The following is a 41442-nucleotide window of genomic DNA, read 5'->3' as shown; positions in this document are numbered from 1 at the left end:
CCTATGTCTGGCACGGCTGATTTATGTTTTATAACGGATATTCAAATGCCCGATGTAATTCATCATTTAGGGGATTACAAAGTAATAATTGAAGAAGGTCCTGTAATAAGAACAGGAGCATTAGGGACGATAACATCTGTTTATGTAAGAGATCCAGATGGAAATCTGATAGAAATTTCTAATTATAACTGAATTAACGGGTTCGATAGTTTGGAGCTGCCATGAGGTAGCTCCACTTTGATGGTATTGAAGTAATCATTTGCAATAGCATATACATAGTGATCTCAAACAATAGAGCGACGGTCGGTGCCACTAAGTGCATAACCAGCGCTCTGATCCTGTACCCACAATTTCGCGAATGTACCTCAGTTTGGACTACGAACCTTTCTAAATACCCGAATGAATAATATTCCTTAACTGGATGACCAGACTTTTAAGCTCCTTCTCTCTTTCCAAATAGTATAGCGAAGCTTGTAGCAACGGGAGATTCGGTTCCGCTTTTCTAACCTCCGTCTGGATAAAATGACAAAGCTTTCTCAGCTCCGAACGATGTTCGGCGCCGGACGGAAGAGCGTTTAGGGCAGAAATCATCTCCCGGAACAGTTCGGTTAGAATCTGCTCTTTTTCCCCTTGGCGGTTCTCGAGCCCCCAGTTTAAATACCTCTCGAACGAAACTGGTTTCAGCAGAGGCTTTAGATCGGAAGCCATCATATGCTTAACGAGCACGTTGAGCTTGTCCAAAATGAACTTAGCCGTTTCCTCTAACGATAACGACTTTTCTTCATAAACAATCCAAAATAGATACTCCTTCAGAATAGCTCGATAGATGGAGACTAAATCCCAAAGATACGGATGGATTTCTTCGCCGTACACATGCAGCAAGCACTCACTATGCCATCGAATGAGCCGCCCTCTAACCTTGTGTCTAAGCGGTTGGAACTTAGGATCCTGTTGGATTGGAAGCTCCGTAAATTCGACCAGAATATGCTTGTACTCAATAAAATAACGGAATCGCAGAATGATCTGCTGTACAAATTGATCTTCCGGCGAAAGTCCAGGTATGCGCGTCAACTCATCGACTTGATCAAAATAGTCGTTATGGCATTGATCAAACACCACGCTGAATAGGTCTTCCTTGGAAGGGAAGAATTTATAGACGGATCCTTTTGCAATACCGCAATCCTCGGCAATATCCTGAATCGTCGTCGAAAGAAATCCACGTTCCTTAAAAAGCTTCGCCGCCGATTTTACAACCTCTTCCTTTGTCACACTCATTAACAAAATCTCCCCACTTGACGAATCATGAATAATGGTACAAAATTTAAAACATCAAGTCAAATGAACTTTAGTTTAATTAATAAAACTATAAGTCATATTTTAAGGATGAGGAGAACAAACGGAATGGAAAAATTATTGGATCCACAAAAAACAGCTTTGGTTGTCATCGATTTGCAAAAATGGCTAGGCAATCAATATGCCCCTTATTCCGCCGAGCAGGTGATATCTAAAGCTGCCGGCTTGGCAAATGCTTTCCGTGAGCAAGGCTCGATGGTTGCCCTAGTCCGGGTATCTAGTAAGGATCTGAAGGATATCCCAAGACCGAAGTTGGATTCGCCTGCGCCACCACTGAATCTGCCTGAGGAGTGGGATGAAATCGTCCCGGAAATGCAGGTCACCGAGACAGACCATATCATCACCAAGAAGCAATGGGGAGCTTTTTACGGAACGGAGCTCGACCTGCAGTTGCGCCGCCGGGGAATCGACACCATTGTCTTATGTGGCATTGCTACCGGGCTTGGTGTGGACACCACCGCGCGAGAAGCGTTTATGCATGGGTATCAGCTGATTTTGGCAATCGATGCCATGACTGGCTTTTCTCAAGCCGAGCACGATTACGTGAAAAATTATATTTTTCCACGCATAGGTCGTACTCGGACAACACATGAAATCATCTCCGCCCTTGCTGAAGCTTAAACCTAATAAGACGTGCCCTTTGATCTATCCGGTTGAGCGAGACGGACATCATGTTCCTCAAACGATTCAAACGGACCCGGAACTTCGTTAATCTAACGGGCAGGAAATTTAAACCATTTAGCGAATGCTATTAACAGAGTCATAAAATTTCCGAATCGACAGCAAACAATCCGTAACGATGGGAGAGAAATCCATGATTCACCATTTTTTAAAGGACGATGTTGGTTACGAGAAATGGTTCGGGAAGAATCCAGAAGGCTTCGTGTTGAACGTGTATGAAGAGAATGTGACGTCGGACAAGATGCATTTGGCTAACTGTTATTATCTTCGATCGGAGAGCGATGAGGGTCGTCGAACTAACGCACATCCTGGTAGTTCACCAACAACAAGCTGCCGATGATTCGACAACCTGTTTAGCTATCGGGCAGGGATTATTTAACGGTATAAAAACGTTGTATTAAAATAAATGTTTGGGGTGCTGAAATGAAGGAGAGACTAAATGCAGGCTATGTCGGCTCATTGCTTCTGTTGATTAAGGATTCTTTTGACAACAAGTATGTCAGATGAAGTGAAGAAAACTTTTCTTGGAGAATACGTACGAACTATGAAGGTAAAGCCACTTTTAAGCAATCTTGATCAGCTAATACGTGATAAGCTTAAAGAGTTTAATGGAATATAATGGACTTCGAAATTCAAGATGCTTGTCTTAAAGTTCGACAAGCAATAGAATGCATACCTCTTAGTGAACCGAAAGACCTGAAAAAAATGGTGTAACAGCGGTAGGCTTCAACAACTGAGGATTGAAATTGTAAAGGTTTTAAGGGGAGTGCAGAGCCAGGTGAAGCCGGGTACGCGGTTCGCCTGTAGGTACTAACCGATGTAGCTACTGCATGAACATCCCGGCCTGGCGCGTATATCGCAAGACTTCTTTTAAATGTCTACAGATAAGCCAAAAAAATGAATCAAATAGTCTTGTCAACAGCCCTCGTTTGCTCACTAGGAGCGCCTAAGGGCTGTTTTTTTATTTAAGCATTTTGCAAAACGCTCGAGCAATTCGTGTGAAAGAAGAATCTAGTATAAATTCATAAATAGCATGTTCTATACTTTACGAAGTAAACTTTCTTGAATCTAGTAATACCCCATAATATAATTAAATTCAATAAGTAGGTATTGGATTAGCTGTATAATTTTATATTGGAAAGGATAATTTCTATGGAATATATCGAAATTAATCCTCAGATTGAATTATTTATCAATAGACACTCCTCACCCACTTGGATTATTGAAGATGCCACAATAGATTTTATCGATTTAACCTATATTTTTAAGGGAAGAGCTTATTACTCCATTAATGGCACTGTACATGAAGTTAATCAAGGTGATCTCATATGTATTCCTAAAGGCAGCCGCCGAAGCGCAACTACTGACCCTACTAATTTAATGACCAGTTATGCACTGAACATTCATCTCTATGATCTGAAAGGTGAAGACGTTCAATTGCCGTTTCCTTTAATTTCGCATATCGGTGAGCCAGAGGAATTGCATTCCTTGTACAATGAATTGACATTTGAATGGTTAAAGAAAAATAAAGGTTATGAATTGAAAGCGCGTGCATTGCTGCTTCTGATTCTTCATTACTATTTCAAGTCTCTGTACTATAAAGGCAACAATGTGAGTATAGACAAACGTATTCAGAAAGCCATTAGATACATATTAAGCAACTTGCAGAATCAAATTGAAGTTGAAGAGCTAGCATCTATTGCAGGTTTGACTACCGCGTATTTTGGAACTCTTTTTAAGAAATACATAGGGGCATCCGTTAAAGAATATATCAATAGAATGAAAATCAATAATGCTGAAAATATTCTCCTAAGTGGTGAGTTTACCGTTCAGGAGGCTGCGTATAAATGCGGTTTTGAAGATATTTATTATTTCAGCAAGTTATTCAAAAAAATAAAAGGTTTTCCGCCATCCAGAATTTTGTTAGAGAATAGAAGATCTGATCGGCAGGAAATTGAAACCCTAAGCAAATAGGATAATATATTCGGACTTATCGCAGAAGCTGCGGTAGGTCCTTTTTTAATTACTATACGGATGTTTAAAAAGACCGATACTATAATAATCTCGTGCAAATTATGGTAGACAGATTTGGAACCCGGAGCTTTCTGCGGAGGAGATCGCCAAGGAATGGGTACTGCTAACGTTCGGCGACATTCCCAACGTTGCGAACTCAATAACGGATATCTATCATGGCCGACCTACGAGAACTATACCGCACCGCTCGATGTAGGATGGATGGTGCAACCACATCTTCATTACGGCGTCGACGTAGACGGTTACGAAAATTCCAAGTGGGGAACGTATCATTTTGCCGACCATGCCGGAATAGGCGTGGATCGGACGACTGCAACCGGCACCGAAAAGTAAAAAAATTGAATTAGACCACTCTGGGATGAAACAATCTTGTAGTGGTTTATTCATGTTCTGCAATGAAGGGATGCCAGAGACAGCGCTAGAAACATATAAAGAGTCTAAGTTGAAACCGCTTTCGAAAAAAATACAAATGATCTATTATCCATCCATGGAGTTAATTATATGGTTTGTATATCATATTATCAGTAGTCAATACAGAGTGGCAGAGCTAAGTAGATAGTCTACATCGTCGGTGACAAACAGCTGAGCTGCATTCAACTGTTAAGGCTGTAGAAGGCCGAGACCTTGTATTCGCTTTCTTGAAAACGCTTTCGGAATCTGCCTACCAACATTAGAGGGAGGTGTTTATATTGATCGTCAAGGCACGTACGACGTAACCCAAGGGGCAAGTGCGCAGTAAGAAACGGAGGGATATTTGATGGTCAATTCATCAAAAAATCCGAAATCTTCAACCAAAACAACATTTTTATTGGTAAAGTTGTAAAAATTCCGAAATCTAAAAATTTGGCGACTCTAAAGCGAGATTTTAGAGGTTGCCTTAAGAAAAGGGGTAAAACTAAGATGAACCGTGAAAAACCCTTAATCAACGTATCCCGTATCCTCGTAATCATCATGCTATTCTCCTTATTCGCGTTTGCCCCTGTCCCGGCCGCTGCGGCCGGAGGCGAACCGACACTTGAACTGAACGACCTCATTGTACAAGCCGAAGCTTTAAAAGCCGGCAACGAGGAATTCCCGCTCCAGATTAGCCACACTAACGACGGATCCGATGTGAACAAAGCTTTCCCTTGGGTATACGCCGACGAACTCAAAGATCTTAATGACACGCTTGAGTTCGCGCGCAATGCGCTCACTCCCACCGGCGAAGCCATAGCCAGCCTTAAAGACGCAATAGTGAATTTCACTGGAAAGATCAAAGCGGACGGTTCAAATCCCTATTTCCGTCTTGATCCGGGTCCTGGTAAAACACCTGTAAAAATTACCGCGCCCACCAATGTCTGGACCTCAAGAACTCCGCTTGACAACCGTGTCCCTGCCGACTTTGCTGGTGGTACATACAAAATGATTCCGTATCCTTTTGCAGATTCCCAAGGCAAAGCTGATGTGCTCCAGATCAATTACGTCCATAACGGAAAAACCATCTTCGGAGGAATGTCCCTTCAATCTCCGATGTCCCCAAGTGTAGATGTCCCCGCAGGCTCAACTATTGAGTTTGATGTGTACTATCCAAAGAGCGCGCAGGGAAAATTCATGAGGTGGAGAATCAGAAATGCCGGTTCTGACATCGATACCTACCTCAGGGAATACGAGTACAACAACCTTAATCCCGACTGGATTGGCAGCTACAACGGTGAAACCTGGTTATTGAAGCACACCAGCATTACCGCCACAACAGGCACTTCCTCGAACTTCATTCTTGAGCTCCATGGCGAGACCGGACGTCCCGCAGAAACCGGTATACTTCTTGTCGCCAACATCAAAATAACCGCACCGGACCCTAACGGCGTTGCGCTTCCTAACGTTATCAACAAGGAAAACCAGAGTGTCGTAACGCCTCTAAAGAATGTTTACAACAGGCAAAATGGTACGTTCATGGTCGGTACAATCGGAACCGGAGCGGTAACCGGAACCAGAGCCAATCACTATGAAATCTTTGTCGATGGCAACAACCTCAAGGCCGATGGAACGCATCCCCGCGGCCCGAGCTGGCTGAAAAGCGTTACTGGCGAGGCTCTGAGCGGCGCAACCACCACCCCTGGTGTAGGTGAATACAGTTTCCCGACCAGCTCATATCAAGCGATCAGGGATTCCGGAACTCCCGGACAGTATAAGTCTCACGCCCACGTTTTGGCATGGTACAACCAGGCCCCTGCATGGATGAGACAGATGATTCCTGCGACCCTCCCCTTGGGATATAATGGAACAACCGATTACTACGGATTGGGCAACGGCGTTACAACCACGGTTAAGGTAGACAAAGAAATGGCCAGAAGAGTGCAGTTTAACCACACAATGTATGTGATGCGGCACTTCCTGACCACAGATACGAAGTATGGCTCAAGTGTATCCCGCGGAGTAATCCCCTTCAATTCATGGGACGTACTCAACGAAGAGGTCCACGAAAGCCGCCACAGCGAAACCATCCCCGCGGATCCGAACAGCTGGAGACAGACACTCAAAAACACTAACTGGCTTTCTGCAATGTCGGATGATCTAATTGGCGGTGACATCTCCGAGCATTACATTTACTTGCTCTTCAAAAACGCGCACATCGCGGCCCCCAACGCCAAGATGGCGGCGGCTTACAAAGCCAACTACGCTAACCTTCCCGAGTACATGAAGCTCGACGGACACGACAACGGTGGCAGCATTGACGCGTATATCGTTAACGATCCTCCGAAACTGACCTATAACGATTACGACATTTCTAATCGCACCAAAGCGAGGACTGTATACAACATGGTTCGCGCACTGAACACAGCATGGCTCTCAGATCCGCTGTATGACGGAAGACCCCTTATCGAAGACATCGGTATCCAGGGACACGATTCGATTGGAAAGACCCTTGCAAGCGATAACCAATATGCCATGGCCCTCTATGCTTCTCTCATTGACGAAGGCCTTCTTTCCGGTATTGCTTACTCAGAACTTGACCTAAAGATGCCGACTACCACCCCAGGCGGCGGCGCGGTCGCTCCCGCAGCGCTCAATGTCAGACAGTCTGACGCCCTTGGTTATCAGTACGCGCTGATGTACAAACTGTTCAACAGGTTCGCCCCTTACATCGATCACATCATCAGCTGGGGCGTAGCCGGTTCAGGATGGCAGGGAAGCTATGTGTTATTTGACAGTCAGAGCAATGCCAATGCCGGCTACTATGGCGCCGTGAATCCGGACAAATTCGTTCGTGGACATTCATACCTGGATGACTTCTTTGCAGGCGAATACGAGAAACTCCAGAAGAGTTATGCAATTGACCTTGGCGATCTTGGAATCTATACACCCGGTAATGGAGAAGCCAAATCGCTTACAGCAACAATCGCAGCTAACAACAGTGTGACACCTGGAAGTACTTTCACAGCAACTGTTAGCTTGGATAGCGTGACACAAAGCGTGTACGCACAGGATATCACGCTAAGCTATGATTCCAGCGTATTCGATTATGTCAGTGCAGCGGGTGCAACCAGTAACATTCAGGTTTTGATAGAAGATACTGCTACCCCTGGAAAAGTGAGAATCATTTCCGTTAATATCGGAGGGGTAGCTGGAACCAGCACACCCGTTTTGAATATAACTTATAAGGTAAAGTCCGGTGTTCAGAATACAACTGGAACCATTGCAGTCTCTCAAGCGATGACTGGCGGTCCTGATGGAACCGAAACCACTGCGGCACTGAGCAGCAAGACTATATCCGTTGGTGCTATTGAACTGGATAAATCTGCTTTGAATGCAGCAATTACGAGTGCACAAACCCTGCACAAAGCGGCTATAGTAGGTACTCAACCTGGCCAATATTCGCAAGCAGCTAAAGACGCACTCCTTGAAGCAATAAACACCGCAATTGCTGTAAGAGACAATGCAAGCGCAACTCAAGCCCAAATTGACAGTGCTTTAGCAGCACTCAACACCTCCATTGATACTTTCAAAGCAACGGCTAATAAGTCTGCAGACATAAACGGAGATGGAGTGATCACCGTAGGTGACCTCGCGATTGTAGCTTATCACTATGGCAAGAACTCCACCAGCGCAGATTGGGCAAAAGCTAAGGTTGCTGATATGAACGACGATAACAAAATTGATATTTGGGATCTTGTGTATGTCGCAACCAATATCAATTAATTCGTTAGTTATACCTTATCCGTAAAATAGCAATCCCAATTACAAAAAAACTGCCGCAATGAAGCGGTAGTTTTTTTGTAATTGGGTCCAGTTGTTCGCTGAAGCTATTAAGTTTCTTCTTCTGAGGCGTTGAAGAAGGTTTCATTGCTGCTTATGAAGGTATTCTTCATATGTTATCGACACTAATGTGCAAAGCTGTGGCACAGTAAGACCTCACGAGTGGGTTTTTAGTCCAATGTGGTGATTAATCCTATGAACGGAATTGCTAATGTGTCTAAGCCTTGCAGTTCAGTCCTTGAACCCGTAAATACAGGCTTTGTAAATGCAAAAGGAGTCGCTCTGGTCTATAAAGTACAATTAACACCAAACTTTCCACTCACCAGCTATTTTGCCTTTGGTTTTTCACTAAAACAAAGTCTTGACGTCGTATGTTACAAACATGCTAACAAATATTGCCGGGCAACAATAAATATTCATGGAAGCTTAAGCCGGTTTCCATATTGTATCCGCTTTCTTTTTCCGCTATGATAAGTGGTAAGTTGAGAGGTGGAAACATGACGGATAAAAAGTGGCTGGTCAGCATCGCGCTGATCATATCGGTGTTCGGCTTCTTATTGATCCGCTTTGCTTCGGAGTCCAGCAAAATCCAGTATATTGTCGATGAACTGAAGGGGGAAAAGGAACAAGCCTTCAAGGGGCGGCATATCGTACTGATAGAGCAGGAGCAGGGGCATCCATACTGGCAGCTGGTGGAGAAGGGGGCGACGGAGGCGGCGCAGGCCGACCATATCGCCATCGAATGCATCGGACCGGTACGTAACAACATGGAGGAGCAGATTAAATTGCTGGAGAAAGCCATCGCTTCCAAGGTGGACGGGATCATCGTGCAGGGGCTGAACGACAACATATTTACGCCCGTGATCAACAAGGCGGTGGAGCGGGGCATACCGGTGCTGACCATCGATACGGATGCTCCAACCAGCAAGCGGCTGGCTTATATCGGAACGGACAATGTAGAAGCGGGCCGGCGTCTCGGGCAGATCGTGGTGCAAACGACCGGCGGAACGGGCAAAATCGGCGTCATTATCGGCAGCGAGTCGGCTGAGAGCCAGCTGCAGCGATTAAGCGGGTTAAGAAGCGTCATCGACGAGTACAAAGGGCTGCAAATTGTGGATGTGCGGGCTTCCAACATCTCCATGATGGAGGCGATCCAGCAGGCGGCGGACATGCTGCAGCTTCATCCGGACATCGGCATGATGGTCGGAACAAGCGCTACGGACGCCTTCGGCATTCTCCAAGCGCAAAAGAGCTTGAAGCGGGACGATATCCGGATCGCCGGCTTTGACGATTTGCAGGAAACGCTGGATGCCATCCGCAAGGGCGAGATTGAAGCGACTGTCGTTCAGCAGCCGTACGGTATGGGGGAGATGTCCGTCCATTTGTTTCATGATTACTTCCAAGGCCGCACGCTTCCTTCCACACAGTTTACCAAGGTGGAGGTCATCGATAAAAGCCAATTGAAAGCGGAGAGATCCCCATGAGCATTCGTTCGAAATTGTTTATTTTTATCCCCTTGCTCGTGCTGCTGATGAGCTTTGTTTCCTATTTTTTGTTCGAAAGCGGCAAGAACGTCCAGGAAAGCTATTACCTGATGATGGACCGCATTCTGCTCTACAAGCAGGTTTCCAAAGAGAGCAAGGAGGTTATGCGGTACTTGAACCGGTACGTTATCCAGATCGATGAGGAGAGCTACCCGGATCTGAGGATGCATTTGGAGGCGCTGGAAGGCTTGAGAGAGCAGTTGGCGAATATGGAAAAAAATGAAGTGAATGCGCTCCCGATTCAAAATTATCAGAATATGATCGATACGTTCCAGGAGCAGACACGGGGCATGATCGGCGGTAAGGAGGCGGATTCCAACGCCAAGGCCGGGGCTTATCTGCAGGCGGAGCAGATCTCCCGTTATATCGGTGAGGACGGTCAGGCGCTAGTGGATTTGGAGCTGGAGCATTACCGGCCGATTTACGAGAACATCATGCTGACCACCGCCAAGATGAACAAGCTTGGCTTGTATTTGGTTTTTACAGTCGCGCTGCTCAGTATTGTTTTCTCGCTATGGCTGTCAAGCAGCATTAGCGGTCCGATCCGTCGTCTCGTTCTTACGGCCAAGCAAATTTCCAAGGGCAAGCTGGATACGAAGGCTCCGGAGCTTTCGACAGGCGATGAAATCGGTATCCTGTGCCAAACCTTCAATCACATGCTCGACAATATTCAGGAACTTATGGTTAAAAACATGAAGGGGCTGGAGAAGGACCGGCTGGTGAAGGAGCTGGAGCTGAAAGCGCTGCAGAGCCAAATCAACCCGCATTTTTTGTTCAACACGCTGAATGCGATCGCGAAGCTCGCCTACATTGAAGGAGCGGAGAAAACGAGCGATTTAACGGTATCCGTCTCGCGCCTGCTGCGCTACAACCTGCAGAAACTGGACCATCCGGTAACGCTTCGGGATGAGGTGCAGCATGCGCTGGAATATTTGGCGATTCAGAAGGCACGGTTCCGCGACCGGATTCAGTTTGTAACGGAGATTGACGAAAGGGCCATGGAGCAGATCGTTCCTTGTTTGACGCTGCAGCCGATTTTGGAAAATGCACTCGTGCACGGCATTGAAGATATGGAGGAAGGTGCGCTATTAAAGCTGGGCATCGCCTGCCGGGAAGACCGGGTGCTCATCGAGATCGCCGATAACGGAGCCGGCATGAGCGAGGACATCAGAACCATGCTGCTTCAATCCATCGTGAAGGATGTTCCGCGGCCGCATAGAGGGAAGGAACAATCGACGGGGCTTGGGACGGTGAATGTCTTCAAGAGGCTGCAGTTGTTTTACGACGGAATGCAGAGCATCGAGATTATCAGCGCTGAAGGAGAGGGTACGACAATCAGGTTTTATCTGCCGCTGTCTACAGGTGCGGCTTGAACCGGAAAAGGGGAAGTGAATGATGTACAGATTGCTGATTGCCGATGATGAAGCTTTGGAGCGGGAGGGCCTCGAAATGATGGTCAGCCGCATGCTGCCGGGCCAGTTTGAGTTTATTCATGCGGAAAACGGGCGCAAGGCGATTCAAATGGCGGACGAGAAGCGCCCCGACTTTATTTTTATGGATATCAAAATGCCGGGAATACAGGGCTTGGAGGCCGTGCGCGAGATTATTTCACGTCATCAGGGGGTGCGGATCATTCTGGTGACGGCTCACGATTATTTCGCTTACGCGAAGGAAGCGCTGTCGCTCGGTGTGAAGGATTACATCCTGAAGCCCGCCAAGCGCGATGAGCTGATAGATGTGCTGCGTAAGCAGGCAGCCGAACTGGAGGAAGAGAAGCGCAGACGCGGGGAGGAGCTTGAGATTCGCGAGAAGCTGACCCGGCTGCTGCCACTGGCGGAGAATGAGCTGACGATGATGCTGATGATGGACTGCATCCAGGAGCTTGATCTGCGGTATCTTGTGGAGCTGCTGAATATAAGCTGGGAGCAGGGCTATGCGATGGTACTGTCCTTTCCCTTCGGGGAGCGGAAGGATTGGGAACAGCTGCAAAGCGTCCGAAAGGTCCTGTACGAAGATCTCAAGCAGTACGCCAAGCTGCAGCTTGCCTGCATGGTCTCTCCTATGATCGGTAACCGGTTGGCGGTTTTCGTCCCGGTTCCGTCTTATGGTGCGGGCTTTACGAACCGAGTGGATGCCCTTGTGTTTGGGGAACGGCTGCAGGCCTTCGCTGAACACCGATTCAGGTTGTCCCCGTCCATCGGGATCGGCACGGTCGGGGAAGGGATGGAGGGGCTTCGCCGCTCCTACCAGGAAGCGGCCGCCGCCTCGGCGGACTCCTCGGATGTCGTACGCATTCGGCATTATGAAGATATTTGCCAGCGCGACGGTATGCCGGGTATCGCGCTCGATGAGGAAAGAAAGCTGCTGGACGCGCTGCAGCGGCAGCATAAGGAAGAAGCACGTATCCGCTTCTTGGATGTGCTGGAACGTCTGATCGCCGGCTCCGGGGCTGACGACCGTGTATGCCGGGATGAGGTCGTCGCGTTATTGATTTCCTTGGCCCGGCAAATATCGCATCGGTCCCCGGCGGAAATCGTCTCCCGCTTCGCCGGGGTGGCGGGGATGGCCTCCCTGCGCCAGGCCGCAGCAGAGCAGCTGGAGCGGATGCTCGAGGATATGACCGAGGAGCGCCGCCAATTCCGCGTGATCGAGCGGGCGAAGTCGTATATCGGCGAGCAATACAAGTCCGATATTTCCATGGAGCAGACGGCGGAATACGTGAACCTGAGCCCGTATTATTTCAGCAAAATATTCAAGCTGCATACGGGGGAAACGTTCATCGATTACGTAACCCGGCTGCGGATTGATGAGGCCAAGCGGCTGCTGGAAAGTGAGGAGCTCAGCTTTAAAGAGATATGCTATATGGCCGGCTACAACGATCCGAACTATTTCAGCCGCATTTTCAAAAAAACGACGGGAGTCACGCCGACGGAATACCGTCAGCAGCTCAGCCCTTGAAGTCCTTGCTCCGGCAAGGACTTTTTTGCTTTCCTGCACAAAATGGTGCTGGAAACTGAAAATATTTGAATCCGTTTTCATATTCGGTCAAATGAATGCTGATAGAGGACAAAGGAGTGCGGACCGCCGATGTAGCGAGTCCGCTTTTGGCGCTGATACAATAAATTGTGTAAGCGGAATCAATTCGCTTAACCAATTAGAGGGGGAAACCTGGACATGAACAAATGGTTGAAAAGATCGGGTTTTGGCATGGCGACGCTGGTGCTGGCCGCTTCCGTAGCGGGCTGCGGCATCGTATCGGACAACAGCAAGGAGACGAAGGATCCGGCGGCAGCACCTAGCCAGACCGCTGCAGGAGCTAAAAATAACGGCAAGATCGTCATCGGCATGTCGATGGACACATTGAAGGAAGAGCGCTGGCAGAAAGACCGCGACATCTTTACGGAAAAAGTGAAAGAGCTCGGCGGGGAAGTCAAGGCGCTGGCGGCCAACGGAGATGACGCCACGCAGATGAGCCAAGCGGAGCAATTGATTTCTCAGGGCGTGAACGTGTTGGTCGTTATCCCGCATAATGCGGAAGCGACGGCTCAGATTGTGGAAAAAGCCCACAAGGAGGGGATCAAGGTCATCTCCTACGACCGTCTGATCAAAAACTCCGATGTAGATTATTACATCTCCTTTGATAATGTCAGGGTTGGCGAAATGCAGGCTAAAGCCGTGACCGACAAAGTAGCGAAGGGCAATTTCGTCTACATCGGCGGTGCAGATACGGACAATAACGCCCACATGTTTAAAGAAGGAGCAATGAATATCCTCAACCCGTTGAAGGAAAAGGGCGACATCAAGATCGTGTACGACCAGTTCTCTAAGGATTGGAAGCCGGAAGAGGCACTGAAAAACATGGAGAATGCGTTAACTGCCAACAAAAACAACATTCAAGCGGTGGTTGCGGCTAACGACGGTACGGCAGGTGGAGTCATTCAGGCGCTTACGGCGCAAGGGCTGGCGGGTAAAATCCCGGTATCCGGACAGGATGCCGATTTAGCGGCCGTTCAGCGCATCGCCCAAGGCACGCAAACGATGACGGTGTACAAACCGATTAAATCGATCGCCACGAAGGCGGCGGAAATGGCTGTAGCGCTGGCGAAGCAAGGCCAAATCGCAGATGCCGGGAAAAAGGTCAACAACGGAAAAATCGATGTTCCTTCCGTCCTGCTGGATCCGATCTCCGTTGACAAATCGAACCTGGTGGACACGGTCATCAAGGACGGCTTCCACAAGCTGGAGGATGTGTACAAGAACGTGCCGAAGGACCAATGGCCAAAGCAATAACGGGATTCGAATGCGGGGTAAGGCGCCGTCACCTGGCTGCCTTACCCCTTCCTCAAAAGTAACGATCCGATAGGAGCTGGGAAGATGCACGTATTGGAAATGATCGATATCTCGAAGGAATTTCCCGGCGTCAAAGCCTTGAGCGGTGTAAATTTTAAGGTGCGTCAGGGGGAAATCCACGCGCTCTGCGGTGAGAACGGAGCGGGCAAATCTACTCTGATGAAGGTGCTGAGCGGACTTTATCCAGCCGGCACATTTACGGGTGAAATCCGGGTCAACGGCGTGAAGCAGGAGTTCCGTTCCATCGCCGATGCAGAGAAGGCCGGTATTGGCATCATCCATCAGGAGCTTGCACTTGTGAAGGATATGACGATCGGGGAGAACATTTTCCTGGGGGCTGAGCCTACCAAGCGAGGTGTCATTCAATGGGATGATCTGTATTACAATGCCGCACTTTGGCTGAAGCGTGTCGGTCTCCATGTCAGACCGGATACGCGGGTCGGCTCGCTCGGCATCGGCCAGCAGCAGCTTGTCGAAATCGCCAAGGCGCTGTCCAAGCATACGAGGATCCTCATTCTGGATGAACCGACCGCCGCTCTGACGGAGAGCGAGGTCGAGATTCTGATGGGCATTCTCCATCAGCTTCGCGAGAATGGGGTTTCCTGCATTTACATTTCGCACAAAATGCCCGAGGTGTTCCGTCTTGCCGACAGCATTACGATCCTGCGGGACGGTCGGACTATAGCGACGCTGGACAGGTGCGACACGAATGACGATGAAGTCGTCTCCTTGATGGTGGGGCGCGAACTGACCGAGCGATATCCCCGCGTCGCGCACACCCCCAAGGAAACGGTGCTTGAAGTGAGCAACTATTCCGTATGGCATAAGGAAAAAGACGGCCACCGCGTCATCCGCAACGTCAGCTTAGCTTTGCGCAAGGGGGAGATCTTAGGGATCGCCGGCTTGATGGGAGCGGGAAGGACGGAGCTCGTTACGAGCTTGTTCGGGGCCTATGAAGGAAGGGCCGAAGGGGAAGTGAAGATTGACGGCGAGCCGGCGAGGATCCGCTCGGTAGCCGACGCCATCCGGGCCGGAATAGGGCTAGTGACCGAGGACCGCAAGCGTCAGGGGCTCGTATTGTCCATGGACGTGAAAACCAACACGACCTTGGCTACGATGGATCGAGTTTCCAGGTACGGCGTGATCAACGATAACGAAGAGATCAAGTGGGGCCAGAAGTATGTACAGGAATTAAAGACCAAGACGTCGTCGTTGGACACTCCCGTGAGCACCTTGTCCGGGGGCAACCAGCAAAAGGTCGTCATCGGAAAATGGCTCATGTCCAATCCGAAAATTTTGATCATGGACGAACCGACACGAGGAATCGATGTCGGAGCAAAGTATGAAATTTACAACCTGATGAACCGGCTGGTCGATCAGGGCGTGGCCATCATCATGATTTCCTCGGAGCTGCCGGAGATTCTCGGGATGAGCGACAGGATACTTGTCATGAGCGAAGGACAATTCGTCCGCGAGCTGGATTATCGCGAAGCGACCCAGGAAAATATTATGCTGGCCGCTACAGGAGGGAAATAACGATGCAACCTGCCACACACACTACGGAAACGACGAGCTCTGTCAGCCCTAACCGGCCGGCATGGAAAAGCTTGTTCGGCAACATGGATGCGCGCGCTTATACAATGGTAGGCGCCTTGATTTTGATTTGGCTGCTTTTCGGCTTATTGAACGATACCTTTCTCACTCCGCGAAATTTGTCCAATCTGTTCACGCAGATGTCCGTAACCGCCATTCTCGCGATCGGCATGGTGCTTGTGATCGTCGCCGGCCATATCGATTTGTCGGTAGGCTCCATCGTCGGGCTGACCGGTGGGATCGCCGCCATACTCAGCAATTGGTGGGGCATGCCGGCAGGCGTCGTCATCTTGGGGACGCTGGTGGCGGGGGCGATTCTCGGTATCTTCCAAGGGTGGCTCGTCGCTTACAAGGCGGTGCCCGCCTTTATTGTCACGCTAGGGGGCATGCTCGTCTTTCGCGGGGCCTTGATGGGCGTGACGAAATCGACGACGATTTCGGTGTCCGATCCGGTTTTGGCGTTAATGGGCAACGCCTACTTCGCCAAAGGCTTCGGCTTGATTCTCGCCGTATTGGCCATCGCCGCCATCGTCTGGTCGACGTTCAGCAGGCGGAGATCCCAGCTTAAATACGGCTTCGGCGTGCAGCCTCTGGGAGTGGATATCTTGAAGGCGGCCGGTTATAGCCTGCTGGTGGTTTTGTTCGTGCTCGTCGTGAACAGCTACAAGGGCATCCCGTTTCCGATTATTTTCGTCATCGTGTTAGCCTTCTTGTTTTCCTTTATAGCTACGAGGACGACTTTCGGCAGGCACATATACGCACTTGGCGGCAACGTGGAGGCGGCGCGTCTGTCCGGCATCAATATCAAAAAGAAAACAATGACTGTCTTCATGTTCAGCGGTCTGCTGGCCGCTATCGCCTCGATCGTGCTGACATCCCGCTTATCGTCGGCCACCATCTCGGCGGGCAACATGGCGGAGATGGATGCGATCGCCGCCTGCGTCATCGGGGGGACTTCACTGATGGGAGGCTCGGGCAAGGTGTCCGGAGCGATCATCGGTGCCCTCGTGATGACGTCTCTCGACAACGGCATGTCACTCATGGGGTTGGAATCGTTCTGGCAGTATGTCGTGAAGGGAAGCATTCTCGTATTCGCCGTATGGCTGGACATTTCAAACAGAAATAAAAAAGCGGCTAAATAAGAGTTCCGCCCGTCATTTTCCGATGGCGGGTTTGGGCATTGCCTTTCGCGTTACTGGGGTAGAGAGCGACATTAGCAAGATTGCATTTTATACAATGTTACTTGAGAAATGTTCGGAAGCTAAGCGATTCTGCTGCACTTTGTACAATAAACCTTGCCTATATGCCCTCGCAAAGGCCATGGCGGAAAGCGGGACGATGCCGCAAATGGGGGGCAGCCGCACGGATACCGGAACGCCTACATCAATAAGCTAAGCATTGATGCAAACGGCGTCATCCAGAATATTACCGGCGATTATGCAGGAGTTCCACAGCTGAAGAATTTTGATCCCTATACAAGGGTAGAGGCTGAAACGATAGGCTGGAACGGAGGAATATCCACTGAAGTTGCGAGTGGTTCCACCAGCGGAACCATTGGAGCAGGCGCCCATCTAGACGGCAATCTTCTGAAGCTTCATTGGAAAGCAAAATCCGATACCCAAGCTTCCGCTGCTGCGATTTCCTTATCCAAAGCTGTCATTGCAAATGAAGCCGGCGTCGAAAATGAATTGGGGAGCTCGGTATATATGGTTCAGCTGAACAACGTAGTAGTTGACAAAACAGCCCTCGGAGATTTGGCGATCGCTGCCGCAGCTTACGGCATGACCTCGGCGGATCCGAACTGGTCCAGCTACAAGAATGCCGATTTGAACAACGACGGCAAGATCAACATCGCCGGACCTAGCTGCTTTGGCTAGGGAAATGCTTGAATAGGTTGCATGAAAGGTCACATTTACTAGTACAAAATAATGCTAGAAATTGAAAAGTATTGTATCCGTTTTCATATTGGGTTAAATGAATGCTGATAGGGGGCAAAGGAATGCAGACTGCCGCTGTAGCGGGCCCGCCTTTGATGCCGATACAATAGATCGTGTAAGCGGAATCAATTCGTATAATTAATAAGTGGGGGAAACCGGAAATGAACAAATGGTAGAAAGATCGGGTGGTAGTATGGTGGCAGAAGGCAATACTCTAGAGGCAATCTTATGGAGTTTTGTTGGAGAGATATCCAAAGCAATCTGCAGGCGGCTATCATCAACATCGCGGGCCTTGGGGCAATGGCAAGGCGCAATCTGGCAGTAGGGGTGAAGTGCGCAAATGTTGATACGAAATGTATCAGAACCAAAGGAGAGTACTACTTGTGGCCTTCCTTTTGGAAATTACTTTCGGAATATATGGCGGAGAAGCAGTTTACAGTAATGAATCTAATAATTACTCTTGTAGGCACTTGCATTTTTAGGAAAAAGGTAGGATAAGTTTTAGCTTGTAGGTAGCTATCATCGAATCAGTAGTCATGGGGGGGAAAGGAAAAAAATGCTAAAAAAAGGGAAACGGTTTATTTCTATTACATTATGTGTTGCTATATGTACAACACCACTATTAGCAGGGCAGCCTTCTCAAAGAAGTTATGCAGCTGAGCCTGCACCACAGACATTGCCGATTTATATGGATTCTGAGCACTATTCCTTTAAGGAAAGGGCAGCAGACCTGATTTCAATGATGTCTATTTCACAGAAGGCATCTCAAATGAACGGAAGCGCATCGCCATCAATCACTCTTTCCGACGGCAAAGTAATTCCTTCATATGGCTGGTGGAATGAGGCGTTGCACGGTGTATCCCGGTACCAGCTTAATGCTTCTGGTAACGCGACAACCATCAATAATGCAACTTCATATCCAATTGGGCTTTCCATGGGAAGTTCATGGGATCCAGAGCTTATGCACAAAGTAGCAACGGCTATTAGTGATGAAGCTCGTGAAACAGCTCCTGATAGTGACCGTATGTTAACCTTTTACTCACCAACTATCAATCTAGCTCGTGATACGCGTTGGGGACGCACGGATGAAACCTTTTCTGAAGATCCCTTGTTAACAGCTGGAATTGCCGGGCAGTTTGTAAATGGTCTGGAAGGTAAGAATATGGACGGTAGCCTAATTGATCCCAATGGGTACTTAAAGACTGTAAGTACCATAAAGCATTATACTGCGAATAATTCTGAAGTAAACCGTCTGAATGGCAGCTCTGATGTAACAGGTCGGGAGCTCAGAGAGTTCTATACTAAACCTTATAGAGAGATTATTAAAAATACGGATGTTACCTCTATTATGAGCTCTTATAATAGTGTTAATGGTACACCGGTTACATTAGACCGAAATTTAATGGAAACATTTCTTCGTCAAACCTTTGGGTTCTCCGGTTATGTAACAACGGACTGCGATAGTATAGCTATGGCTGTGTCACCATCCAGACAGAACTATATGTATCCTGGAATGACCAGGGCAATGACTACGCAAGAAGGATACGCATGGGCTGCAATGTTTGGTACGAATCTAGTATGTAATGCAGGGTATGCCGGCTCTAGCTATGGCGCAGAACTTCCAGGAGCAGTAGCAGCAAAACTTCCTACTCCTTCAGGCATATTCACAGAGAATGCGATAGATGTAGATTTGCTTGATCTGTATACTACTCGAATGAAACTGGGCGAGTTTGATGATACGGTTAGAAATGCAGCAGGCATCATTCAATCATCGACAAACAAAGTTTCCTGGTATGATGATGCAATTGCTAGAAGAACTGCTTTAGGAAATGGAAGCTTGTGGACGTTTAATTCGGGTACCGGCGGTGACGGTAAGAACATGACTCAAGAAAGATCTGATATTGCTCGTCAAGCAGCAGCAGAATCCTTGATCTTGTTAAGAAACAATCTAGTCGCATCAAATGGTAACAAACCAGTGCTTCCAATCAATGTGCCTTCAACTGGTGAATTTAAAGTTGTCGTGTATGGTCTTAATGCTAACTACAATACAACAAATAATAGCTTTTTCTTAGGTGGTTATTCTTCAGGTTCCGGCGCTAGCGGCATCGCTAAAATGGTAAACCCTTATAATGGTATCAAAGCAGAAATTCAAAAAATCAATCCCAATGCTGTGGTTGACTGGAAAAAGGGCTTCACCAATACTGGTACAACTTATGCAGGTATGACGACACTAGATAATGCAGCGATTGATCTTGCTTCAGGTTATGATTTAGCTATCGTTGCTCTTGGCACAGAACAAGCAACTGCTGCTGAGGATAGTGATAGAGGCGGCAATACAAACCCTAATAACACATTACCAGGAGCGCAGCTGGCGCTGGCTAATGCTGTTGCCGCGAAAAATCCTAAAACGGTCACCGTTATTGAAAGTACCAGCCCAGACGACCTATCAACTTTATCTGCAGATGTTCCTGCCCTGTTATGGAGTGGATACAACGGTCAAGTTAAGGGATTGGGACTAGCAGATGTTTTGCTAGGTAAATATAACCCGAGTGGGCGTACATCAACCCTTTGGTTCAAGAATGACCAATTCCCTAGCATAAGAAGCTACAGAATTACACCTGGACCTGATACCTATAAAACAGGTAATAATACAAGTGCATCCACAAAGGTTACTACCCCTGGTCGCACATATATGTATTATGATGGATCAAGAGGAGCTCCTCTCTACAGTTTTGGATATGGAATGAGCTATTCAAACTTCGCATATTCCAATATGACAGTTACTGGTTTAGGCGCAGGGGATTCTGTTGATGCTAACGGTACGATCAATGTCTCTATGAAAGTCACGAATACAAGTGATAGAGACGGAAATGATATTGTAGAGCTTTATGCTTCAACACCAGACTCTACCCAAACAGGTGTTAATCAACGTCCTATCAAACGTCTTATTGGATTCAAGAAAGTAATGGTAAATGCAGGGCAAACAGTTCCAGTTACCATAACCGTTAAAGTGCCAGACTTACGTTTTTATGATGAAGCAGCAGGCAAATGGGTTATGGATACAGGCAGATACAATTTGCAGTTCAGCACATCGAGTGCAGATGCGGATATTAAACTTAACAAGGATATTTTTGTTACAGGCTCATTAGCTTCTAAGTTAAGTGTTGTAACAGCAAAACCTCGTCAGGACAGTGACGTGGCATTAGATATCCCAACTCGGGTATTCTTCGACAAAGGAAAGACTGTACTTCCACAAGTCACGGTTGCAATGAATGATGATACGCTATATGGATATATTGCCAAGGGTTCCAGCAAAGCTATGCCAGCTGGAATGACCGTAACATATAGCAGCAATAGACCTGGGGTGGTCTCAGTAGCTGGCGATCAAATCACTACTGTCGCAGCTGGCGTCGCAACGATTACCGCAACCGTTAGTTATGCAGGAGAACAGCGTTCAACTGACTTTATAGTCTATGTTAATCCTGCTATCACTCTTAAAGACCTCAAGATTAATGGGACTACAGTTAGCGGTTTTGATCCTTCCATAAAGCAGTATAATGTAGTAGTTCCTTTCGAACAGAATGTAGCTCCAGTGGTAGCGGCTACTTCTGCTAACGCCGATAGCGTTGTAACAATCGTGCAAGCTAATGGTATTCCTGGAACAGCAAAGATTACAGTAACCGATTCAACATTTAGTAGGGTTTATACAGTTAGTTTTGGTCGGCCACCGGTAAGTGCTGAATTCAAAGGAGCAACAGCTTTAGATAGTCACTACTCCATCGTAAGACAAGATTCGGATTATTCTTTCGACACGAATACTGGAGTGACTATCAGAACAAAACAGGCAGCAGTAAATGCAGTTCAGAACTTAGTTATGCAGCCAGCGATTGGCGATTTCGTATCGCAGACTGCTATGAATTTTTCAGCCACTCCTACTGTTAACAATCAGCAAGGCGGGTTGATCTATTATCAAGATGACTCTAATTACGTAAAACTTGTTTATGAACGTTCTACGGGAACTACAAACCGAATTGCATTGTATAATGTCGTCAATGGAACAGCGACCGTAGTTACGGGCAACACAAATTCAGCTGGCAACACAAAGATGTATTTACGTCTGATTAGAAACAATGGGACGATTTCAGCACAATGGTCCGCTGACGGTGTCACTTGGTCTAGTTATTCCGGAACAGCTGCAGTGAATTTCGCTGCACCACAATTAGGCCTAATAGCAACTAATGGTAATGTAAGCGCGAATGCACTCAATGTATCTTTTGAATACTTGAGAATTGCAAGCATTGATGCATTAAATCCTGTGGCGGATAAAATCCAAAAGGGTGGAGTAGATATTCCAGGGTTTGATCCGCGCATTACAACCTATGATGTAGTTGTACCAAAGGATGCATTGCCTGGAGATTACGAGTACTCAGTAGAGTGTGGAGATGGTTTAACGTGTTTCGTGAACCAAGCAACAACCATTCCTGGCAATGCCACTGCTGTTATAACTAGTCCTTTCGGTACAACAACATATACCTTTAAGCTTAATTATCGGGCTGAAAGCTTCAACTTTGTTAATACAACATCTGAGAATTTGTCAAACTTCTGGACAATTCTTAAACAAGATGCTGCTAATTACTCATTAGTACAAGGTAAGGGACTACGTCTTCCTACATTAACGGGGGATATCTATCAAACAAATGCCGCTTGGAATAACGTATTTACAGCCCCTGCTGGTGGTGATTGGGATATTGTTACTAAGGTCCACTATCCTGTAGCACCATCTGCAACCTATCAACAATTTGCGTTCTTAGCTTGGCAGGATGAGGATAACTATGTAAAGCTGGATGCCGAAAACAACGGAAGTGGTATTCTAGTCCAATCTGGACGTGAAGTCAATAAGGTATTCACTTCATCTGGAACAAGTGCTGTTAATGCCAATGGAAACGCCGCTTTAACCGTTTATCTAAGAATGGCTAAGACCGGAAATAGTTACCAGTGCTCATATTCGTTGGATGGCATTAATTATACAAATGTAGGTGCAGCAATTAATTTAAGCCTTAACAATATCAAATTGGGACTATTCGCAACGAAGAACACAGCTAGTAGCCCAGTAATAGATACCTATGTAGAATATGTTCAGGTACTGAATACAAATGATGCACTACCGGTCACTCCAGCTCAAATGAAACTTAATGCTGCAACCAAAGTTTCTGAATATGTTAGAACGCTATTACCCAAAAGCGTACAATTTAGTGAAGGATCAAACACTGTACAACTCGTTAATAGCATCACTCCAACGTATACCATCAGCTACGGTTCAAATGATGCGAGTATCCTCTCTGCAACAGGTAGTGTTACTCAATCTGTCTACACAAGAGAAATCACGTACACGTATACGATTTCTGATGGAACTAACAATGTAGTAAGTACTCCTATTCACTTAAGCGTACCTGGATCGGAAGGATCAGCACCTCAAGTTGATGCAAAGGCCAGCATTAGTGGCCCTTCATCGCCAGTGGTCGTGGGTCAAGAGGTTAACCTTCCGGTTGGCGTTACTGGGTTGACTCATAATTTTAATATTCTAAGTGCGGAGTTAAAGTACGATCCGGCTATGATTGAGTTTGCTACTTCACTGAATAATGGTATCAACGTCTTGCAAGCAGGTTCAGTTACTTCTTTACGGACTGGACTCCAAGTTCTTGAGACAGCTGTGAAACCGGAAGCTGGAGAAATCCTGATTATTATGGGAATCCCAGGAACATTCTTAACAGGTGATGGGGATTTATTCGTTCTTCACGGCAAAGCCAAGGCTAATGCCGCTGCCGGGACTACAAATGTTGCTGTAACCAAGCAGGAAATGGTCGGTGACGAGAACCATTATTCATTACTCGACACATCTCAGGCTACGGTTGGCATACAAGTTGTGCAGGCAGATAAGTCGGCATTGATTGCTTCAGTTGCAGCCGCGCAAGCACTTCTTAATGCAGCGGTTGAAGGAAATCAAGAGGGCCAATATCCAGTTGGTTCCAAAGCAATCTTACAAGCTGCAATTGATAGTGCATCAGTAGTGGTGCAAAATGGAGCTTCGACACCATCTGACGTTGCTAATGCACTTGTTACATTGGATAATGCAGTTACAAGCTTCACTGGTTCGATTATCCATATCAATAAGGCGGCATTGAATACAGCAATTACAGATGCTCAGCAAGTGTTGAACTCTGCAGTGGAAGGATCAGCGCCGGGTCAATATCCAACGGGTACGAAGGCTGCACTTCAAGCTGCGATTGATGCTGCAATCGGTGTCCGTGATAGTATTACGGTAACACAATCTGATGTGAACTTAGCAGTGTCGACATTAACGACAGCAGTGAGCACATTCAGAGCTAGCGTGAATCCAACGACTTCACCTTCAGTTGATTTAGAAGCATTAAATCAAGCGATTGCTGCAGCTCAAGTTAAGGTTTCTAAAGCTACAGCGGGCAACAAAATCGGTCAATATCCAGAAGTTGCAATCATGAACCTTCAAGCAGCTATTGATGCAGCGAACAACGTGAAGATCTACAGTGGAGCTACACAGTCGATGGTTGATGCAGCGGTAGTAACATTGAATGATGCTACATCAACATTCACAACGAAGATTGTGACTCTTGTACCTGGAGAGACCTCCATTACGATTCAGGATCTGTCGATACTTGCTAAATATTACGGTGTTAAGAAAGATCAACCTGATTGGGATAAGGTAGAGAAGGCTGATTTGTTCGATAATCATGAGATTACGATTCTTGAATTAGCAGCAGTAGCACGTATGATTGTAGCGAATTGGCTTCAGCAATAAACAATTGATAAAAGTGGAGTAAAGAGGGGGGCGCTTCTGCGCCTTCCTCTTCAGTTAATGAAGGGACGAATCGCATATTGAAACGTACATTCTTAATACTGTTGTCGATCGTCATCCTGGTCCTTGGAGTGTCCCAGGGGACTGTTTTTGCTAAAGAGGAAATGCTACATTTAAATTAAAGCTAGTTATTCGGATAAGGATGTTAAGCTGTCTATTATGGGTCACGGGCTTAAGGAAATGTATGCTTATGATTTTGAAGGAAAGTAACTTCATCTTGCTGAAGCCGCGCTACGCGTTTTTTGCCAAAGGTCGTCCATGCGTTGGAACTCGAAAAATACCAACTCAGTGTATACTGAGCCATTCTCCATGGTTGAAACATGGCTTTGAGTATCGCGTCATTGTCCGCGAAACTGGCCATCTGCACCACCGAAGAGCAGTTGCTGACAAGACCCATAACGTATAGAAAGCATAATAACCAGGACGGGGTTCCGCTGCGCTTCATCATGTCGGATTGCGTAAGCAAAAGGGAAATGCCGAAGCAGTCCCATAACTGTTTTAAGAGGCTGTTCAAATAGCTCAAAAAATCGGCTAACAAACAAAAACGCACCTCAGCTAAAAATGGTAAAATGGAGGTATCCCGACCATCCAAAAACCATTACGCGAGGTGCATTTTATGGACTTGCAGCTTGAACTGCTGCACTACCACTACTATAATACACTCGGTTTTGACGCGGAACTCATTGATTATTTCGAACATGTCGATGATTCGATTGTGCTGGAGAAAATCGCTCCGCTTTATAATAAAGGCGGTCGTCCTCCAATCGATCCAAGAATCTGCTTTTGAATGCATTACCTGTACTTTACGCCCGGAGATCTCCTCGTTTCGAGAACTTGTCGGTTATATAACGCTATTGGGATAGATTAGTGGATAACGCTTACATCTTGTCAACAGCGGGTAACTAAGTAAAAACATGTATATTGTTTGGTGATTATTTCCTCAAATATAATATGGTTGTAGCAGGAGGGAGCCCCTAATTCGGCCAACTATAAGAAAAAGATCAATATCATACTGGCATTGAACAACGACGGCAAGATCGACATCGCGGACCTTGCGGCTTTGGCCAGGAAAATACTTGAATAGGTGAAACTTAGCAGTAAATTTTTGGCGAGCGCAGAATAATGCTAGAAACTGTAAAAATATTGTATTCGTTTTCATAATGGGTTAAATGAATGCTGGTAGGGGGCAAAGGAATGCGGGCCAACGCCATAGCGGCCCGCTTGTGACGCTGATACAATAAATGATGTAAGCGTAATCAGTACGTTTAACCAATAGAGGGGGAAAGCAGAACATGAACAAATGGTAGACAAGATCATGAATTGAAAGTTATGGGGACATTTACTTGAAGGCACTTGGAGGATGGCCACTGAATTGGGGAGGATATGCAATATCTGATACAAAATGTATCAAAACCAAAAGAGGGTGCTATTTTTAGTCCTCTTTTGAGAATTACTATCGGATGAAATGGTGGAGAAAAAGATTGCAGTAATGAATCTCATATAGGAGGAAGGAAATCACGATGAGAAATAAGATAATAGCATTATCACTTATGGTTACCATGCTGATGACTTTTTTAGTTCAGCCTGCTTCGGCAAACTATCAGCCTGAGCTTCCATCGCTTTACCAGACTTTTCAAAACTATTTTAAGTTCGGTTCATTTCATGTGATGAACAGCTTTTTTGGGGGCGGCGATCCGCAAAGCATGCTGCAGCACCACTATAACAGCTGGGCCCCGGCTAATGAATTAAAGCCGCAATCTCTGTTTGGCTCTAGCCAGTCGGCTGCAGCATATAACAGCGCTGTAAACGCAGCCTATTCCAGCGATGAAGAGCGTACGGCTGCGATTGATAAGGCAAATAAGATCGCTATACTTGCCTCAACAACCTCTCAAGAGGCTTTCTTAAACAATGTCAGGAATTTGAACAAAACCCGGGGGCCTAACGATCAGGTCAAGATCAAAGGTCATACGCTCCTTTGGCACAACCAGACGCCGGAAGCTTTCTTCCATGAAGGATTTTCAACCACTAAGCCCTGGGCAAGCAGGGAGGTTATGCTGGCTAGAATCGATTCCTATATCAAAGTTGTATTTGAAAAATTCGCCTCTTACAACGATGTCATCTACTCGTGGGATGTGGTCAACGAGGCTATTGATGACTATACAGGCTATATCCGTAATGAAGGTGATTACCAGGTCAGCAATTGGGGTCGTATTTTCAAAAGACCGGATCTGACCGGTGAAGACAGGATACTGGCAGAGAGTGAGTATATCAGGCAGGCCTTTGCATCAGCCTCGAAATACAACAAAGCATTGGGAGCAAACTGGACGTTTGTATACAATGACTTTTACGACGCCGATAAACCCTATGAGCCAAAGCGCAGCGCCACCATCACCATGCTGAAGCCTATCTATCAGCAGATGAAGCAAGACGGTACAACCTTCGTCGTGGGTATGCAGAACAGGAACGCGGTTTCACTCGACCTGAACGTGTTTAAAGAGACCTTCAATAAGTTCGCCGCCGTCTGCGATGAAATCCAATTTACCGAATCCGACACACGTTCCGATCTTGTGGCCAATCCGAATTATGATCCGAACGCACTGCCGTACTATTTACCGGACGGCTCGAAGAATCCAGGCTGGACGAAAACGAATTGGGATAACAAGCCTAATGCACATGTGGCACTGGTTAGAAACGGCTGGACGGCTGCCATGGCGAATTTGCCTGAAATCCAAAGAGAGCAGGCTGATTGGCAGGCGGATCAATTTGATTTCCTGCTCGAGAACAGCAAGGGCAATGGCGGCAAGCTGAGCGTGTACGCCTTTGACGGAGTCAGCGATACAAGCACCTTCAACGCCAGAAAGGGTGCGCATATCTTCATGTCGGCCGACAGCACGGGAAATACAAACTATACGGCAAAGATGTCCTACTATGCGATGATCGGCAGTGTAGCCCGTTTCGAATTGAAAAAGCAGCTGAGTAATCTTCCTCAGGATTCCTCCAAGGATAAGTACACTCCTGACAGCTGGAACAAATTTGTTGCGGCCCGAAAGGCAGCCAATGATATTCTGGGCGTAAGAATCTATGATATTAATGGCGTAAATAACGTGAAGGACGCAACAAACACGTTGACGGCAGCCATAGCGGGATTGACCGAGCCCAAGGGCGCTGTTCTTGCAGGCCCGGCGGCAGCTTCTAAAGGAGCAGCCTTTGATCTGAATTATGGCTTGAGCGGCATGGATCAAAATATTTATGCCCAGGACTTAACGTTTACTTATGATCCGAGTCAGTTGGAATACGTATCGGCCGAATCCGTGAAGCCGACTGAAGTCGTGATCGTCGACAAGGTTCAGAAGCAAGGGGAAGTTCGGCTCCTTGTAGCAACAATTGGAAAAAACGCCCATCTTGACGGTAGTCTTCTGAAGCTGTCTTGGAAAGCAAAATCCGATACGCAGGTTGCAGCCGCTACGATTTCCTTGTCCAAGGCAGTCGTTGCCAATGAAGCCGGTGTCGAAAATGAACTGGGAAGCACGTCTTATACGGTTCAGCTGAACAGCGTTGTAGTTGACAAAACGGCTCTCAACACATTAATTGCCGATGCACAAAGCAAGCATGACGCTGCCGTTGAGGGAACCCGTGCAGGTCAATATCCGGCGGGCTCCAAAGCAGCGCTGCAGGCGGCAATCGATCAGGCGAAGGCTGTAGCGGATAACACTGCGGCAACCCAGGATCAAGTTGAGCAGGCAGTAAGTACGTTGAATGCAGCCCTGCAGACATTTAACGATGCAGTGATTCGCACGCAGCCGGGCGATATGAACGGCGACGGCAGTTACTCTGTGGGTGACCTGGCAATCGTTGCGGCAGCCTACGGCAAAACCTCCGCTGATCCGGACTGGTCCAGCTACAAGAATGCCGATTTGAATAACGACGGTAAGATCGACATCGCGGACCTTGCGGCTTTGGCTAAGAAAATACTTGAATAGTTGAATAGGTAACATTCAGAAGCAATAGAGAGGGAGGCTAGCCTACCTCTCTATTATTCATCTTTTAGCGAATAGGCAATGTTAGGCTTTTTCTAATTCCATTAATGGAGGTTTATTGCTATGAAAAAAATGGCGAGCTCTTTAATGGCACTCTTTATTTTTGCGACGATGTTCACGTCCGTATGCTGTTTCAGGTTTGGCTCAGCGAATGCTATCAGCACAAGTCCCATTCGGCTCTTCCCAACAAGCAAAGTCCTGAAACGACGTTCCGCAGCGACAAGAAGGCACTATGTTTCGTGGATCCGGATGTACTGACGAATGCGTTCTTGCACTGTGAATCACGTAAGGTGGATAAATCTGGATGCTCATAGGTCATGAATAGGTAGCATGAAAGGACTCATTTACTAAAAGTATAAAATAATGCTAGAAACTGAAAAAATATTGTATTCGTTTTCATAGTGGGTTAAATGAATGCTGATAGGGAGCAAAGGAATGCAGACTGCCGCTGTAGCGGGCCCGCCTTTGACGCTGATACAATAGATCGTGTAAGCGGAATCAATTCGTTTAACTAATTAGAGGGGGAAACCGGAAATGAACAAATGGTGGGAAGCTCGGGTGAGACGACCCTGCCAAACAAGCGAAACGGGAAGCCAAAGTGAAAAAGATTCAAATCCTGAATGAAGCAAAACAGATTCAATTGCATGGCGGCTACCGTCAAGTCCAGAAGATGCGCGCACGCTGCGAGCATGTGTTTGCAGAAGCCAAAAATAACCACGGTCTGGACCGTGCCAGAAGCAGGGGTTGGACCGTTTTCAGGAACAATCCACTTGGACGGCCATAGTCCAAAATTTGAAACGGCTGTGCCGGTTCAAGGCCATTCGGCCACGGACCGGTAGTTCATTCTGCGCCAGACCCATGGAAGGGAACCAAAGAGACTTCGCACAAGCCTCTTTCCTGAAGTTTTTCACGCATTTATTTGGTTGGTTTAAGACGATGGCAGGTCGAAGAGTTACAATTTCACCAGACTTCTAGAGGCAATCTTATGAAGCTTTGTTGGAGAGCTCCAGACAATCTGCAGGCGGCTATCATCAACATCGGGGACCTTGGGGCAATGACAAGCACAATCTGAATAGGGGTGATGTGTGCATATATAGATACGAAATGTATCGAAATCAAAAGAGAGGGTAAGAGCAAGCGAATTAAATCAATGAAGCTTAGAACTTTTGACTGTCCAGAATCTTACTTCAAAAAAATTTTTGAAAGGAAGTGCAGTTATCATTAACTCTTTAAAGAAAAAAATCGTATCGATAGCTCTGAGCGTTAGCATTGTTTTGGGTTTAGCGCCTAGCGGAGCCATTCTTCCCGTACAAGCCGCGGGTAGCTATGACAATAACTTCTCCATGGTTCTTAGCAGCTCAACCGACGCAAACAGATATCTCACAACGGCAAACTCCAATGCTTTCAACGTAGTTATGTACAACAACACCTTTTCCGGTGTCTTCGGCGACCAGCACATGGGGGGAATCGAACTGTTTCTCCATGGGAATCGTATAGCTACCAATGGTGACATTCACTATATGCCCACTCCCGAGCAGTGGGACGCGACTCCAGCGCCCACCCGTGGTACCAAAATATTTGACATGACGACTAACAAAATCACCAGCCCGATGACTTTCAACGGAGCCACGGACGGAACTCTCAAGTATGACCTGATCGCTACCCCAGAGGCGGGCGGGGCATTGCTCTCAGTCGTACTTACCTCGGATTTACCAGCAAGTCTTGCTGGCAAGGCCAGGTTCAACATGGAATTCATCCCCTCAAAATTTGAGAACAAGACAGTTCAGGCAAGCTCCATAGAAAACGGACCCTATGACACCTTCGGAGTATTCCCGCTCCATCCACAGAGCACAATGGCCGAAGTTGAGCGTCCCAACCTTCCGACCCAGTCATGGTACGTACAAGATTGGAACACGGATAGGGGCAATTCTCAGCCGCTTCCGTTTGTCGAGGGATATGGCTTTACATTTGCCGCTGAGGACGAGCTGAATAATATCAGTATTACCTCTGATACCGGCAAACTCCAGCTGTATGACGGTCGCGACCGCGCGCAGAATGGTTGGTATGTGCTCAGTAACCTGATCACTGATGGCAAGAAAGGCGACACTGTTGCAAAATGGCATATCCGTCCCAAGGTAGTTCAGAACTGGGTGCGCGAGCCCAATATAGCTTTCAGCCAGGTTGGTTATTCTCCCAACCAGGAGAAGTTTGCAGTTATTGAATTGGACAAGTATGAAAATAACTTTCCCTTGTCGGCGTCCCTGCTCCATGTAAACGCAGACGGTTCTAAGGAAGTGGTATACACCGCTAATGTAACTGCTCCCGTATCATGGCAGCGGTATAAATATGTAAATTTTGACTTTACAAGCGAAATCAAGACTGGTATGTACGTCATAAAGTATGGCGATAAGGAAAGCGATGTATTCCCGATTGCGGACGACGTATATAATAAATCCTGGCAATCGGCTCTGAGTGGCTTCCTTGCGGTTCAAATGGACCATATCGAGGTCCGCGACGGCGACCGCATCTGGCATGGAGCAGCGCATATGGATGACGGTAGCATAGGACCTCTAGGTGCTTCCTGGTTTGACGGTATGAGCATGCCAGCAACTATGCCGGATTCGATCACTGCGAAAGGCATCAAGCCGGGGCAGCATATTCCTGGATTGAATGTCGGCGGCTGGTATGACGCTGGTGATTTTGACCTTCAGGGTTCCAGAGAAATCGAAGTGCTTCAGGACCTTATTTTTGCGGCCGAGGCTTTCAACAATATGGACAACAGCGATACGTTATCTGTTAAGTGGGATGACAAAACAGGCGGTGTGGTACAAATGCACATGCCTGACGGAATTCCTGATATTGTGCAGCAGGTTGCACATGGAATCAAGTATGTCCTTGCACAGATCGATAATCTCGGCGGCTATGGCGGAACAATGGAATTACGTACTCTGCGCCAGTACACTCATTTAGGCGATGTTTCTTCCGATACCGACGGTTATATATACGACTCCACCCTTGGCCCAAATGAAATAGTTGAGCGCAACGGTCTCGTATATTCTGGCAAACCTGACGACCGAGTATTACTGCTCGCCGGAGGAGGAGGAAGCTTCACCAGCACTCTTACCAGTAACACCTCAGCGGATATCGCAGGAGCCGCATACTTACTGTATGATTATTATCCTGAGCTTGCGACCAAATCCCTGAACACTGCACTCGCCATATGGGACAAAGAAAGAGCATCCCAGCCGGCAAATCTGAGCATCGAATGGAATACGCTGGTTCAGCTGATGCTTGCGACTAAAAAGATGGGCAACAGCAGCAGGTTTGAATATTTTAAGACCCGTCTTTCATCACTAACATCCACTGCATTTAACTCAAACGGTATAAGTTCAAGATACAACGCCATGTTCATCATGGATCTCATGGACGAGGCCTTTAGAACTCAGGTGGCAAATGCTGTAACTCAATACGCGGCCACGGTTAGTTATCCTACCATAACCAACCCATTCGGAGTGCAGTTTACCACAGGAGCAGGCTGGGGCGGATCACCGACCATAATTGGCTTTGGTCAGCGCCTAGCCATTATGTATAAATACTTCCCAACTATCGCTTCCTTGAAGATGTATACTCTACGCTCTGCGAACTATATCCTGGGCAGACACCCTGCCAACAACAATTCGTGGGTGTCAGGTGTGGGCACGAAGTCCCAATTGAAACCCTATAACAGCAACCGTGCGGACCAGTCATTCATTCCCGGTTCCATTCTGCCTGGTCACATCACTTTTGCGCCAGATTTCGTGGAATCACTTGATGACTTTAACTTCCTGTGGTTTGAAAACGAGTCGATCATCAACTACCAGTCTAAGTGGATTTCTGTAGGTATGGCTGCGAGTATGATCGCCAATGAGCCCTTCACTGAGACTCAAGCACCAACCAAGGACTTCACAAATAACTTCATGATGGGTATTAAGAAGACGAGTTCCACAGATGGATATCTGCAGACCCCAGGCTTCAACCTGTTCATGTATGACAACACCTTTGACGCTGCACTCGGCGACAAGAAGAACGCGGGCATCGAGCTTATCCAGTCCGGACGCCGTATCGCCACCAACGGCGACATCAGCCTGCTGAATGCTCCGGATAAGTGGGATAGTGCTATCCCTCCAGTACGCAACAGCCGAACGGTTGACGATGTGAACAATACCCTCAGCGCGAGCTTGACTATTCCTTCAGATTCAAAGGGCAACCCTGCGGTTAGTTACAACCTGAAGGCAGAACCCGAAGCTGGCGGTATCAAGCTTACGGTTAAGCTAGACAACCCTCTGCCAGCAGATCTTATAGGCAAAGCGGGCTTCAGCTTACAATTTGCCCCATCACAGTTCATCAGCAAGAGCTTCCAGGCTGATACTAACGGCGATGGCAATTATGATTCCTTCGGCGTATTCCCTCTCGTTCCTGAGGACGATATGGTGAGTGCTGAGAGAGCTAGGACCGAGGATCAGCCCTCATACGTGAAGAGCTGGTACAGTGATAAAGGCAACATGCAGCCGCTGCCTCTCGCAACCGGCAAGAAGATGACCTTTGCCGCCGAGGATAATGAAAACCGTATTCGCATTTCGTCGGACAGCGGTGATCTCTCGCTCTACGACGGACGCAACAATACACAGGACGGCTGGTTTATACTCCGCACCATGATTCCAGCAAACGCCACCGAAATCACATGGCACATCAGCCCTGACGTAAAGCAGGATTGGACCCGCAAACCCAATGTTGCTCACAGCCAGGTTGGATATGCGACGGATTTTTCAAAGGTTGCCGTAATCGAACTTGATCCTAACTTCAACGCACCAACGACAGCTTATGTTGACCGTTTGAATATGGATGGCACCTATACGGAAGTATTCTCCGCTGAGATTGGCGCACCTACTTCATTGGCACGTTATACCTATAGAAATTTTGACTTCTCCTCAGTCAAAGATCCTGGTATGTTCGTAATCCGTTACGCTGGGGAACGCACTGATCCGTTCCCGATAAAAAAGAACGTTTATGACAGATCATGGCAGTCATCCCTCAGTGGCTTCCTCGCTGTCCATATGGATCATATGACTGTTCGCGAGAGTTACCGCATCTGGCATAAACAGACATTTGCAGACGACGCGCTTCAAGCTCCGCTCAATATGCAGTCGTTTGGTGGATGGAACTTGGGAACTGCAACTGATTCTAAATATGCACCCTATGAGCATATTCCTGGATTGGCCGTTGGTGGATGGTACAATCCAAGCGGTTATGAACTTGATACTGCGAGCAACCTTGGTGTGATCCAGGATCTCGCTTTGGCATTTAAAGAGTTTGGTGTAGACTATGACACATTCACAATGGATAATGCATCTAGCTTCGTTGAGATGCACAGAATGGACGGAATTAATGATATTCAGCAGCAAGTGAAGCAGGGAATCCTGCAGATATTAGGACAAATTGAAAATGTCGGCTTCGTATTCAAGGGTATGAAGGTTCCTACCCTGAAGCAATATTCACAGTCAGGTGACGCCTCGAAGGCTTCAGACGGATTCGTTTACGACAGTACTCTCGCGTCGGACGCTAGATATGGCTTAAAATCTGGCAAGCTGGACGACAGACTTGCTTTTGTCGGTACCAAGGACGTGGAAATGCAGTATGACGCAGCAGCCGCGCTAGCATCGGCAGCCTATGCTCTCAAAGGTTTTGACGACGCACTTGCCGCTCGCTGCCTGACAACAGCGGAAAACATCTGGAATACAGAGTCCCTTGTCACTAGCGGAACGCAGGTTGCTGCTGAGTGGAGGGCCGCTGTGCAGCTCCTGATCGCCACCAATGGCAACAAGGAAACATATAACCAGTTCATTAAGGAAGTTTCGGCACTTGAGCTGAGTACTTCAAACTTCGGAATGGACGGATGGAAAGCAGTGCGTGTCCTTACTTATATGGATCAAGGGTTCAAGAATGAATTTAAGCAAGCCCTAACAAATTATATCCCTGTTTTGGACAGCCAGATCTCCAACCCGTTTGGCGTGCCGGTAACTGGCGGCAATGTCAGCGTTCTCAACATGGGAGTTAGCATGAGCATCCTGAACAAGTATTTTCCTGAGATTGTGAGCGAGAAATATACGCTCAGCGCAGCGAACTATATCTTGGGCACACATATGTATAACGACACCTCTTGGGTGTCTGGAGTGGGCACCAAGTCGTCGAAACACGGCTATGGCAGCAACCGTGCCGACCGTTATTTCATCGCAGGTGGTATCGTTGCCGGTTCTGCGAACGTTCTGTCGGACTTCCCTGAAGCCGTTGACGATTACAACTATCTGTCAGACGAAACAGGTTACAGTATCGAAACCGCTGCCAAATGGATCATAGTTGGAAAAGCAGCCGACACAATGACAACTGCTCCAGTAGTTGATCTAACTAAACCTAGAGTAAACATATCGGCAGCAAGCATTGTACAGCCTGTAAGTAGCTTTATTGTAAAAATCAGTCTGGACAATGTGCCACAAAGCGTTTATGCTCAGGATATTTCACTTGGATATGATCCTAATATCTTCGAGTATGTATCTTTGGAAGGTGCAAATAACAAAATCATGGTAGTAGACTCTAGAACCACTCCCGGCGCTGTAAGAATTATTTCTGTGGCCACAGTTGGTTTGACTACGCCAAGCGCGGAAATACTCAACGTCACCTTCAAGGCAAAAACAAATGCTTCCGGAAGTATTGCAGTTACCCAAGCGGTCCTTGGTACTGTGCCTGATGGAATAGAAATTGAGGCGGTATTGAGCAGTAAAACCATTGTAGTAGGCACAACATCTGAGGTTAATAAGGCTCAACTTGGAGCATCTATAAGTAGCGCAGAGACCCTTTATGCCAATGCGGTAGTAGGCACACAAACAGGCCAATACCCACAGACAGCCAAGGATATCTTTAAGACAGCTATAGATGCAGCAAAAGCTGTGAATGAAAATACCAGTGCAACACAGGCACAGGTAGACAGTCAAGTAATCGCTTTGGATAATTCGAAAAATATCTTCCTTTCCTCAGTGATAACTGGACAAGGTGTTGATAAGACAGCCCTAACAGTTGCTATTAGTAGTGCTGACAGCCTTTATGCAGGGGCAGTAGTTGGAACACAGCTTGGACAATATCCGCAGGAAGCAAAAGATATCTTCGGTGTTGCTATAGATGCGGCCAAGTCAGTATACAATAACTCTAATGCAACACAATCCCAGGTAGACAGCTCCGTTGCGGCACTTAATAGTGCAGTGATTGTCTTTATGAACCAAGTAGCTTATGCAGACATAAACAACGACGGAAATATAAGCGTAGGAGACCTTGCGATTGTAGCTTACTATTATGGAAAGGATTCTACCGATATCGATTGGGAGAAGGCCAAAAGGTCAGACGTGAATAGAGACAACAAAGTGGATATTTATGACCTTTCATATGTTGCATATCATATACTGGATTATAAATAACTAAATAGTAAATTTGAGCTCCAATAATAAGAATGAAGTTATTCTTGTTATTGGAGCTAACTTTTTATTACTATTCACAGTCTCAGCATCTCTTTATGTATATGGATGAGGAACCCGGGTTCGACAGTTGGGCCGCTCTGTAGGCACCTGTGGATAAGCGAAACCCTTGTATAACAAGGGTTCCACCAACATTTTAATGAAAATATACGCTATAAAGAATGGCAGTTAGGTGAGTGGTTAGACCTTCCAATACACGAAACATATGCTGAGAAGTTAGACGGGAAAATCGAGATCTTGTTAAATGTGGTATTGCTCTCGAGAAACAACTAGCAATTAACGATTCAATCGGCAACCTTGATTGGAATGTTGATATGAGTGCAGGAACAGCGACTTTTGGTAATGAATTAACTTTCCCTATTCAAATGTTGGGTAGTGTTTCGCACCAATCAAACACTTGGTTATGGGCTTATTTCCTCAACTGATTACGGCATTTGAACTCAATCACAGAAAAGCATTATTCTTTTATCTGAAAGACAAAGGGTTTAAAGAAGTTTCTGAATCGAATGACAGTTTAACGGGTGTTTCAGCTAAGCTGACGGTTACAGCACATTTCGATGAGCTGAACCGAATGACCAACCTAGAGGCAACTAATAAATAAAAAGTGTTGGTCATTACGCTAACGGATACGTTAATTCAATAAGTACCGCAGCAGGATTTACTTAAGTAATGTAAAGAAAGAGGGTTGAAAGATTGCATGCAAAAAATGTATTAAAACAGAATCTCAAGAAATTTGTAAAGACAAATAGTAATGAGTTTACCGAGCGAGTAATTGATATTTACTACCGTGGTAGCTTGAGGCAAGATCTGACAGATGGTTTCGATAACTTGGATCTAGCTCTCGAGGGAAGGGCAATAATACATTTCTGCACAGGCGTAGACAGAGATGTCCCCCTCGAAGCTCTGTTAAGGAATGACTTGTTAACGGAGTGGCTGATTTTCAAAAAAATTTAATGGCCGACGAAGAAGCTAAAGATATGTATTTTATTCTAGTTAATGTATATTGTACGCTCAACGGCATAACCACTGATTAGATGATATTGACGGAGAATTATAGCTTAATATCAGAAGGGGTTGCCGCTTGACAACCCTTTGCTCAATTAATGGGGAAGTTAAAAGTAAGGGGCGGTTTAATGAGTGATATTGTTATTAGAGAAATAAGTGAGTTTTTTCAGGAATTGAATTTCATGAAGGTTAATATCAATGGAAAAGTTGTTTTCGAACATAAAAACGGATTCTATATGCTTACTAAAGGTGGAACACACAGTTATTTTCTTGAATATGCAAGAACTTTTCAAGAAGCCCATAATAATTGTTATGAGGATGTCGAAGCATATTCTATAAAGGCCACTTCTGAAGATGAAATTATTAGAATTATTAAATGTGATATTGAAAAATGCATTCTTGATGATTGAACTAAACTAACGGAGTGCTGTTAGTTCAAAGATGTAATCAAATTGAAATATTATTTTCATTCTGTCTTAATGAATTAGGCCTATACTAAGAATCAAGACCCCCTTTAAAATATAACTTAGACTCGCGGCCCGTTGCTGTGGGTCTCTTTTTTTATTCTACTAATGGTCAGATTAGTTGAATTGTATAACTACACAAGATAACATCATAATTAACATACTCATATTAAAAGTGGGGGAATGAATATGGATAATTATAAATTGTTTTCAAATTGGTTAAATCATATTTTAGAGCAAGACATTCCCGAAGGAATAAAAGCATTTAATTTTAACCTATACGAAGGTTCAGATGATACTTACGATATACAATTAATTGGTTCAGATGAGTTCGATGAGAAGGACTTTGACTGGGCTTGTACCGACTATTTTTCTTCGGAAGTAAATATTTGCTACATAAAAAGAACAGAAGATATTGAACAATGGGAACAAGGTTTAAACCACATTACGGTGTTAGTAGAACGTTATCTTAAAGAAGGAGAGTATGCAATCATCCTAAAAAGTGTGTCTGCAATAGGAATTGGATTTGTTGATGGAGATATTGATATTTTATTTCGTGCTTAAAATAAAGGCTTATACTATGAACGATTGCGATGTCGTCGCTTAACTAACATTGTTGTAGGAAGTGAAATATAATATGAACAAAAAAACATTGCTTGAATGGGAAACTCCCATGAAAATTAAATTAACGAAAAACTCAAAAAAGACAATAATAAAGTAGACCTAGCCAATTGGTTTTTTAAAAATAGGCTGAGCCTGAGAAGAGTTATGAAATTAAAGTAACAAAGATCAAACAAGGCTGAACGAAAATTGAGGCTGGTGCAGCAACCAGAGTAGGATTAATCTCCCATGAGTGCTTCCGAAATGCACCGTGGTCGTTGGAGTCAGACTAACGGATGGGCTCTATGGCACCATAGTTCATCGACCTTCCTCTCCCAGCCATAGTAGCAGTATTGACGGATTCCACCCATTTTCATCATCTGTGGTGCAAGCGCTCGCGCTGCATGGATGGCTAACGGGAAACGAGAGCTCCAGAAAGGAGGGTTAGAATTGGAGCGTATTTACAAAGCCTTAGAAGAATATTCAGAAGATGAAATCCAAGAATTACTTCGAGGAGGGCAAACAGAGGAATTAATCCGACTCCCCTTATCTATAGGACTTTACCATCCGAACTGGAAATTTGCTCAAAATGTCTGCATTCGATTAGCTCAACATGATGACCCTCGAATAAGAGCCAATTCTGTATTTGGTTTAGCACACATAGCCCGTACAAAAAGGAAATTAGAGAAACACATTGTTAAGCCCATTCTGCTAAATGAGCTAAGGAATAATCTTGAATACCAAGGGATTATTATTGATGCAATCTCGGATATAAACTTGTTCATGAAATGGACCATTGCAACTAAAAAACATTGAACAAACGGGACACGATAGCTCAATCACAACATAGAGGCAGCCGGCACACGTTCGGCTGCCTTTGTCTGTTGATGTAACGGGCAGCAGGATAACGTGGAAATATCTTGAAATAGTGATTGAGCTAAGTTTTTCTAATTGATACGTTGGCTATTCAACTTACATCTGTAGGGAGGCATTGATGAATATTGATATTCCTATGATTTTGAGAACATATCTTGTAAATATGAATGTGACGAACTGTAGTTTATTTAAAAGCTCTTTAATTATAAAGCTCCAAGATCATTACAACAGTTTCGAAGTCTGCTTCGAATGCAAATGGCAATATGCAAACGAAAACGGAACACTAATAAACTCCGAACAGATACAAATGGATACCGAAGAAAAATTAAAAGCAAGCCTAATTAATGGAGAACTTCTACGGTACATAATGATTGATCTCAGCACAAATGATATTACACTAAAATTCAACGGATTTTATCTAAAAACAGTAGCGGATAACACCTTAGATATTCAATCTTGGTATATTATCGACAAAAGACTAATGAGAAGTTTTAGTGCACATCCAAGCGGGATTATACTAACGCAATTATAGGTTAGCTTTATTGAGTAAACGGGACACATCAGATTGGTTGAGGTGAATTTGCTTGAAATTTGAATATGCATTAACCGGTACTGGATGGGCCGATGGATGTATCGAAATGAATTCTAATACTGTTTATTTCACAGCAAGTTATATTAACGATGCTCTTGGTGACATGTTGAAGGCAATAATTTCACTTATACCTGAAATTAGTTCTTATTCTGTTCCACAAGCTCAGTTTGAATGGAATGAAGAACCAGGTGGAACTGTTTGGACTATAAGTAGAAGAGAAGATTTATTACACGTTGAAATTCTTTCTTATGTAGATCTACGTAATAGAAAACAGCGAGTTATTGATCTAGATGAAACGTGTTTAATTATTGAATTTGCAGGGGCAGTAGTTCAAGCACTAGATTCATTATTGAGGCAATATGGACGAGAAGGTTACAAGGAAAAATGGGTTAATTATGACTTCCCTATGGACAATTTTTTAAAATTAAAGGGGTTCGTTAAGGCGAGGCATTGAGCTAACGGATAACTCCAGTCCAATCAAACATGATGGCAGGCGGAACAAGACGGCTGTTAAAGTAATGGAAAGGAAAATGACAATCACAACGATTTAGATCTAAGGATTACATACTAACAAGGGTAGGTGTTTATTGTGGGCATCTTCTATTTGGAGAATATTTTTGCAGGCCGCGAAGAAAAGGGTTTTGATTTTTTATTGGATATTGTTTATAGTATCGCAAGTAATGGAGAGTCCTTATTCTTGGAGTACGGCTATCCCACTTGGTTAAAAGAGTTTAATGTAGAGAATGTGGACACCTTTGTAGATAAACACCAAAGAGTCTGGTATCGGCCATCTGATAAGGAGCAAGCAAAAGCAATTTTAGATTATGATTTTTTGATTAATGGTATCATACTTACAAATGAAACAGACATCGACTCTATGATATATAAACTCAAGGTAGTTGAAGACATTGACTCGATAAGGCTAATGGTTACAGAGTATAATGAAGGAGATTTTTTAAAGCTTCTTCAGACATCTTTAAAGCCTTTCTTGGATCAGGGTGTATGTATCGCGGATTAAACTACCATGAAAATTAAAAATCTGGCAGTCGAAGAAAATGAACAGCACTAAAGAAGACGCTGCTCATTCATTTTTAAAAAGTGTAGTGTTGTGTCTATCGCTAAATTTCTTTATCAAGCACATGCTGCGATTTTTTAATTATAAAACCAATTCGATTATAGAATTGGACGGCATCTGATCTAGTCTGATTGGTACGCACTCTAATTTTTGTAAATCCAGATTCTGCTGCCCATTGCTCACATGCTTGTACTAATTGTTTGCCAATTCCATTTCCTCGATAGGCACTGTCGACGACAAGTCCAGCTATCTCCACAAATGGTGACGATTCGATTAAGAAACGTACATTAGCATGAATCCATCCGAACAAAACGTGGTTTGATTCCATCACATAAACAATATGGTCGTTGTGGTAAGAGATATATTGGAGTCTCTCTTCAAGTTGGGAAACATCCACTGGATAGCCCAATTGGCTTGAAAGTCTAGCGATCTCATGGGAATCACTCAGAAACGCTTTTCTAATCAAAATAACAACACCCTCTCGATGAAAGATATCAAATTTAATTTTAGCATAGATGTGATACTTATGGTTGTGGAGAACAACGCCACCATTGAACTAACGTAAGAACTATAGTTAAATCACGAACATGACGGCAGCAGGCATTGCATTTGAT

Annotated in this window: 27 protein-coding genes and 4 pseudogenes; 28 read left to right on the top strand and 3 right to left on the bottom strand. The window is 45.8% G+C overall.

All coding sequences use genetic code 11. The annotated features are described in order from the left end of the window. The coding region (locus GC097_RS33945; protein ID WP_512699051.1) for a VOC family protein at positions 1 to 192 on the top strand (192 nt) is incomplete at its 5' end. A 195-nt stretch (positions 193 to 387) separates the two neighbouring features. On the opposite strand, the gene GC097_RS20650 is transcribed toward GC097_RS33945, so the two are convergent. After that, positions 388 to 1275, bottom strand: coding sequence for a TetR/AcrR family transcriptional regulator (locus GC097_RS20650; protein ID WP_171685186.1), 888 nt, complete (start codon positions 1273 to 1275; stop codon positions 388 to 390). 126 nt (positions 1276 to 1401) lie between these two features. Between GC097_RS20650 and GC097_RS20645 the strand changes: the two genes are divergently transcribed. The 14 genes and pseudogenes from GC097_RS20645 (at position 1402) to GC097_RS20585 (ending at position 24563) form a co-directional block, all read left to right on the top strand. Continuing rightward, positions 1402 to 1974 (top strand): hydrolase, encoded by a 573-nt coding sequence (locus GC097_RS20645; RefSeq protein ID WP_171685185.1) that lies wholly within the window; start codon positions 1402 to 1404, stop codon positions 1972 to 1974. Between the two features lie 193 nt (positions 1975 to 2167). Then, a complete protein-coding gene (locus GC097_RS20640; RefSeq protein WP_171685184.1) occupies positions 2168 to 2374 on the top strand; it encodes a hypothetical protein in 207 nt (68 codons plus the stop codon). Between the two features lie 812 nt (positions 2375 to 3186). Further along, on the top strand, positions 3187 to 4008 hold the full coding sequence (locus GC097_RS20635) for a helix-turn-helix domain-containing protein (protein WP_171685183.1): 822 nt from the start codon (positions 3187 to 3189) through the stop codon (positions 4006 to 4008). A 100-nt stretch (positions 4009 to 4108) separates the two neighbouring features. After that, positions 4109 to 4392 (top strand): annotated as a pseudogene (locus GC097_RS20630) (alpha-glucuronidase); the annotation flags it as partial. A 576-nt stretch (positions 4393 to 4968) separates the two neighbouring features. Next, complete coding sequence (locus GC097_RS20625) at positions 4969 to 8247, top strand: endo-1,4-beta-xylanase (RefSeq protein WP_171685182.1); 3279 nt, start codon at positions 4969 to 4971, stop codon at positions 8245 to 8247. A gap of 252 nt (positions 8248 to 8499) precedes the next feature. Further along, positions 8500 to 8631 (top strand): annotated as a pseudogene (locus GC097_RS35330) (YoqH family protein); the annotation flags it as partial. A gap of 170 nt (positions 8632 to 8801) precedes the next feature. Continuing rightward, positions 8802 to 9788: a sugar-binding protein gene (locus GC097_RS20620; RefSeq protein WP_171685181.1), complete on the top strand. Its 987-nt coding sequence runs from the start codon at positions 8802 to 8804 to the stop codon at positions 9786 to 9788. Further along, positions 9785 to 11221: a sensor histidine kinase gene (locus GC097_RS20615; RefSeq protein ID WP_171685180.1), complete on the top strand. Its 1437-nt coding sequence runs from the start codon at positions 9785 to 9787 to the stop codon at positions 11219 to 11221. The genes GC097_RS20620 and GC097_RS20615 overlap by 4 nt, the downstream gene beginning before the upstream one ends. A 19-nt stretch (positions 11222 to 11240) precedes the next feature. Next, positions 11241 to 12806 carry a response regulator gene (locus GC097_RS20610; RefSeq protein ID WP_246294364.1) on the top strand — a complete coding sequence of 522 codons (1566 nt, stop codon included), beginning with the start codon at positions 11241 to 11243 and terminating at the stop codon, positions 12804 to 12806. A gap of 216 nt (positions 12807 to 13022) precedes the next feature. Next, entirely contained in the window at positions 13023 to 14138 is a 1116-nt protein-coding gene (gene xylF, locus GC097_RS20605) for a D-xylose ABC transporter substrate-binding protein (RefSeq protein ID WP_216625830.1), read from the top strand. 84 nt (positions 14139 to 14222) lie between these two features. Beyond that, positions 14223 to 15734 (top strand): xylose ABC transporter ATP-binding protein, encoded by a 1512-nt coding sequence (locus tag GC097_RS20600; RefSeq protein ID WP_171685179.1) that lies wholly within the window; start codon positions 14223 to 14225, stop codon positions 15732 to 15734. 83 nt (positions 15735 to 15817) lie between these two features. Next, positions 15818 to 16933 (top strand): sugar ABC transporter permease, encoded by a 1116-nt coding sequence (locus GC097_RS20595; RefSeq protein WP_246294376.1) that lies wholly within the window; start codon positions 15818 to 15820, stop codon positions 16931 to 16933. A gap of 153 nt (positions 16934 to 17086) precedes the next feature. Then, on the top strand, positions 17087 to 17668 hold the full coding sequence (locus GC097_RS20590) for a hypothetical protein (RefSeq protein ID WP_171685177.1): 582 nt from the start codon (positions 17087 to 17089) through the stop codon (positions 17666 to 17668). 616 nt (positions 17669 to 18284) lie between these two features. Beyond that, complete coding sequence (locus GC097_RS20585) at positions 18285 to 24563, top strand: glycoside hydrolase family 3 C-terminal domain-containing protein (RefSeq protein ID WP_171685176.1); 6279 nt, start codon at positions 18285 to 18287, stop codon at positions 24561 to 24563. A gap of 229 nt (positions 24564 to 24792) precedes the next feature. Here GC097_RS20585 and GC097_RS20580 read toward each other — a convergent pair whose 3' ends face one another. Further along, the gene (locus tag GC097_RS20580; protein ID WP_171685175.1) at positions 24793 to 25158 is read right to left on the bottom strand and encodes a hypothetical protein; all 366 of its coding nucleotides are present in this window, start codon (positions 25156 to 25158) and stop codon (positions 24793 to 24795) included. A gap of 78 nt (positions 25159 to 25236) precedes the next feature. Here GC097_RS20580 and GC097_RS20575 point away from each other — a divergent pair, with 78 nt between their 5' ends. The 13 genes and pseudogenes from GC097_RS20575 to GC097_RS20525 all read left to right on the top strand — a co-directional run bounded on the left by GC097_RS20575 (position 25237) and on the right by GC097_RS20525 (position 40771). Beyond that, positions 25237 to 25407: a hypothetical protein gene (locus GC097_RS20575; RefSeq protein ID WP_171685174.1), complete on the top strand. Its 171-nt coding sequence runs from the start codon at positions 25237 to 25239 to the stop codon at positions 25405 to 25407. A gap of 733 nt (positions 25408 to 26140) precedes the next feature. Next, complete coding sequence (locus tag GC097_RS20570) at positions 26141 to 28600, top strand: endo-1,4-beta-xylanase (protein WP_171685173.1); 2460 nt, start codon at positions 26141 to 26143, stop codon at positions 28598 to 28600. 185 nt (positions 28601 to 28785) lie between these two features. Next, positions 28786 to 28965, top strand: a pseudogene (locus tag GC097_RS35445) (transposase); the annotation flags it as partial. 257 nt (positions 28966 to 29222) lie between these two features. Next, a pseudogene (locus GC097_RS20565) lies at positions 29223 to 29524 on the top strand (transposase); the annotation flags it as partial. 299 nt (positions 29525 to 29823) lie between these two features. Next, positions 29824 to 36159: a glycoside hydrolase family 9 protein gene (locus GC097_RS20560; RefSeq protein ID WP_171685171.1), complete on the top strand. Its 6336-nt coding sequence runs from the start codon at positions 29824 to 29826 to the stop codon at positions 36157 to 36159. A gap of 308 nt (positions 36160 to 36467) precedes the next feature. Next, on the top strand, positions 36468 to 36641 hold the full coding sequence (locus GC097_RS35325; protein ID WP_376768412.1) for a DUF6882 domain-containing protein: 174 nt from the start codon (positions 36468 to 36470) through the stop codon (positions 36639 to 36641). After that, positions 36614 to 36817, top strand: coding sequence for a hypothetical protein (locus GC097_RS20555; RefSeq protein WP_171685170.1), 204 nt, complete (start codon positions 36614 to 36616; stop codon positions 36815 to 36817). The genes GC097_RS35325 and GC097_RS20555 overlap by 28 nt, the downstream gene beginning before the upstream one ends. A 502-nt stretch (positions 36818 to 37319) precedes the next feature. Further along, positions 37320 to 37631: a hypothetical protein gene (locus tag GC097_RS20550; protein WP_171685169.1), complete on the top strand. Its 312-nt coding sequence runs from the start codon at positions 37320 to 37322 to the stop codon at positions 37629 to 37631. A gap of 243 nt (positions 37632 to 37874) precedes the next feature. Further along, positions 37875 to 38249: a hypothetical protein gene (locus GC097_RS20545; protein ID WP_171685168.1), complete on the top strand. Its 375-nt coding sequence runs from the start codon at positions 37875 to 37877 to the stop codon at positions 38247 to 38249. Between the two features lie 486 nt (positions 38250 to 38735). After that, positions 38736 to 39101 carry a hypothetical protein gene (locus GC097_RS20540; protein WP_171685167.1) on the top strand — a complete coding sequence of 122 codons (366 nt, stop codon included), beginning with the start codon at positions 38736 to 38738 and terminating at the stop codon, positions 39099 to 39101. Between the two features lie 178 nt (positions 39102 to 39279). Then, positions 39280 to 39693, top strand: a complete 414-nt coding sequence (locus tag GC097_RS20535; RefSeq protein WP_171685166.1) for a hypothetical protein — start codon at positions 39280 to 39282, stop codon at positions 39691 to 39693. Between the two features lie 52 nt (positions 39694 to 39745). Next, the gene (locus tag GC097_RS20530; protein WP_171685165.1) at positions 39746 to 40207 is read left to right on the top strand and encodes a hypothetical protein; all 462 of its coding nucleotides are present in this window, start codon (positions 39746 to 39748) and stop codon (positions 40205 to 40207) included. 135 nt (positions 40208 to 40342) lie between these two features. Continuing rightward, the gene (locus tag GC097_RS20525) at positions 40343 to 40771 is read left to right on the top strand and encodes a hypothetical protein (RefSeq protein WP_171685164.1); all 429 of its coding nucleotides are present in this window, start codon (positions 40343 to 40345) and stop codon (positions 40769 to 40771) included. Positions 40772 to 40871: 100 nt separating this feature from the next. On the opposite strand, the gene GC097_RS20520 is transcribed toward GC097_RS20525, so the two are convergent. After that, positions 40872 to 41294, bottom strand: coding sequence for a GNAT family N-acetyltransferase (locus GC097_RS20520; protein ID WP_216625829.1), 423 nt, complete (start codon positions 41292 to 41294; stop codon positions 40872 to 40874). Positions 41295 to 41442 lie beyond the last annotated feature (148 nt).

This window comes from Paenibacillus planticolens, assembly GCF_013141725.1.
GTDB classification, from domain to species: Bacteria; Bacillota; Bacilli; order Paenibacillales; family NBRC-103111; genus Paenibacillus_E; species Paenibacillus_E planticolens.
The sequence above is the reverse complement of the archived record's forward strand: the minus strand, read 5'-3'. Positions and strand labels throughout refer to the sequence as shown.

What these genes read in the sequence shown, in the direction of transcription:
- GC097_RS20535 (WP_171685166.1), top strand. Translation starts at nt 39,280, where the DNA reads ATGAATATTGATATTCCTATGATTTTGAGAACATATCTTGTAAATATG.
- GC097_RS20570 (WP_171685173.1), top strand. Translation starts at nt 26,141, where the DNA reads ATGAGAAATAAGATAATAGCATTATCACTTATGGTTACCATGCTGATG.
- GC097_RS20645 (WP_171685185.1), top strand. Translation starts at nt 1,402, where the DNA reads ATGGAAAAATTATTGGATCCACAAAAAACAGCTTTGGTTGTCATCGAT.
- GC097_RS20545 (WP_171685168.1), top strand. Translation starts at nt 37,875, where the DNA reads ATGGATAATTATAAATTGTTTTCAAATTGGTTAAATCATATTTTAGAG.
- GC097_RS20635 (WP_171685183.1), top strand. Translation starts at nt 3,187, where the DNA reads ATGGAATATATCGAAATTAATCCTCAGATTGAATTATTTATCAATAGA.
- xylF (WP_216625830.1), top strand. Translation starts at nt 13,023, where the DNA reads ATGAACAAATGGTTGAAAAGATCGGGTTTTGGCATGGCGACGCTGGTG.
- GC097_RS20550 (WP_171685169.1), top strand. Translation starts at nt 37,320, where the DNA reads ATGGGGAAGTTAAAAGTAAGGGGCGGTTTAATGAGTGATATTGTTATT.
- GC097_RS20610 (WP_246294364.1), top strand. Translation starts at nt 11,241, where the DNA reads ATGATGTACAGATTGCTGATTGCCGATGATGAAGCTTTGGAGCGGGAG.
- GC097_RS20650 (WP_171685186.1), bottom strand. Translation starts at nt 1,275, where the DNA reads ATGAGTGTGACAAAGGAAGAGGTTGTAAAATCGGCGGCGAAGCTTTTT.
- GC097_RS20625 (WP_171685182.1), top strand. Translation starts at nt 4,969, where the DNA reads ATGAACCGTGAAAAACCCTTAATCAACGTATCCCGTATCCTCGTAATC.
- GC097_RS20585 (WP_171685176.1), top strand. Translation starts at nt 18,285, where the DNA reads ATGCTAAAAAAAGGGAAACGGTTTATTTCTATTACATTATGTGTTGCT.
- GC097_RS20620 (WP_171685181.1), top strand. Translation starts at nt 8,802, where the DNA reads ATGACGGATAAAAAGTGGCTGGTCAGCATCGCGCTGATCATATCGGTG.
- GC097_RS20595 (WP_246294376.1), top strand. Translation starts at nt 15,818, where the DNA reads ATGGATGCGCGCGCTTATACAATGGTAGGCGCCTTGATTTTGATTTGG.
- GC097_RS20575 (WP_171685174.1), top strand. Translation starts at nt 25,237, where the DNA reads ATGGACTTGCAGCTTGAACTGCTGCACTACCACTACTATAATACACTC.
- GC097_RS20615 (WP_171685180.1), top strand. Translation starts at nt 9,785, where the DNA reads ATGAGCATTCGTTCGAAATTGTTTATTTTTATCCCCTTGCTCGTGCTG.
- GC097_RS20640 (WP_171685184.1), top strand. Translation starts at nt 2,168, where the DNA reads ATGATTCACCATTTTTTAAAGGACGATGTTGGTTACGAGAAATGGTTC.
- GC097_RS20600 (WP_171685179.1), top strand. Translation starts at nt 14,223, where the DNA reads ATGCACGTATTGGAAATGATCGATATCTCGAAGGAATTTCCCGGCGTC.